This window comes from Labrys sp. F242, from assembly GCF_057813875.1.
This window is the reverse complement of sequence record NZ_JBVASG010000001.1, coordinates 3,267,943-3,325,613: the sequence shown is the minus strand read 5'-3', so window position 1 is coordinate 3,325,613 and position 57,671 is coordinate 3,267,943. Positions and strand designations below refer to the sequence as shown.

Annotated in this window: 44 protein-coding genes (2 of these 44 only partly in view); 9 read left to right on the top strand and 35 right to left on the bottom strand. The window is 63.6% G+C overall.

The annotated features are described in order from the left end of the window. From ACZYTC_RS15590 to ACZYTC_RS15580, 3 genes are all read right to left on the bottom strand, one after another. On the bottom strand, positions 1 to 1,357 hold the 5' portion of the coding sequence (locus tag ACZYTC_RS15590; protein WP_488989962.1) for an acetate--CoA ligase family protein. Its footprint begins 794 nt before the window's first position; the window shows 1,357 of its 2,151 coding nt (coding positions 1–1,357); its start codon is at positions 1,355 to 1,357; its stop codon lies beyond the left edge, outside the window. A 409-nt stretch (positions 1,358 to 1,766) separates the two neighbouring features. After that, positions 1,767 to 3,074 (bottom strand): oxalate/formate MFS antiporter, encoded by a 1,308-nt coding sequence (gene oxlT, locus ACZYTC_RS15585; protein WP_434955193.1) that lies wholly within the window; start codon positions 3,072 to 3,074, stop codon positions 1,767 to 1,769. Positions 3,075 to 3,632: 558 nt separating this feature from the next. Continuing rightward, a complete protein-coding gene (locus ACZYTC_RS15580) occupies positions 3,633 to 3,770 on the bottom strand; it encodes a hypothetical protein (protein ID WP_434955194.1) in 138 nt (45 codons plus the stop codon). 642 nt (positions 3,771 to 4,412) lie between these two features. Here ACZYTC_RS15580 and ACZYTC_RS15575 point away from each other — a divergent pair. The 4 genes from ACZYTC_RS15575 to sucD all read left to right on the top strand — a co-directional run bounded on the left by ACZYTC_RS15575 (position 4,413) and on the right by sucD (position 9,898). Then, positions 4,413 to 6,170: a thiamine pyrophosphate-binding protein gene (locus ACZYTC_RS15575; RefSeq protein WP_488989961.1), complete on the top strand. Its 1,758-nt coding sequence runs from the start codon at positions 4,413 to 4,415 to the stop codon at positions 6,168 to 6,170. Between the two features lie 81 nt (positions 6,171 to 6,251). Further along, a complete protein-coding gene (gene frc / locus ACZYTC_RS15570; protein ID WP_488989960.1) occupies positions 6,252 to 7,526 on the top strand; it encodes a formyl-CoA transferase in 1,275 nt (424 codons plus the stop codon). 240 nt (positions 7,527 to 7,766) lie between these two features. After that, positions 7,767 to 8,930 carry an ADP-forming succinate--CoA ligase subunit beta gene (sucC, locus tag ACZYTC_RS15565; protein WP_488989959.1) on the top strand — a complete coding sequence of 388 codons (1,164 nt, stop codon included), beginning with the start codon at positions 7,767 to 7,769 and terminating at the stop codon, positions 8,928 to 8,930. Between the two features lie 77 nt (positions 8,931 to 9,007). Continuing rightward, positions 9,008 to 9,898: a succinate--CoA ligase subunit alpha gene (sucD, locus tag ACZYTC_RS15560; RefSeq protein WP_434955198.1), complete on the top strand. Its 891-nt coding sequence runs from the start codon at positions 9,008 to 9,010 to the stop codon at positions 9,896 to 9,898. Between the two features lie 213 nt (positions 9,899 to 10,111). Here sucD and ACZYTC_RS15555 read toward each other — a convergent pair whose 3' ends face one another. The 5 genes from ACZYTC_RS15555 to gcl form a co-directional block, all read right to left on the bottom strand. Then, positions 10,112 to 10,885: a fumarylacetoacetate hydrolase family protein gene (locus tag ACZYTC_RS15555; protein WP_434959591.1), complete on the bottom strand. Its 774-nt coding sequence runs from the start codon at positions 10,883 to 10,885 to the stop codon at positions 10,112 to 10,114. Between the two features lie 88 nt (positions 10,886 to 10,973). Then, positions 10,974 to 12,002: a 2-dehydropantoate 2-reductase gene (locus ACZYTC_RS15550; RefSeq protein ID WP_488989958.1), complete on the bottom strand. Its 1,029-nt coding sequence runs from the start codon at positions 12,000 to 12,002 to the stop codon at positions 10,974 to 10,976. Between the two features lie 103 nt (positions 12,003 to 12,105). Further along, positions 12,106 to 12,996 carry a 2-hydroxy-3-oxopropionate reductase gene (glxR, locus tag ACZYTC_RS15545; RefSeq protein WP_488989957.1) on the bottom strand — a complete coding sequence of 297 codons (891 nt, stop codon included), beginning with the start codon at positions 12,994 to 12,996 and terminating at the stop codon, positions 12,106 to 12,108. Positions 12,997 to 13,178: 182 nt separating this feature from the next. Then, the gene (gene hyi, locus ACZYTC_RS15540; RefSeq protein ID WP_488989956.1) at positions 13,179 to 13,964 is read right to left on the bottom strand and encodes a hydroxypyruvate isomerase; all 786 of its coding nucleotides are present in this window, start codon (positions 13,962 to 13,964) and stop codon (positions 13,179 to 13,181) included. A gap of 207 nt (positions 13,965 to 14,171) precedes the next feature. Then, positions 14,172 to 15,941 carry a glyoxylate carboligase gene (gcl, locus tag ACZYTC_RS15535; protein ID WP_488989955.1) on the bottom strand — a complete coding sequence of 590 codons (1,770 nt, stop codon included), beginning with the start codon at positions 15,939 to 15,941 and terminating at the stop codon, positions 14,172 to 14,174. Between the two features lie 239 nt (positions 15,942 to 16,180). Here gcl and ACZYTC_RS15530 point away from each other — a divergent pair, with 239 nt between their 5' ends. Next, positions 16,181 to 16,627 (top strand): lysozyme inhibitor LprI family protein, encoded by a 447-nt coding sequence (locus tag ACZYTC_RS15530; protein ID WP_488990018.1) that lies wholly within the window; start codon positions 16,181 to 16,183, stop codon positions 16,625 to 16,627. Between the two features lie 304 nt (positions 16,628 to 16,931). After that, entirely contained in the window at positions 16,932 to 18,287 is a 1,356-nt protein-coding gene (glmU, locus tag ACZYTC_RS15525; protein WP_488989954.1) for a bifunctional UDP-N-acetylglucosamine diphosphorylase/glucosamine-1-phosphate N-acetyltransferase GlmU, read from the top strand. 202 nt (positions 18,288 to 18,489) lie between these two features. Here the strand turns inward: glmU and ACZYTC_RS15520 are convergent, their stop codons facing one another. The 13 genes from ACZYTC_RS15520 to ACZYTC_RS15460 form a co-directional block, all read right to left on the bottom strand. Further along, positions 18,490 to 19,665 (bottom strand): endo alpha-1,4 polygalactosaminidase, encoded by a 1,176-nt coding sequence (locus ACZYTC_RS15520; protein WP_441772654.1) that lies wholly within the window; start codon positions 19,663 to 19,665, stop codon positions 18,490 to 18,492. A gap of 87 nt (positions 19,666 to 19,752) precedes the next feature. After that, positions 19,753 to 20,787: a tetratricopeptide repeat protein gene (locus tag ACZYTC_RS15515; RefSeq protein WP_434955206.1), complete on the bottom strand. Its 1,035-nt coding sequence runs from the start codon at positions 20,785 to 20,787 to the stop codon at positions 19,753 to 19,755. A 116-nt stretch (positions 20,788 to 20,903) separates the two neighbouring features. Beyond that, positions 20,904 to 21,905: an NAD-dependent epimerase/dehydratase family protein gene (locus tag ACZYTC_RS15510; protein ID WP_434955207.1), complete on the bottom strand. Its 1,002-nt coding sequence runs from the start codon at positions 21,903 to 21,905 to the stop codon at positions 20,904 to 20,906. A gap of 147 nt (positions 21,906 to 22,052) precedes the next feature. Continuing rightward, positions 22,053 to 22,892, bottom strand: coding sequence for a hypothetical protein (locus ACZYTC_RS15505; protein WP_441772656.1), 840 nt, complete (start codon positions 22,890 to 22,892; stop codon positions 22,053 to 22,055). Positions 22,893 to 22,972: 80 nt separating this feature from the next. Next, positions 22,973 to 24,151 carry a KpsE/RkpR family capsule polysaccharide export protein gene (locus ACZYTC_RS15500; protein WP_488989953.1) on the bottom strand — a complete coding sequence of 393 codons (1,179 nt, stop codon included), beginning with the start codon at positions 24,149 to 24,151 and terminating at the stop codon, positions 22,973 to 22,975. Then, positions 24,129 to 24,833, bottom strand: a complete 705-nt coding sequence (locus tag ACZYTC_RS15495) for a P-loop NTPase family protein (protein ID WP_434955210.1) — start codon at positions 24,831 to 24,833, stop codon at positions 24,129 to 24,131. Before ACZYTC_RS15495 ends, ACZYTC_RS15500 begins: the two co-directional genes overlap by 23 nt. Before the next feature lie 5 nt (positions 24,834 to 24,838). Next, positions 24,839 to 26,095: an ABC transporter permease gene (locus ACZYTC_RS15490; protein WP_441772657.1), complete on the bottom strand. Its 1,257-nt coding sequence runs from the start codon at positions 26,093 to 26,095 to the stop codon at positions 24,839 to 24,841. A gap of 212 nt (positions 26,096 to 26,307) precedes the next feature. Then, a complete protein-coding gene (locus tag ACZYTC_RS15485; RefSeq protein WP_434955212.1) occupies positions 26,308 to 27,591 on the bottom strand; it encodes a nucleotide sugar dehydrogenase in 1,284 nt (427 codons plus the stop codon). Positions 27,592 to 27,741: 150 nt separating this feature from the next. Further along, positions 27,742 to 29,625, bottom strand: a complete 1,884-nt coding sequence (locus ACZYTC_RS15480; protein WP_488989952.1) for a tetratricopeptide repeat protein — start codon at positions 29,623 to 29,625, stop codon at positions 27,742 to 27,744. A 27-nt stretch (positions 29,626 to 29,652) separates the two neighbouring features. Further along, positions 29,653 to 31,749 (bottom strand): glycosyltransferase, encoded by a 2,097-nt coding sequence (locus ACZYTC_RS15475; RefSeq protein ID WP_441772659.1) that lies wholly within the window; start codon positions 31,747 to 31,749, stop codon positions 29,653 to 29,655. Beyond that, the gene (locus ACZYTC_RS15470) at positions 31,746 to 33,938 is read right to left on the bottom strand and encodes a glycosyltransferase (RefSeq protein ID WP_488989951.1); all 2,193 of its coding nucleotides are present in this window, start codon (positions 33,936 to 33,938) and stop codon (positions 31,746 to 31,748) included. The genes ACZYTC_RS15475 and ACZYTC_RS15470 overlap by 4 nt, the downstream gene beginning before the upstream one ends. Before the next feature lie 121 nt (positions 33,939 to 34,059). After that, positions 34,060 to 35,445, bottom strand: coding sequence for a tetratricopeptide repeat protein (locus tag ACZYTC_RS15465; RefSeq protein WP_434955216.1), 1,386 nt, complete (start codon positions 35,443 to 35,445; stop codon positions 34,060 to 34,062). A 334-nt stretch (positions 35,446 to 35,779) separates the two neighbouring features. After that, positions 35,780 to 37,870 (bottom strand): glycosyltransferase, encoded by a 2,091-nt coding sequence (locus tag ACZYTC_RS15460; RefSeq protein ID WP_488989950.1) that lies wholly within the window; start codon positions 37,868 to 37,870, stop codon positions 35,780 to 35,782. Positions 37,871 to 38,964: 1,094 nt separating this feature from the next. Here ACZYTC_RS15460 and glmS point away from each other — a divergent pair. Beyond that, positions 38,965 to 40,788 (top strand): glutamine--fructose-6-phosphate transaminase (isomerizing), encoded by a 1,824-nt coding sequence (glmS, locus tag ACZYTC_RS15455; protein ID WP_488989949.1) that lies wholly within the window; start codon positions 38,965 to 38,967, stop codon positions 40,786 to 40,788. Between the two features lie 289 nt (positions 40,789 to 41,077). Continuing rightward, positions 41,078 to 42,421, top strand: a complete 1,344-nt coding sequence (gene glmM, locus ACZYTC_RS15450; protein WP_434955219.1) for a phosphoglucosamine mutase — start codon at positions 41,078 to 41,080, stop codon at positions 42,419 to 42,421. A 135-nt stretch (positions 42,422 to 42,556) separates the two neighbouring features. Here the strand turns inward: glmM and ACZYTC_RS15445 are convergent, their stop codons facing one another. The 14 genes from ACZYTC_RS15445 to ACZYTC_RS15380 form a co-directional block, all read right to left on the bottom strand. After that, a complete protein-coding gene (locus tag ACZYTC_RS15445; RefSeq protein WP_434955220.1) occupies positions 42,557 to 43,003 on the bottom strand; it encodes an NUDIX hydrolase in 447 nt (148 codons plus the stop codon). Between the two features lie 16 nt (positions 43,004 to 43,019). Next, a complete protein-coding gene (locus tag ACZYTC_RS15440; RefSeq protein WP_488989948.1) occupies positions 43,020 to 44,129 on the bottom strand; it encodes an aminotransferase class I/II-fold pyridoxal phosphate-dependent enzyme in 1,110 nt (369 codons plus the stop codon). Positions 44,130 to 44,145: 16 nt separating this feature from the next. After that, positions 44,146 to 45,411 carry a cysteine desulfurase-like protein gene (locus ACZYTC_RS15435; protein ID WP_488989947.1) on the bottom strand — a complete coding sequence of 422 codons (1,266 nt, stop codon included), beginning with the start codon at positions 45,409 to 45,411 and terminating at the stop codon, positions 44,146 to 44,148. 23 nt (positions 45,412 to 45,434) lie between these two features. Further along, positions 45,435 to 46,244 (bottom strand): inositol monophosphatase family protein, encoded by an 810-nt coding sequence (locus ACZYTC_RS15430; RefSeq protein WP_434955223.1) that lies wholly within the window; start codon positions 46,242 to 46,244, stop codon positions 45,435 to 45,437. Beyond that, positions 46,231 to 46,962 carry an ABC transporter permease gene (locus ACZYTC_RS15425; protein ID WP_434955224.1) on the bottom strand — a complete coding sequence of 244 codons (732 nt, stop codon included), beginning with the start codon at positions 46,960 to 46,962 and terminating at the stop codon, positions 46,231 to 46,233. The genes ACZYTC_RS15430 and ACZYTC_RS15425 overlap by 14 nt, the downstream gene beginning before the upstream one ends. Next, a complete protein-coding gene (locus tag ACZYTC_RS15420) occupies positions 46,959 to 47,657 on the bottom strand; it encodes an ABC transporter permease (RefSeq protein WP_434955225.1) in 699 nt (232 codons plus the stop codon). The genes ACZYTC_RS15425 and ACZYTC_RS15420 overlap by 4 nt, the downstream gene beginning before the upstream one ends. Positions 47,658 to 47,877: 220 nt before the next feature. After that, positions 47,878 to 48,693 (bottom strand): ABC transporter substrate-binding protein, encoded by an 816-nt coding sequence (locus tag ACZYTC_RS15415; RefSeq protein ID WP_434955226.1) that lies wholly within the window; start codon positions 48,691 to 48,693, stop codon positions 47,878 to 47,880. Positions 48,694 to 48,727: 34 nt separating this feature from the next. Then, complete coding sequence (locus ACZYTC_RS15410; protein WP_434955227.1) at positions 48,728 to 49,498, bottom strand: ABC transporter ATP-binding protein; 771 nt, start codon at positions 49,496 to 49,498, stop codon at positions 48,728 to 48,730. A gap of 117 nt (positions 49,499 to 49,615) precedes the next feature. Beyond that, a complete protein-coding gene (gene pdxR, locus ACZYTC_RS15405; protein ID WP_488989946.1) occupies positions 49,616 to 51,091 on the bottom strand; it encodes a MocR-like pyridoxine biosynthesis transcription factor PdxR in 1,476 nt (491 codons plus the stop codon). A 164-nt stretch (positions 51,092 to 51,255) separates the two neighbouring features. After that, complete coding sequence (locus ACZYTC_RS15400; protein ID WP_488990017.1) at positions 51,256 to 51,924, bottom strand: SDR family oxidoreductase; 669 nt, start codon at positions 51,922 to 51,924, stop codon at positions 51,256 to 51,258. Positions 51,925 to 52,205: 281 nt separating this feature from the next. Further along, a complete protein-coding gene (locus ACZYTC_RS15395) occupies positions 52,206 to 53,615 on the bottom strand; it encodes a GH1 family beta-glucosidase (RefSeq protein WP_488989945.1) in 1,410 nt (469 codons plus the stop codon). Then, entirely contained in the window at positions 53,596 to 55,251 is a 1,656-nt protein-coding gene (locus tag ACZYTC_RS15390) for an amino acid ABC transporter permease (RefSeq protein WP_488989944.1), read from the bottom strand. Before ACZYTC_RS15390 ends, ACZYTC_RS15395 begins: the two co-directional genes overlap by 20 nt. A gap of 226 nt (positions 55,252 to 55,477) precedes the next feature. Then, a complete protein-coding gene (locus tag ACZYTC_RS15385) occupies positions 55,478 to 56,230 on the bottom strand; it encodes a transporter substrate-binding domain-containing protein (RefSeq protein ID WP_434955231.1) in 753 nt (250 codons plus the stop codon). Positions 56,231 to 56,266: 36 nt separating this feature from the next. Next, positions 56,267 to 57,334 (bottom strand): LacI family DNA-binding transcriptional regulator, encoded by a 1,068-nt coding sequence (locus ACZYTC_RS15380; protein ID WP_434955232.1) that lies wholly within the window; start codon positions 57,332 to 57,334, stop codon positions 56,267 to 56,269. A gap of 217 nt (positions 57,335 to 57,551) precedes the next feature. On the opposite strand from ACZYTC_RS15380, the gene fghA reads away from it, so the two are divergent. Next, on the top strand, positions 57,552 to 57,671 hold the 5' portion of the coding sequence (gene fghA / locus ACZYTC_RS15375) for an S-formylglutathione hydrolase (RefSeq protein WP_434955233.1). Its footprint extends 717 nt past the window's final position; 120 of the gene's 837 nt are visible here — the first part of the coding sequence; the start codon lies at positions 57,552 to 57,554; the stop codon falls past the right edge of the window.

Here is a 57,671-nt window from a genome sequence, read left to right as displayed (position 1 = left end):
GCAGGTCGTCCTCGTCGATGTCGGATTTGTTGCCGAGGCCGACGATGGCCGAAACACCCATCTTGGCCGAGCGGGAGAAGCCGATGATGGCCATGCCGATGCCGCCCGACTGGGAGGACAGGGCGGCCGAGCCCTTCACGTCATAGGCGGTGCAGAAGGTCGCGCAGAGATTGGATGGAGTATAGTAGAAGCCATAGATGTTCGGTCCCATCAGGCGGATATTGTATTTGCGCCCGATCTCCTGGATCTCGCGCTGGCCCTCCTCATTGCCGGTTTCGGCAAAGCCCGAGGGAATGAGTACGGCGCCCGGGATGGCCTTCTCGCCGCATTCGATCAGGGCGCCCGCCACGAATTTCGCGGGAATGGCGAAGACGGCCGTATCGATGGTGCCGGGCACATCCTTGACGCTCTTATAGGCCTTGTAGCCCAGGATCTCGTCGGCCTTGGGGTGGATCGGATAGATCTGGCCCTTGTAGCCACCATTGATCAGGTTCTTCATCACCGAATTGCCGATCTTGCCATCCTCGGAGGAGGCGCCGATCACGGCCACGGCCTCGGGGCGCATGATGCGGTTCATCGCGGTAACGATGGCCTCCTGCGAGGGCCGGGGGCGGGATGGCCTGACCTCGAAGTCCACCACGATGCGGACGTCAGCCGCAACGGCACCATCCTTGGTGGCGAAGACCGGATTGAGATCGAGCTCGGTGATCTCTGGAAAATCGGTGACGAGCTGCGAAACCCTCGCCAGCGTGTCGGCGAGCGCATCGCGATTGACCGGATCGCCGCCGCGCACGCCCTTGAGCATCTCGGCAGCCTGGATGCCGTCGAGCATGGACAGAGCCTCGTCACGGTCGATAGGCGCCAGGCGGAAGGTGATGTCTTTCAGCACCTCCACCAGCACGCCGCCGAGGCCGAAGGCGACGAGCTTGCCGAAGCTGTCGTCGGTCACGGCGCCGATGATGACTTCCTGGCCGCCCTTCAGCATCTGCTGGACTTGGATACCTTCGATACGGGCATCGGCCTTGTAGGCCTTGGCATTGGCGAGGATCTTGTCGTGGGCGGCTTCGGCTTCGGCCGCGGAGGCCACCCCGACGATCACGCCGCCGGCTTCGGTCTTGTGCAGGATGTCCGGCGAGACGATCTTCATGACGACCGGAAAGCCCATGTCGCCTGCGAGCTTGGCGGCCTCGGCGCCGGAACGCGCCAGCCCCTCCTGCGGCACGGGAATGCCGTAGGCGTCGCAGACGAGCTTGCCTTCTGGTGCGGTGAGGCTGGTGCGGCCGGATGCCTTGACGGCATCGAGAACGGCCCGGACATCGGCCTGGATGGAATGCGCGGGTTTCGCCTGGATGTTCATGGGGGTTTCTCCCTGGTCGTTGCCGGTTCGAAGCGTCGTCCTATCGGCGAGAATTCGAATTGTTGGTATCTGGTATGCCAGATTTGAGTTTGTCAAGCCCGGTCTTGGCTGTCGTGCGAGGCCTAAAGCAGGCTTTGAAGGAAACGCACTTTTGCTCGAACTCTTTGTTTAGGCTTGTCTTTGCGAATCCCGACAAATCTGGCGGCGGCAAGTGCTTGAGTGCGAAGAACCGTATTCGGTTCTTGGCCGCATGTCGGAGGATCCAGGGCCTCAACGCCGCTGGAGCATCGTGTCGCGATCGTGACGAAGAATGCAGCCTGGGATCGGGTTCGATAATCCCGGCCGGTGCCTGTCGGCGGCACCGGCTTTTGCTGATCGGACGTGGCTGTTGATGCCCGCCACGCGAGGGTTATGCGGCTGCGGTGCTCGCCGGCTGTTGCAATTCGTGCTTGCGCACCACGCCCGCCCGCCAGGGCTTGAGCACCCCGATGGCGAGGACAGCAGCCAGGATGTTGGCACCGGCTGCGATGAGGAACACCAGGTCCCAGCTACCGGTCTGCTGCTGCAGGACGTTGGCGAAGGGGACGAGCAAGGCGGCCGTTCCCTTGGCCGTGTAGAGCAGCCCGGCATTGGTGGCCGCATATTTGGAGCCGAACGTATCCGTGCAGGTCGAGGGGAAGAGAGAGTAGATCTCGCCCCAGGCGAAGAACACGAAGCCGCTGAGCAGCACGAACCAGACCGGGTCATGGCCGAATTTGTACAGCAGGTAGATGCCGACCCCTTCCATCGCAAAGGCGATGAACATGGTATTCTCGCGGCCGATCTTGTCCGACACCCAGCCGAAGAAGGGACGGGTGAGGCCATTGAGGATACGATCGAGCGTCGCGGCGAAGGTTACGGCTGTCATGGTCAGGCCGAACAGCGAGACCGGGATGCCGTCGAGCTTGAGATCGGCACCGATGGGCTTGAGGTTGGCGGTTACCATCAGGCCACCGGCCCCGACGATCACGAACATGAAGTACATCAGCCAGAAAATTGGCTGGCGCAGTACCTCGGTCGGTGCGAAATTGCGGCGGGTCTGCACGATGTTCTTGTTCTGCACCGGAGCTGGCACCTGGCCGCTGCGAGGCGTGTGCATGAATAGCGCGAAGATGATGACGATGATGCCTTGGCCGAGGCCGAACCAGAAGAAGGCAGCCTGGAACCCGTCATTGGCGATCATGGCCTGGATGGGGGCCACGGTCAGGGCCGAGCCGGCGCCGAAGCCGGCTGCGGTGATGCCGGCCGCCAGGCCGCGCTTGTCCGGGAACCATTTCAGCGCATTACCTACGCAGGTACCGTAGACGGCGCCGGCGCCGATACCGGCAATGATCTGCCCGAGATAGAATAGAGAAAGCGAGGTGGCGTAGGAATTGATCACCCAGCCGATGGCGCAGAGCGCGCCGCCGAAGACCACCACGAGTTTCGGCCCGTATTTGTCGACGAACCAGCCTTCGACCGGCACGAGCCAGGTTTCGAACAGGACGAACAAGGTGAACGCCCATTGTATCGCGGCCCTGTCCCAGCCGAACGTTTTCTGGATGTCGGGAACGAAGAATGTCCAGCCATATTGAAGGTTGGCGATCATCACCATGCAGACGACGCCGATTGCAAGCTGTGTCCAGCGGAAGGCATTGGATACCTTCGGCAGGCTTTCCTCTCCTTGCGACCCTACCATTGCAGTCCCCCTTGGTTTTTGTTGGAGGTTGGACGGAGCTCAGGCTCCATTAAGCAGGTTGTGAGGGCATATTGGTATCTTGCATGCCAGTTGGCAAGCGTCGTTTTTCATCGACGCATGCCGAACGGCCCCGGAAGAGACGTCTTCCAGGGGGCTTCAGCACGGATGAGCAGGAAAGACGATCGGCATCAAGTTACGGAAAGAACTGAGATCTTCGTTCCGCGTACTTCGATGGCCGGCGCAGTTGCGAATAGATCAAAAAAAGTTGCAGGGAAGCAGTCGCAACGCTGCCCCACGTCGTAAATAAGGTAGGAATAGTCGATTCTTAGATATAATCTTCTGGCATGCCAGATTCGGATTTGCTCTCCAGACAATGCGTCTGGCTGCGCCGAAGGGGTGTGATCGCGTCCACCCGGCCCACGCTTTCGACAATTGGAGAGAGGGCCTGTCAATCGAGTGACCCGCCAGCGATCCCAGTCGAATCGTTTTCACCAGCGCGGTCTCCGGGACCATCGTGCCAGGCCATTGGCGAGGCACGGCAGCGACGATCCAGAGTATTTAGAGGCCGAAGGGTTCGCGGGAGCCGGCGCGGATATCGGCCTGGGCCATCTTCATCAGGAAGCCCGAGAAGGCAGTCCAGATACGGGCCGACAGCGGACGGGCGGCGGGGCTACGGGACAGAGCAGAAGTGGTCATGGTCGTTCTCCGCGTTGGGGTTCGAGGAAAGATCTTTTGTTGCTGCGAATCTGGCATGCCAGAGCCCAGATGGAAAGCGCCGATGTTGCATTGCAGTCATGCGCTCTTTGCAATGCGAAGTAAACAACCGCCACTTACCTCCAGGCCGTCAGTGTCCCTGTTGGGCGGGGCGACATAGGCTGAAACTGGTTTAGGGGTAGCTCCATACTAAACACGAAAATTCGAGGCTTTCTTATAAGCTTTACTGCATCGCGGCATGAATTTGCGCACACCATCATGATGCGAGCTTGGCTGCAGAGACGGTCTTTCAAGCCGGCAAAATCGTGCTTCCCTGCTGCCGTAACTCCACGCGATTTTCGCTTGGAGTTGAATGTCAAGCCCTTGAAATAAAAGAGAATTCATCTTTCCTCATGGCAGTGGAAGAGGTCGATGCCAGCCGCCACGCAGGCCGGAAAATTCGGATTGACACTCTGGCATCTGGCATGCCAATGTCGAGACATACGGCATGCCATGGCGTCACTCCGCCAAGTAGAAGGCGATATCGGCACAGTTGATCCCGTCCATTCCTATGCGATGGGCAACAAGCCGGCCGATGCTTTCAGCGGCATATCGTTGCGAAGAACAACGGGAGGAATTGCCCCAATGGCAACGGTTACAGCACTGCAAAAGCCCGTGACCACGACGGCCGAAGATACGCTCAAGCAAAAAGCCCGCGACGGCAGCGTTGTCTCCGGCGGACATCTCGTCGCCAAAGCGCTCAAGGCCGAGGGCGTCGATACGATCTTCACCCTGTGCGGGGGGCATATTATCGACATTTATGACGGCTGTCTTGACGAAGGCATCCGCATCGTCGACGTGCGTCACGAACAGGTTGCCGCCCATGCCGCCGATGGCTATGCGCGCCAGACCGGCAAGCTCGGCTGCGTCGTCACCACGGCCGGTCCAGGCTGCACCAATGCGATGACCGGCATCGCCACCGCCTTCCGTTCGGAAAGCCCGGTTCTGCATATTGGCGGGCAGGGTGCGTTGACCCAGCACAAGATGGGGTCGCTGCAGGATCTGCCGCATGTCGACATGATGAAGCCGATCACCAAATTCGCCGCGACGGTCTCCTCCACCGAACGCGTGGCGGACATGATCTCGATGGCGGCGCGCGAATGTTTCGCCGGTGCCTATGGCCCGTCTTATCTCGAGATCCCGCGTGACGTGCTCGACCGGGAAGTCTCCCTCGACCGCGCGGTCCTGCCGGCCTCCGGCAGCTATCGCGCCTCGACCAAGTCGATCGGTGATCCCGCCGATATCGAAAAACTCGCCGATATCCTGGTTGGCGCCGAGCGCCCCGCCATCCTCTATGGCCAGCAGGTCTGGACCGGCCGCGGGCAGGATGAGGCCATTGCGCTCTTACGCGGGCTCGACATTCCCGGCTATTTCAACGGCGCCAGCCGCGGCCTGCTGCCCCCCGGCGATCCCCACCATTTCGACCGCACGCGCTCGCTCGCCTTCGCCAAGGCCGATGTGCTCGTCATCGTCGGCACGCCCTTCGATTTCCGCATGGGCTATGGCAAGCGCATCAGCAAGGACTTGAAGCTCATCCAGATCGACATGGATTACCGCACCGTCGGCAAGAACCGCGACATCGATCTCGGCCTGGTCGGCGACCCTGGTGCGATCCTCGGCGCCGTGCTGCAGGCGGCTTCCGGGCGCATGGACAAGGGCAAGCGCCAGCTGCGCCAGCAATGGATGCAGATGCTTCAGGACGCCGAAGCGGTGGCGACCGAGAAGCTGATGCCTCTGTTCCTCTCCAACCAGACGCCGATCCATCCCTATCGCGTCGCCTATGAGCTCAACGAGTTCCTCGGCGAGGACACCATCTATATCGGCGATGGCGGCGACGTGGTGACGATCTCGGCCCAGGCCGTGCGTCCACGCGGACCGGGCCAATGGATGGATCCGGGCGCGCTCGGTTCGCTCGGCGTCGGTACCGGTTTTGCCCTGGCGGCCAAGCTCGCCAATCCCAACAAGGAGGTGCTGTGCTATTACGGCGACGGCTCCTTCGGCATGACCGGCTTCGACATGGAAACCGCCGATCGCTTCGGGGCGCCCTATCTGGCCGTCATCGGCAACAACTCCTCGATGAACCAGATCCGCTATGGCCAGGTTGCCAAATATGGCGAGGAACGCGGCAATGTCGGCAACAAGCTCGGCGACGTGGCCTTCTCGAAATTTGCCCAGATGCTCGGCAATCACGGCGAGGAAGTCCGCGACCCCGCCGAGATCCAGGCGGCGCTGCGACGGGCCCGGGATGCCATGGCCAAGACGGGACGCTCGGCACTGGTGAACATCTGGGTCGATCCGAACGAATACGCGCCGGGCACCAAGAACCAGACCATGTACAAGTGAGACCGCGGGATGGCCGGCCTTGCGCAAGGCCGGCCATCCCGCTCCCTCGCCATAACAGATGATATTTCCGAGGAGGGAACCATGGGACAAGCACTCGAAGGCGTGCGCATCCTCGATTTCACACATGTCCAGTCCGGCCCGACCTGCACCCAGTTGCTGGCTTGGTTCGGTGCCGACGTGATCAAGGTCGAAAAGCCCGGCGTGGGGGACATCACCCGCACGCAGCTGCGCGACATTCCCAATGTCGACAGCCTCTATTTCACCATGCTTAACCACAACAAGCGCTCGATTACGCTGGACACCAAGAACAAGGCCGGCAAGGCGGTGCTCGAGGAGCTCGTCAAGAGCTGCGACGTGCTGGTGGAAAATTTCGCCCCCGGCGTGCTCGACCGCATGGGCTTTTCCTGGGCCCGCATCCAGGAACTCAACCCCCGCATGATCGTGGCTTCGATCAAGGGCTTCGGCCCCGGTCCCTACCAGGACTGCAAAGTCTATGAGAATGTCGCCCAATGCGCCGGCGGCGCGGCCTCGACCACCGGCTTCGATGACGGCCCGCCTCTGGTGACGGGGGCCCAGATCGGCGACTCAGGCACGGGCCTGCATCTGGCGCTCGGCATCGTCACCGCGCTCTACCACCGCACCCATTCGGGGCGCGGCCAGCGCGTGGATGCCGCCATGCAGGACGGCGTGCTCAATCTGTGCCGGGTGAAGCTGCGCGACCAGCAGCGCATCGAACGCGGGCCCATGAAGGAATATCCGCAATATCCCAATGGCAAATTCGGCGATGCCGTGCCGCGCGCCGGCAATGCCTCGGGTGGCGGCCAGCCCGGCTGGATCCTCAAATGCAAGGGCTGGGAGAGCGATCCCAACGCCTATATCTACTTCATCACCCAGGCGCCGGTCTGGGGCGCCATCTGCAAGGTGATCGGCAAGGAAGAGTGGATCACCGATCCCGATTATGCCACGCCGGAAGCGCGCTTGCCGCGGCTTCGTTCCATCTTCGACACCATCGAGAAATGGACGGAGACCAAGGACAAGTTCGAGGCGATGGATATCCTCAACAAATACGACATCCCGTGCGGACCGATCCTGTCAATGCGCGAGATCGCCAACGAGCCCTCGCTCAGGGTGACGGGGACCGTCGTCGAGGTCGACCATCCCGAACGCGGGCCTTACCTCTCGGTCGGCAATCCGATCAAGCTTTCCGACAGCCCCACCGTGGTCGAGCGCTCGCCGCTGCTAGGCGAACATACACAGGAGGTGCTGCGCGACGTCCTCGGCTTCGATCAGCACCGGATCGACGAGATCGCCGGAAGCGGTGCGCTTGGCAATCCCGTGGCCATGGCGGCGGAGTGAGGTTGTCCCGCTGAGATGATGGGGCGGGTGCCGTCGTGGTGCCCGCCCTTTTTTGTGTTGGTGGGGCTACCTCCAGACCGGCCCGTGCCTTTGCAGGCAAGCATGGCATTTCCGTGCCGGTCTGAGGACCGGCACGCCAGGGCGGTACTCCATTCGCGCTCCCAGACTTTCCGCTTTGACAGTTTTTGGTATCTGGTATACGTTATACCAGATAAGAGCGATATCCATGCATGGGAGGGAATGATGAAACTGCACGAATTCCAGTCCAAGCAGATCCTGGCATCCTATGGCGTCGAGGCGCCGCAGGGTGCCGTCGCCATCACGGCCGGCGAGGCCGGGCAGGTGGCACGTCGCCTCGGTGGTTCCCGTTTCGCCGTGAAGGCGCAGATCCATGCGGGTGGCCGTGGCCGGGCCGGGGGCGTCCCTATCGTTTCCTCTCCCGAGGCGGCGGAGGAGGCGGCCAAAGCGCTGCTAGGCCGGCGTCTGGTCACCGAGCAGAGTGGCGCGCATGGGCGCGTGGTCGAACGCGTACTGGTAGAGGCGGCCGTCGACCACATCCGCAGCTTCTATCTGTCGCTCAGCGTGCATGCCGCCAGCGGCACCCTTGTCCTTGCCGCGAGTGGCGCCGGCGGTGACGACATCGAGGATCGTGTCCTGGCCGGAGAAGATGGCCTGGAGCGCCTGTCATTCGGGGATGGCAGCCAAGTCAGGATCGAGGAACTGCGTACCCTCGCGGCACGCCTGGGCCTGGTCGGGACGCCGGCTGAAGCTTTCGCCAATCTTGCCGATGGCCTGCGACGCGCTTTCCTGGAACTCGACGCCAGCCTGATCGAGATCAACCCGCTGGTCCTGACCGCCGACGACAGGCTGCTGGCGCTCGACGTCAAGATGATCATCGATGACCATGCCCTGTTCCGCCAGGCTTCCCTTGCGGAGCTGCGCGAGGAAGATGGCGACGAATACGAGGTCAAGGCCCGCCAGCGCCAGCTCAACTATGTCCGCATGGACGGCACCGTTGGCATCGCGGCCAATGGTGCCGGGCTCGGGCTTGCCACGGTCGACCTCGTCCACGCCGCTGGCGGTGCGCCGGCCAATTTCATGGATATCCGCACCACGGCAACCAGCCTCGACATCGCGCATGGCTTCGGCCTGCTGCTCGACAATCCCCAGGTGCGCGCACTGCTCATCAATGTGCATGGCGGCGGCATGCAGTCCTGCGACACGGTTGCCGAAGGTCTCGGCATCGCCATGCGCCGGGCCGGGCGCACGCTGCCGGTGGTGACCAGGCTTGCCGGCAACAATGCCGATTATGCCCGCTCGCGTTTCGCCAATTTCGGCTGCCGCGTCATCGAATGCCCGGACATGTGGACGGCAGCCGCGAAGGCCGTCGCCGCCGCACGCTGACGGCGATTTTGCTGCAGTTTTAGACTGATAAATCCAAAATAACGCGATAGCGCCGTTGGTGCGCACGGGAGGGCGAAATGGCTATCCTCATCGACAATGAAACCCGCGTCGTCTGCCAGGGCATGACCGGCTGGGCGGGAACCCATCATACTGCTGCGATGATCGAGTATGGTACCAAGGTCGTGGCCGGCGTCACGCCCGCCAAGGGCGGGCAATCCCATCTCGGCGCGCCGGTGTTCGATAGCGTCGCCGAAGCCGCGAGGGAGACCGGCGCCAATGCCAGCATGGTCTTCGTGCCGCCGGCCCGGGCAAGTGCCGCCATCATCGAGGCTGTCGAGGCCGAGATCGCGCTGGTCGTGGCCATCACCGAACGTGTGCCTGTACTCGACATGATCAGGGTGCGCCATGCGCTCGCCGGATCGAAGACTAGGCTGATCGGCCCCAATTCGCAGGGGATCCTGTCACCGGGCCTGTGCAAGATGGGCGTGATGGCAACCGGCAGCGAGCGCCCGGGCAGCGTCGGCATCATCTCGCGCTCGGCCTCCCTGACCAGCGAGGTGATCGCCCAGATCTCCGCCGCGGGTCTCGGGCAGTCGACCACCGTCGGGGTCGGCGGCGACCCCGTGCATGGCCTGTCGATGCGCGATTGCCTCGAACTGTTCCTTGCCGATGCCAAGACCGAGGGCGTCGTGCTGATCGGCGAGATCGGCGGCGAGGAAGAACAAGAAGCAGCCGATTATGTCGCCTCTGTCAGGCCGGCCATGCCGATCGTCGGCCTAGTCGTCGGGCTGCATGCCCCGGCCGAGCGACGCATGGGCCATGCCGGTGCCCTGACCATGCATGGCCGTGACCGGGCCGACGCCAAGATCGCCGCCTTCGAGAAGGCCGGTATTACCGTTCCGTCAAGCCCGCATCTGGTCGGCGCTACGATTGGCCGGGCGCTCGCCGCGAAGGCGAAAGCGGCTTGAAAGCAATTTCGCCGCGTGCGCGGGCAGGATGCCCAAAGGCGACAACTTAAGCCGAGAAGGCGCTGGTTCTTTACCCTCCCCCTCCAGGGGAGGGTAAAGAACTGGCGTTCTTCCTGCTTAGGTTCGCGTCTACGGGTATCTCTCTCGCTCTTTCTTTCTGTCGGTATTTGCTTGGGTTGGGCAAGATGCCGGCACACCCGGCTTCTTCGTTGCTTACTGCACGAAGCGGTTCTCCAGGCAGCCAATGCCTTCGATGCTGACGCGGACATCGTTCTGCGCTTCCTTCATGGCGCCGACGCCGAGCGAGGTGCCGCAGCAGATCAGGTCGCCCGGCAAGAGGGTCATGTCCCTGGAAATCAGGCTGACCAGCCTGGCCGGCGGGAAGACCATGTCGGCGATCGGGTAGTTCTGGCGCTCGTCGCCGTTGAGCAGCGTCCGCACCACCAGGGTGGCGGGATCGATGTCGGTGGCGATCACCGGACCGAACGGCCCGAAGCCGTCGAAGCTCTTGGCGCGAACCCATTGGGCGAAGGTCGAGTCCCGCGTGATGATGTCGCCGGCGGTGATGTCGTTGACGCAGGTATAGCCGAAGATGGCGTCCGCTGCTTCCTCCTCAGAGGCGTTGCTGCAAGGCTTGCCGATGACGATGCCGAGCTCGCCCTCATAGACGACCCGGCCATCATAGGAAGAAGGCCTTGCCACGGTCGCGCCCGGGGCGGTGACGCTGGTGGGCGCCTTGAGCAGATAGAGCGGCTCCGGCGGCACGGCGACATTCAGCTTGGCGGCGAGCTGGTGGAAATTGTTCCAGAGCGCGATGATCTTGCTAGGCACCGTCGGTGCAAGGATCCTGGCCTTCGCCAAAGGCAGCGTACGGCCGGTGGCGGCGGCGATGCCGAACATGTCGCCGCGATGGACATGGATGGCATCGCCTTCGAGCGTACCGAACTGGGCCTGCCCGTCTTCCTCGAAACGGATCCATTGCGACATGGCGGTCTTGCCTCTCTGTGATGGCATGAGGGATTTTCGAAAGACGGCGAGATCGTCGCCGCCTTTCGACAATGTTCGTCGTGCCCGGTCAGGCTTGGCCGACGGCGCGCAGCGGAGCCGGCGCCACCTCTTGCGGGAAGGTGGGGTAGAGGCCCCTGACCCGAGCCATCTGCTGCACCAGAGCGAGCACGGCATCGATATGCGGCGTCGCGATCCCGGCGATGCGCCCCATTTCCTGCACCGAAGTGAGCAGGGCGTCGATCTCCAGCGCCCGGCCCTTGTCGAGATCTTGCAGCATCGAGGTGCGGTGGGCGCCGACCCCTGCCGCCCCGTCGATGCGCCGGTCGACGCCGACCCGGAAGCGTGCACCGAATTTGAGCCCTATCTGCTCGGCCTCCACCATCATGGCGCGCGCCAGCGCCCGCGTGCCCGGCTCGGTCGCGATCACGTCGAGCGTGGCATGGGTGAGGGCGGAGATCGGGTTGAAGCACAGATTGCCCCAGAGCTTCAGCCAGATGTCGTCGCGGATATCCTCGTAGAGCCGGGGCTTCAGGCCGCCGGCCGTCATCGCTTCGGCGAGCCTGGCCACGCGCAGGCTCTCCGTGCGGTTGGGCTCGCCAAGGCCGAACTGGTTGCCGTAGATGTGCTTGACCACGCCGGGCTCAGCGATCTCGGTGGCCGGATAGACCGTGCAGCCGATCACCCGCTCGGGGCCGATGGCCTGCCACTGCCGGTTACCCGGATCGACGCTGGCGAGGCGGGTGTCGCCATGAGGCGCGGGCAGGCCGTAGAAATACCACCAGGGCACGCCGTTCTGGGCGGTGACGACGGCGGTGTCGCGGCCGAGCAGCGGCTTGAGTGCTTCAGCCGATTCCCAGGCCTGGTGCGCCTTGAGGGCGACGATCACATAATCCTGCGGCCCGAGATCGGCCGGGTTCTGCGTGGCCGTGGGCGAAGCCGTCAGTTCCTGCCCGTCGACGAGCAGTTTGAGGCCGCGGGCCTGCATGGCCTTGAGGTGGTCTCCGCGTGCGATGACCGAGACTTCGGCACCCGCCTGCTGCAGCATCACTGCCATGTAGCCGCCGATCGCGCCGGCGCCGTAGATGCAGATCTTCATGATGTCGCTCCCCTAGAGCATTTTTCAGAAAAGTTGATAGACTTTTCGATTAAAAAAATGCGCAAAAACAAAGAGTTGCCGCCCGCCTTGCGGGTCTTCAGTTTCAGTTGGTCGTGGTGGTGACGGCGTGGTTGGCCATGAGTTCGAGGGCCCGCACCATGGCGGAATGATCCCAGGCCGCGCCGCCATGCGAGACGCAGGCATTGAACAATTCCTGGGCGGTGGCGGTGTTGGGCAGGGAGAGGCCGAGCTGGCGGGCCGTGGTCAAAGCGAGATTGAGGTCCTTCTGGTGCAGGGCGATGCGGAAGCCCGGATCGAAAGTGCGCTTGACCATGCGCTCGCCATGCACTTCCAGGATACGCGAGGCGGCAAAGCCGCCCATCAGGGCCTGGCGCACCTTGGCCGGGTCGGCACCGGCGCGCGAAGCGAACAGCAGGGCCTCGCCGACGGCCTCGATATTGAGGGCAACGATGATCTGGTTGGCGACCTTGGTGGTCTGGCCATCGCCATTGCCGCCGACCAAAGTGATGTTCTTGCCCATCTTCTCGAAGAGCGGCCTGGCGCGCTCGAAGGCAGCTTCCGGGCCACCGACCATGATGGTGAGGGAGGCGGCCTTGGCGCCGACCTCGCCGCCCGAGACCGGCGCGTCGAGATAGTCGACGCCGAGCTCGTTGATGCGCTTGGCGAACTTCTTGGTCTCCACCGGGGAGATCGAGCTCATGTCGATGACGAGCTTGCCGGCGGAGAGGCCTTCGGCGACGCCGCCCTTGCCGAACAGCACCGTCTCCACGTCCGGGGTATCGGGCACCATGGTGATGATGATGTCGGCCTTGCGGGCGACATCGGCGGCGCTCGGCTCGGCCTTGCCGCCGGCCTTGATCAGGTCCTCGGGCACATTGCCGAGCGTGTTGAGGAAGAGGGTGTGGCCGGCCGCAATCAGGTGCCCCGCCATCGGGGCGCCCATGATGCCAAGTCCGACAAAGCCGATATTCATGATGAAGATCCTTGTTCCTTAGGCGCAAGCGCCAGCCAGTCGCCTTCTCCCTCTGAGGGAGAAAGTGCCCCGATAGGGGCGGATAAGGGGTGAACCACCGCACCGGCATGGGATCGCAAGACCCCTCATCCCCCTGCCGGGACCTTCTCCCGCAGGGGGAGAAGGCAAGTGCCTCGATAGGTTCAGCGAGCGGCGCCCGCCGCCTTGAACCAGCCCAGGCCCGCTTCGGTCTCGCCCTTGGGCTTGTATTCGCAGCCGATCCAGCCGGCGTAGCCGAGCTGGTCGAGCCATTGGTAGAGGAAGGGGTAGTTGATCTCGCCGGTGCCCGGTTCGTTGCGGCCGGGATTGTCGGCCAGCTGCACGTGCCAGATCTCAGGCAGGTGCTTTTCGATGGTGCGGGCCAGATCCCCTTCCATGATCTGCATGTGGTAGATGTCGTATTGCAGACCGACATTGTCCGAGCCGGTCTCGGCAATGATCTCGGCCGCCTGGCGGGTATTGGTCAGGTAGAAGCCGGGAATGTCGCGCGTGTTGATCGCCTCGATCACCAGGCGGATGCCGGCCTTCTTGAGCTCGCTTGCGGCATAGCCGATGTTTTCGACGAAGGTGGCCCTTGCCTGCCCCGCATCGACGGAGGCGGGCGCGATGCCGGCCAGGCAGTTGACCAGCTTGCAGTCCAGCGCCTTGGCATAGGTGATGGCCTCTGCAACGCCTTCACGGAACTCCGCCTTGCGATCGGGCAGCACGGCGATGCCGCGCTCCCCGCCCGCCCAGTCGCCGGCCGGCAGATTGTGCAGGACCTGGGTGAGCTTGTGCTCCTTCAGGGCGGCAGCCAGATCGGCCGCCGGGAAGGGATAGGGGAACAGATATTCCGCGCCCGCAAAGCCGTTGCGGGCGGCTGCCGCGAAGCGCTCCATGAACGGCACTTCATTGAACAGCATGGTCAGATTGGCGGCAAATTTAGGCATGAGGGTCCTTTCTACCCTCCCCTGGAGGGGGAGGGGCGGCCCGTAGGGCCGGGGTGGGGTGGCAGCCCGGCCGTTGATGAATGAGCCGAACTCCCCCTGGAATGGTTTTGGTTAGGGCAGCACTTCCCACCCCACCCCGACGCTTCGCGTCGACCCCAGATCATTCCAAGAGGAATGGTCGATCCCTCCAGGGGAGGGTAAAGAGCCTCATTCGGCCGCGACGGCTTCCGACCGGATGGGCAGGTCGAGGATGTCCTCGAACTCGGTCACCGCGTCGATCTCCGGGCCCATGGCGATGTTGGTGACACGCTCCAGGATGAACTCGACGACGACGGGCACCTGATAGTCGCGCATCCATTCGCGGGCCTTTTCAAAAGCCTGCCCGAACTCGTTGGGACTGCGGACCCGGATCGCCTTGCAACCGAGCCCCTCGGCGACGGCGACATGATCGACGCCATAGCTTTCGAGGTCCGGCGCGTTGATGTTCTCGAAGGAAAGCTGGACCTGAAAATCCATGTCGAAGCCGCGCTGGGCCTGGCGGATCAGGCCGAGATAGGCGTTGTTCACCACGACATGGATATAGGGCAGCTTGAATTGGGCCCCGACCGCCAGTTCCTCGATCAGGAACTGGAAGTCATAGTCGCCGGACAAGGCCACGATTTCCCGGTCGGGATCGGCCGCGCGCACGCCGAGGGCGGCGGGAATCGTCCAGCCCAGCGGGCCGGCCTGGCCGCAATTGATCCAGTGGCGCGGATGGTGCACACGCAGGAACTGGGCGCCGGCGATCTGTGACAGGCCGATGGTGGAGACGTAGCAGACGTCTCGGCCGAAGGCGGTGTTCATCTCCTCATAGACGCGCTGGGGCTTGAGCGGCACATTGTCGAAATGGCTGCGCCGGAGCAGGCTGCTTTTACGCCCGCGACATTCGGCGGCCCATTCGGAGCGGTCCCTGAGCCGGTCCTGCGCCTCGAGGTCGCGGGCAACCTCGAGGAAGAGGTCGAGGGCGGCGCCGGCATCGGAGACGATGCCGAGATCGGGATTGAAGACCCGGCCGATCTGGGTCGGCTCGATGTCGACATGCACGAATTTACGGCCCTTGGTGTAAACCTCCACCGAGCCAGTGTGGCGGTTGGCCCAGCGATTGCCGATGCCGAAGACGAAGTCGGAGGCGAGCAGCGTGGCATTGCCGTAGCGGTGGCTGGTCTGCAGGCCGACCATGCCTGCCATCAAGGGATGGTCGTCGGGGATCGCACCCCAGCCCATCAGGGTCGGGATGACAGGCACGCCCGTCAACTCGGCGAAGGCGACGAGCTTGTCAGCGGCATCGGCATTGATGATGCCTCCGCCGGCCACGATCAGCGGGCGCTCGGCTTCTTGCAACAGCGCGATGGCCTTCTCGGCCTGAAGCCGCGTCGCCTCCGGCTTGTAGACGGGCAGCGGAGCGTAGACCTCGTCGTCGAACTCGATCTCGCCCAATTGCACGTCAACGGGAAGGTCGATCAGTACCGGGCCGGGGCGGCCCGAGCGCATCAGATGGAAGGCCTGCTGGAACACGCGCGGCACCAGAGCCGGCTCACGCACGGTGACCGCCCATTTGGTGACGGGCTTGGCAATCGCCTCGATATCGACGGCCTGGAAGTCTTCCTTATAGAGGCGGGCGCGAGGGGCCTGGCCGGTGATGCACAGGATTGGGATGGAGTCGGCTGCCGCCGAATAGAGGCCGGTGATCATGTCGGTGCCGGCCGGGCCGGAGGTACCGATGCACACGCCGATATTGCCGGCCTTGGCGCGCGTATAGCCTTCGGCCATGTGGGAGGCGCCCTCGACATGGCGGGCGAGGTAATGGTTGATCGAACCGCGCGCCTTCATGGCCGAATAGAGTGGGTTGATCGCAGCGCCCGGCACCCCAAAGGCGCACACCACACCCTCGCGTTCCAGCACCCTGACGGCAGCGTCGATTGCGCGCATTCTGGCCATGGATGTTCCGCCCTCTTTGTGGTCTTCTGGTATACAAGATGCCAGCAAATGAGAGCGTGTCAACCGCTTTATGCAACCTGGCCTCGGTGCCGGCCGCGGCCGATTGGCGCAAATTGTTCTTGAATCGGCCAGACCGACGAGGTGAAGCCACCCTTTCTGTTGATGGGCGCGGGGCCGTCGTACCAGTCCGATGCTCGCGACAGGAAAGTGTGAGAAGTTGACGCTGCTTCGTGATCGTCATGTTCTACACAAGGAGAATTCCTATGCGGCTGCCCGGGCTTACAAGAGCCATTTTGCTGGGACTTGCAGTCCTATCTTTGGCAGGACCGGCCTTCGGGGCCGATGAATGCGCCGATCCCGAGGACCAGGCCACGCTCAATCAATGCGCCGGCAAGTCCTTCAAGGCATCCGATGGCGAGCTCAATGTCTTATACAAGGGGATCGAAAAGCGCCTGAAGGACGATGCGGACAAGACGAAATTGATGATTGCGGCGCAGAGGGCGTGGCTGGCTTTTCGCGATGCCGAATGCGATTTTTCAAGTTCCGGTGTCATCGGCGGCACGCTTTATCCCCTCGCTGTGACGCAGTGCCGGGACGGCCTGACCAAGGAACGCATCAAGACCTTCAAGGCTTGGCTCAACTGTAGCGAAGGCGATCTGAGCTGCCCCGTGCCAGCGGCGAATTAATCATGAACGGCCATGCGCCTGCATTTCCGACATGATCCTCGTCGATAGGCTTCCTGTAGCGGGCCCGTTGGTCTCGTCCTCTCATGGAGGACTGGCGCGGCCTGCGTTGATCACTGGCGGCTGGAACTTTATAAAGCCCCAGGATTCGACCGAAGAATCACACAAACGTCATGATGAGGAGACAGGAGTGTCGACATCAATGACGTAACGCTGTCGCTCTGACACTGAAACTGTCGTTCGATCAACTGATGCCGAACGTCTTATGGAGCGCAGGAAACTTATCGCAACGTATACGGATCATGCCATGTCCCGACCGACCCTAGCCGTCATCCTCGCTGCAGGTGAAGGCACCCGCATGAAATCATCGCTGCCGAAGGTGCTGCACGCCATCGCCGGCCGTTCCATGCTGGCCCATGTCCTGGCGAGCGTGAAGCAGGCCGGTATCACCGACGCGGCCGTCGTCGTCGGACCCGGCCGGGAGGACGTCGCCAGGCTCGCGCAGAAGGAACTGCCGGGCTGTGCCGTGTTCACCCAGGTCGAGCGCAGGGGCACCGGCCACGCCGTGCTGGCGGCGAAGGAGGCCCTGGCCGACGGCAAGGATATCATCGTCCTCTATGCTGACACGCCGCTGGTGCGCCCGCAGTCGATCGAGACGCTGAAGGCGGCCTTGGCGGATGGCGCCTGCGTGGCCGTGCTCGGTTTCCATGCCGCCGATCCTACCGGCTATGGCCGCCTGATCGTCGAGGGCGATGCGCTCACTGCCATCGTCGAGGAAAAGGATGCCACGCCCGAACAGAAGACCGTCGGTTTCTGCAATGGCGGCCTGATGGCCCTCAGCGGCGAGCACGGCCTTGCCTTGCTCGAAGCCATCGGCAATGACAATGCCAAGGGCGAATACTACCTCACCGACGCAGCCGAGATCGCGCATCGGCAGGGACTCCGGGCCGTTGCCCGCCCGATTGCCGAGGAAGAAGTGCAGGGGGTAAACGATCGCCTGCAGCTGGCAGCCGCGGAGGCCGTCATGCAGTCGCGTCTGCGCACCGTCGCCATGCGCGAAGGCGTGACCATGATCGCGCCCGAGACCGTCTTCCTGTCCCATGACACCCGCATCGGCAACGACGTGGTGATCGAACCCAATTGCTGGTTCGGCCCGGGCGTGACCATCGAAAGCGGCGCCGTGATCCATGCCTTTTCCCATCTGGAAGGTGCGCATGTCGGCAGCGACGCCTCAGTCGGCCCCTTCGCGCGGCTGCGGCCCGGAGCCAAGCTCGCCGAGGACGTCAAGGTCGGCAATTTCGTCGAGGTCAAGGCGGCCAGCGTCGAAAAGGGCGCCAAGATCAGCCATCTCAGCTATATCGGCGATGCCCGGGTGGGTGCGGAAGCCAATATCGGCGCGGGCACCATCACCTGCAATTATGACGGCTATCTCAAGCATCGCACCGATATCGGCGCGGGCGTGTTCGTCGGTTCCAATTCCGCCCTCGTGGCCCCGGTGACGATCGGAGACAACGCCAATATCGGCGCCGGCTCGGTGATTACCAGGGACGTGCCAGCCGATGCCCTGGCGGTGGCCCGCGGCCGGCAGGTTGGAATCGATGGCTGGGCCAAGGCCTATCGTGCCAAGAAGAAGGCGGAGAAGGAAGCCAAGTCCAAGGGATGAAGATACGCCGGGAGCGCGGACATCTCGCGACATGCTAGCATGTTGCGGTGTCCGCTGCTTCGGCCGTGAACGCCGGGCTTGGCATGCAAAAATGCGGACAGGATGTCCGCGGTCCGAGAACGTCCTCGGTAAACAATGAAAATAGCCGGCTAAAAGCCGGCTATTTTCATCAATGCATCCTTGAAACCATCTCAGATGGCAATCATCCCTCCGCCCGGAGCAGCACGACACCAGATCGCGGTTTGAGTTCGATCGGGCCGCTGACCGCCTGGCCGGACAGGTCGCGCCAGCTGCCCGCAGGTGGCTGGATCGTGGCCGATTCCCGGTCCGAGAAGTTCACGGCGGCGTAACCGCGCTGGTAGTTGCGCCAGGCGAGCGTGCCCTGAAGCTGTGAGGCGCCGACCGGAGGGCCGACGGGCGGATCGAGATTGGGATATTCGACCCAGCGCCCGGTGTCCTTCTGCGGCAGCACGGCGAGATAACTGCGATTGTTGCGGTTTACCAGGAAGCTGGCGACGATCCAGGACAGTTCGGCGTTGTCGGGGGGCGCGGGGGCGTTCGTGCAGGTGTAGTTGATCGAGACATAGGCCCGATCCTTGCGCTGCTGGATCAGCTCACGCTTGAGGCGCCAGGCATCGTCGGTGATGCGGCGCCGGCAACTGTCGCTGAAGCCGCCTTCATCGACCCAGATATCGGCAAGGTTGATCAGGGCCTTGGTCTCATCGGGTTGCTTGGGGTCGATCTTGGCATTCAATGCGATCAGGCCGCCGCGTTGATGGATCTCCTTGGCGAGCCAGCCGATATAATCGAGCTTCTGGGCGGTATGAGCCGGATCACGCGACTGCCCGCTGAAAAGTTGCACCCATTTGCCGTCGCGCCAGACACCGCAACGCTTGTCCGTGTTGGGCAGGGCGACATTGTCGAACGCGATGGAATGATAACCCTTGGCCAAAGCCGGCTCGATATAGGTCTTCAGGAGATATTGGCGCACCTCGGGATTGCTGGTGTCCAGCGGCGCATAGGCACCCCAGGAATAGGTGTAGCCGAAGGAGGGCGTCTGCTGGTCGCACTGATAGGTGATCCAGCTGGGATGATTGGCCTTGTACCATTCCGCCGTGTGGGCGCGGTTGAGATCGCGCTGATTGGGATAGTAAAAGCTGTCGATAACCTTGTTCGAACGCAGGGGTGTCTTGGAGCCCCAGACGAAGCCGACATTCGGCAGATTGCCGGGTGACTGCATGTGATTGTTGAAGATCTGGGCGCGCGGAATCCGGTCCACGGTCTCCGGATGCGCCACGCTTTGCTGCCCCAGGGCCGCGGTCGCAGCAACGAGGGAGACGGTGACGGCAATGCCGAAACTCAGATGTTTTTGCAGCATGGCTCTTCCGTTGATCTGTGTGCGTATGCGCCGCGTCCCGACCTCGCCGAGAAGTTGACAGCCCCCAGCGGAGCTGGAGGCTGACGCCTATTCCCGGCCCGGCAGGAGGTGATCCAAGAGAACCAGGGCGGTCGGATCCTCGTGGCGCAAAGCGAGGGCATCGAAGCAGGCGCCGATGGCGTTTTCGATATCCTGGCTGGCTCGGCAGGCACGCGCCAGCTGGACATAGTCGTCGGCGGTGGCAGCGCCTTGGGCGGAAACAGCCTGAAGCAGTGTCTTGGCCTGCGCATAGTGCCGGTTGGCGATCAGGGCGCGGGCATGCAGGCTGCGGGCGGCACCGTCCTCCGGATAGTCCTCGAGCAGGGCGGCCGTGTGCTCATGGCTGTCCGGTTCCTTGGCGACCAGCGCCTTGCGCGCTTCGGCCAGCCTGCGCGCCTTGATGCGCTCGGCGAGGTCGCCGGCCGCTGCATCCAGGCCGAGCCGGCTGCCCGCCTGCAGCCATGCATGGGCTTCCTGCCAGGCCTGGTCCCGGAAGGCTTGCCTGGCGCGGTTGCCGACATCGCGAGAGAGGGTTGCCGAGGCATCGGCCAAGGCGGCGGCATCGGCAACCAGCCCGGCATTGCGGGCGAACTCGCCGGCTTCTCCAGCGGCGGCGAGCAGGCGCAGGAAATCGATGCGAAGGGCGACGTTGTCCGGGGCGAGGGAGAGCGCCATTTCGAAGGCCGTCACCCGCTCCTGAGTCGGGTTCTGCTTTCGCAACGCCTGCTGGCGCAGCAGCGTGACGATGCGCGGCAGCACCTCGGAATCGCAGGACTGGATCCTGACCGGTGACACCGTCGCGACACGCGCGGCCGCCTGTACCTCGCCATGGCGCAGCAGGCCGCGGATGCCGGCTACGGCCTCGTTGATCGAAGACGGCAGGAGATTGGTGAGGGCGGCGATGGTGCCTTCGATATCGCCCAGGCTCAGAGTGCTGCGCGCCAGGGTGCGCAGGGCAATATTGTCATCGGGCGTGATCGCCAGAGCGGTCCGTGCTTCCTCGGCAGCTTCGGCGAAGCGTTCAAGCTTGAAGAGTGCCACGCTGGCGCGTGTATGTGACTCCGCTGGAGAGGCTAGGGTCATCTTGACAACTCGGCGTTTGCCCCAAATCGGGGGAGGTGGATCTGGCATCCGGCTCGTCGCGGAATTCCTTTGCGGCGAGCCGGGCCGGTGGCGTGCAATCGAGGTCGGAGCTCAGCTCAGACCCGGTAGTAGGAGCGGTACCATTCGACGAAGTTCCTGACGCCGACATCGATCGTCGTCGTGGGCTTGTAGTCGATCAGCTTCTCCAAGAGATCCGCAGCCGCGAAGGTCGCGGGAACGTCACCCTTCTGCATGTCGAGGAAATTCCGCTTCACCGGCATTCCCAGGCATTTTTCGACGGCGTCGACATAGTCGAGCAGGCCGACGGGCTGGCCGCCGCCGATATTGACGACACGATAGGGGCCGGCCGGTGACAGGGAATCGATGTCGCTGACGGGCTGGCCCTCGATGGGCGGCACCTGGGTGAGGCGCGCGATGGATTCGACCAGGTCGTCGACATAGGTGAAGTCGCGCTGCATCTTGCCATGGCCGTAGACGTCGATCGGCTCGCCGGCCAGCGTCGCCTTGACGAATTTGAACAGGGCCATGTCAGGCCGGCCCCAGGGGCCGTAGACCGTGAAGAAGCGGAAGGCCGTGGTCGGGATCTTCCACAGATGCGCATAGGAATGCGCCATGTCCTCGGTGGCCTTCTTGGTCGCCGCATAGAGCGTGAGCGGATGGTCGGTACGCTCGCGCTCGTTGAAGGGCATGTCCTTGTTGGCGCCGTAGACCGAACTCGTCGAGGCGAACAGGAAATGGCCGACGGAATGAGCCCGAGCCAGTTCCATCACGTTAAAGGTGCCGATCAGATTGGCGTCGACATAGGCGCGTGGATTTTCGAGGCTGTAGCGTACGCCGGCCTGGGCGGCGAGATGGACGATGACATCGGGCTTCTCGTCGGCGACGACCTTTTCGAGCGCGCTGAAATCCTCCAGCATGAGGATGTGTTCGCGGAACGCATTGGTCTTGGCCAGCATGGCGTGCCGGGCCTGCTTGAGCGTGACGTCGTAATAGGGCGTCATGCCGTCCACGCCCGCCACGAAGTGGCCGTCGGCCAACAGGCGGCGGGCAAGGTGGAAGCCGATGAAGCCAGCCGTGCCGGTAATCAGAAAGCGCATAAAGGGTCAGTCCTTTCATAGCGTTTTGCGATTTGGCGGTATCGCCGAGAATCGCAAAGACGCGTCACAATAAAGAGCGGGAGCAGAGCGGCGGTCGCACCAAAACGCGCTTTGCTCCGAGGTGGATAAAGCCGACGCGGCGGACCGTCAGGCCGCCAGGTCGGGAATTGCAGAAACATTCGGCTTGATCACGCGGTTGAGCAGATACCAGCCATACATTTGTTCGAAGCCCGGATCGTAATGGTCGAGATCGGCGCCCTGGCGTTCGAGGGCACGCGTGCGGCCGACGGCCTCGATCACGCCGCGCGGCTCGAAGACGGGAATGCCGAGTTCGGTGCCGACCTTCCTCACCCGGGTGATGAAGGCCTCGCGGCTCTGCAGGACGCGTCCGTCCTGGAGCGGCAGGCCGACATGCGACACCGCGGCCATCGGCTTGCCCCAGAGCTGCTTGAGCTCGATCAAGCCCTGGCGCAACGCATCTTCGTCGGCAAGTTCGCAATGGGCATCGCGCAGGATCCGGGCGTCTGCCTCGCCGAAGCCGGCCTCGGCGAACTGCTCGGAAGCGATGACTTTCTTGGCAGTCTCGGCCGAGATGCTGCGTTTCTGCAGCATTTCCTTCCACCACACTTTGCCCCCTTCGCCCAGGGGACTGAGCAAATGGCGGTGAAGATAGTTGAGCTGGAGATAGATGCCGTCGCAGATCAGCTCCTTCTCGGAAGCGACCTCCACGAGGAGGAAATCGGCCTTGGCCTGTTCCTTCTGGGCATTGGCAGAAAGCCTGGGCACCCGCTCCGTCGAGAAGACATAGGGCGCCATACCGTCGGGGATGACGCATTCGCCGCGCATCCAGCGCAGGCGCTGGACGGCTTCGCCGACCGAATGCAGATAGGCGCGTGAACCGCCGTCATAGTGGCTGCAACGGCCCGTGGCCGCGATCTCTTCCATCGGCCTGTGCAGACGGCAGGACCCCAGAACGAATACCTTCATCGCGCGTCACTCCTTGCATGAATGGGATAGCGGGAGAGTTGGAGAGTTGAACGGCCAAAGCCAAATTTCATCGCCAAACCTCATCGGCCTGAGATCGCGTTTCGGATCAGGCCGCCGGCCACCGAAGTGAGAAAGACCAGCGCCAGGCCCACCAGCAGGGAGGAGCCGAGAGCGGTCAGCTTCTGCGGGTAGGTCGGCGTATAATCGGCCTTGGGCTGGGCGATCGGCGAGACATAGCGCTGCTGGCGCAGGATTGCCACGCGCGCCTGGTCGAGGGACTGGCGGGCCGAGGCCAGATTGGTGTCGGCGAAGTCCTGCGCGATCTTCAGGCTTTCATAGGTGGAAAGCTGCTTGGCCACCGTCTCGCTGCCGCCACCCAGCCGCTGGCGGGTATCGTCGATCTCCTTGCGGAGGGTGACGATCCGCGTCTCCACGCTCTTGCGTCGCGGATTGTCGCCCTGCGTTACCTTGAGCTGACCGAGATCGGTCTGGGCTGCGGCCAGCTGGGCTTCGAGCTGCCCGATCAAATTGGTCAGCACGGTCAGATCGCCTGTCGGATCGACATTGGCGTTGCGGTTGCGCCAGTTTGCCACCCCCAGGCGGGCATCGGCTGCGCGCTGTTCGCTGCGCGAGACCTCCTCCTGGGCGACCTTGAGGGCATCGTTGAGGGCGCGCTGGTTCATGTTGTTGGCGAAGGTGTCGGAAAGATCGATTAGCGAATTGGAGATCTTGACGGAATCTTCCGGGGTGAAGGCCTCGACCTGCAGGACGACGATCTGCTCGATCATGTTGTAGCGCACGGTGATCAGCGATTTATAGGCTCGGTAGAGATCGTCGGGCGTCGGATCGTCTGGCAGGCGCACCAGTGGGTCGGCCGGATGCTCGGTGAGCATCTTGGTCAGGTCGATCTTCTTGGCGAGCCCGTCCATTGCTTCGCGAGACTGCAGGAAATCGCGAACCGCGTAGCCATCGACGAAGCCGGTGACACCCATGCCGGACGAACCGGGGGTGAGCAGGCCGCCGACGCCGGCCTGTGGCTGGACATCGCCGCCCCGGATCGCAAACCGCGACTCCGCAGTATAAAGAGGCGTGGCGAGAACGAAGACATAGAGCGCCGTCAGCGCCAACGGTAGCAAAGCCAGCGTCAGTGCGATCAAGGAAAAACGCCGCCGCCGCCGCCGCACCTTGTGCTGGTAGCGCAGAAATGCCGCACTCTCCTCCGGAGCGATCTCGCTTTTAAGCGAATTGATCGTCGACAAGGGGCTCGGGTTGACCTCGTCCAGTGTCGTTGATGTCGGGACGGAGAGGGAATTTGCGGATGACTTCGTCAAGTTGGCTCTCTATTTCGATCAGACCCTGATTGAGGATGAGGGCGGTGTCACAGAACTCGTCGACTTCGGTTTTTCGGACGGTCGACAGGAGGAGCATCCGACCGGCAATGCGCTGCTCGAAAAGGGCTCTCCACAACAAGGTGAAGCGATCTTTCCGATAGGGGAATGTGCCGTCGACGACGTAAATTTCAAATGTCGGCAGGAGCGGCAAAATATACCCGAATTCCTGACGCGCTGTGGCCGGCCAATGCTCTACGAACTCGTCGAGATATTCCGGCAGAGTCAACATCGACTCGACGAGGTATATACAGAATCTATAGTCAAGATGATACAAACGGGAGATTAAGGCTACAATTTGTCTCCCGCTCAATTTACCGCGAACAAAACCCGCGCGGCCGATGGGCCAGGAGCAACTGCCACCGCGGACAACATGGCCGCTGCTGGGAGGGCGCAGGCCGGCGAGCAGGTCGATGGCGGGCTTGCGCGCGATCGGATCCGGCGAGACGACGGCATAGCGTGCTGTCGGCAGCGTCATGGTGATGTCGAGTGCCACCGGGTAGGGCGAGCCCCCCACCAGCGGTGTATCCACAACATGTTCGAGCGCAATCATGGTCCTCACACGGGTTGGATACGAGGCCGCGCGTGCTTTTCGGCCAGGAGGCCGATGCCCAACACGGCGATCAGACACAGAAAGAAATAGGTCGGGTTGGCGTCCGAGGAGGCGTAGCCTGGAAAATAGGCCGCCCGCAGAAGCTGCATGCCATGAGAGGTCGGTGACCACAGCACATAGCCGCGATATTCCTCGGGCAGTTGCTCGGTCACGAAAAAGACCGACGAGAACAGCTGCAAGGCGCGTTCGAGCACCGAAGCCAGGCGCAGGAAGAATGGCCAATGCACGGCAATGGCGCCGAAGATGAGACCGATCGCCAGCCCGTAGAGCCACATATTCACGACATAGCTGATCACCAGGGGCACGTTGGCCGGCAGGGTGATCATGTTGACCAGTCTTCCGCAGGACAGCAGGATCATGAAGACGACGGCATAAATGATCAGATATTGGACCGCATAGGCGAGCGCCTGATGGATCGGCCGGACAGGCGGCAGATTGATGAAGACGCGGTTGTGCGCGACGGCGGTGCTCACCCGGAAGATCACCTGGCGGACCATGATCCAGGTCGTGCTTCCGACCAAAGCGAAGGTCGGGACGTCCATGTTCATGATGAACTGCGTCTGAAGAATGAAGTAGACCAGCGAGATCAGCGTCAGCAATACGGCGGGCTGAATCAGCATCCAGAGGATGCCGAAGCGGCTTTCGGAGGCGATGAGCTGGAACTGGACGATGAGAATGGCGCGGATCACGCCGATCGCGCCGGCGACCCGCGTGCCACGGCCGTTCTTCCCGCGGGCAGGATCGGCGAGAAACAACCCATTGCTGAGATGGGCGATCAGCTCCAGATCCTGGCGGCTGGCGCGGCTGAGATAATCCTCCTGGACGCCGCCCTCGACCAGGCGTGCCTCCCGGGCGGCGGCGTCGCGCTTACGGGAGCGCCTGAGATCGCGCGCTTCGGCCAGCTTGATGGCGGCTTCGCGCAGATCCGACGGTGCATAGCCATCGTCGAAGACGTCGATATCGGCCCGGATGTCGTTTTCGAGAATCCGGATCGTCGTCCTCAGCAGACGATGGTGATAGTCGTGATCTTCGGCATCGGTCCCGCCGTCGTCTTCGTCAAAGATCTGCTTTTGGGTCTTTTCGGCATGATTGTAGACGGCCCGCCGCGTCTTGATGTTGTTGTCAGGCAGATCGCGTAGCGCATGGCGCAGGAGGGTGAGATATCCGTCCCAATCCTGTTGAAGAACGTTAGCGGAGGTCATCGGCCATGATCCTTCTGTCTGCCATGGGCCGGTGACGGCAGGAACCGCGAAGGAGCTGCGCACTCCTCGTCACGGCATCGACAGGGGCACGACGCCTCGACCCCGCGCCGGATCGGCGCAGGGAGAGGCAAAGGCCTGTGCCCGTCCCCCAAGCGGGGGACAGGCGAAGCGCCGAAGCGCCTATGGTCTGTTGGGCGTTCAAGGGCGCGAGGTCACAGCCGCCAGACCGTGACACCCTCCGGCGCGGTCGCGCGATCGAGTACACCCTTGACGTCCATGACCACGCCCGTGCCGTTGCGCAGGCGCGACTTGATCAGTGGCCAGCCCTTGGTGGCATATTCCTTGTGGGGAACGGCCAGGATGATGGCATCCGCTGGTTCGACGTCGTCCAGTTCGGAAAGCTCGACGCCATATTCGTGCAGCGCCTCCTCGTTGGAGGCCCAGGGATCGTGCACCGCGGTCTGGATGCCGAAACGGTTGAGCTCCTTGAGGATGCTTGCCGCCTTGGAGTTGCGCAGATCCGGCACGTCTTCCTTGAAGGTCAGACCGAGCTGCAACACGTTCTCGACCTTGCGGCCCTCCTGCAGCAGCAGGCGCACACATTCGCGGGCGATGCGCTCGCCGACGGAGTCATTGATGCGCCGGCCCGACAGGATGACCTGGGGATGGTAGCCGGCCTTCTCCGAACGATAGGTCAGGTAGTAGGGGTCGACGCCGATGCAATGGCCGCCGACCAGACCCGGCTTGAAGGGCAGGAAGTTCCATTTGGTGGAGGCCGCTTCGAGCACGTCGCTGGTATCGACATCGAGGAGCTGGAAGATGTGCGAGAGCTCGTTCATGAAGGCGATGTTGATGTCGCGCTGGGCGTTCTCGATCACCTTGGCGGCTTCGGCAACCTTGATAGTGGGAGCGACATGCACGCCGGCGGTGATGACGGAGCCATAGACGTCGGCGACGATGCCGCGGGTCTCCTCGTCCTGGCCGGACACCACCTTCTTGATCTTGGTGAAGGTGTGCTCCTTGTCGCCCGGATTGATGCGCTCGGGGGAATAGCCGACGGTGAAGTCGACACCGCTGGTGAGGCCGGAGGCCTTTTCCAGCACGGGTACGCATTCTTCCTCGGTCGCGCCGGGATAGACGGTGGATTCGTAGACGACGATGTCGCCGCGCTTGAGGGCGCCGCCGACGGTGCGCGATGCTGCGCGCAGAGCGCCCAGATCGGGCTGGTTGGCGCTGTCGACCGGGGTCGGCACGGTAACGATGAAGAAATCGGCCTTGTTGAGGTCGGCCGGGTTCCAGGAGAAGATCGGCGGCGTTGCCTTCAGCTCTTCGCTGGAGATCTCACGCGTCCGATCCTCGCCGGACTGCAGTTCCTTGACGCGGGCCTGATCGATGTCGAAGCCGATCGTCTCATAGCCATGCTTGGCAAAGGCTACCGCGACCGGCAGGCCGACATAACCCAGCCCGATGACTGCGATCTTGCGTTTCTGACTCAAGACATAACTCCTTGCGGTTTGTCATTGCGACGCCCTAAGGGCGGTTGAGTGGGTCGATCGCCGAAGCCGGCGGATCGTCCGTTCGTCACCGTCCTCCTGCGGGAGGCGGACAGGTTTTCGAAAAAGGCGAAAATGTATGGATCGGGACCATCAGCGGATGCCTCGCCAGATGCCGCCGCTGAGCCGAAGGTTTTCGGGGCCGCGCAGGATCTGCCGCTCGACTTCCCTGAAGAACGCGCCCTGATAGGCTTCGGCGAAGGCCGGGAATTCCTGGCCCTCCTGCTTGGCGGGCATGGCCTCGACGTGGAACTTCACCCGGCGCTCCTGCCAATAGGGAATGGTGATGAAGCTTGGAACGCCGAGGCGATGGACGAGCCCGGCGGCGAACTGGGAATAGGTCACCTGCCGGCCTTCCCAGCCGACCCGAGGAGCCGAAGGGCTCATGGCACCGTCGATGGCGATAACAACCGCACTGCCCTGGCGCAGGGAGGTCATCACCTCGCGCGTCACCTCGAGTTCGGAGTGCTCACTGGTGGAAATCAGGGAGCCGACATGCGGGAAGGAGGCGATCTTGGGGGCAGAGGCGAGCCATTTCATCGGAATGTCCGCCATGTGCAGCGCCAGGGGCCCGGCATACATCGGTCCCATATGCGGGCTGATCAGCAAGGCGCCCTTGCCCTTGTCCAACCCCTCGCGGATGCCGGCCACGGCCGCGTCGATGCCATCGAGGATTTCAGCCACTTCGCCGGTTCGTTCGGGCGCGCATTCGAGCCAGTCGAGCAGCAGCAGGTCGGCGAGGCAGCCCCACCGCGCCCGGTCGTCCCAGGCCTTGCGATCCCAGGCCTTGCGATCACTGGGCTCGCCGCCGGCAAGACGGGTTGCGAGCGACCAGGCAAAATCGAGCCTGCCCTTGGGGATGGGCGCGCTGGCCAGGTTCTCGTCGAGACGGGCCAGGGTATCGGCGAAGGAGTCCTTGAGATAGGCCCGCTTGCGGCCGACGAGGTCGGCATAATGCCCCTGGGCTTCTTCCTTCAGGCCCGCTTGCAGCAGCGTGGAGATGGTGTAGCGCTGCAGGGCCGGCGAATGAGGGTCTTCCTGAGCCAGCTTGCGCAGCAGCTTGGCCGCCTCGTCATAGTGGCGGGCCAGTCGCAGGGCACGCGCCAGCAGCATCTTGAGATTGCGCAGATCCGGTGCGAGCTCGCTGGCCTGCCGGAGGACGTCGACCGCTTCCTCGTTCTGCCGCAGCCTGAGCAAAGTCTCGCCGAGTGTGCGCAGCAGCAGCACGTCCTTGGCGGCCTTGTCGCGCGCCTGGCGCAGATGCTCGAGGATCTCGGCGTCGTTCCTGCCGAGCGACAGCATCGCATTGGCGACGACAAGATGCAGCCTCGGGGATTCCCCGCCCTGTTCAAGGGCCTTGCGGCCGATGGCCAGCGCCTGTTGGTGGCGCCCCGCCAGTTGCAGGACCTGGGCGACTTCGAGGGCGAGATCTGCCGTAAGGTCGGTCCGGTCCTGCAAGCGCTCGACGATGACGAGACTGGCATCGAGGTCACCCGCCCGCGTCAGAGCGATCAGGCAGAGCTGGGCCAGCCGCGCATGCTCCGGACTGCGCTCGGCATAACGGCGTGCGAAGTCGCGGGCGGCATCGAAATCGGTCGCCTGGACCAGGGCCTGCAGCCTTACCGCCGCGATAGCAAGATTGTCGGAGTCGAGTTCTCCGGCCCGTTCGATATGCGCCTGGCCGGCATCGCGCTGGCCTGAGCGCATCATCACGCTGCCGAGCGTGAGGAGGTCGTCGCTGGAAGAGGGATTGGCCTCGACCAGACGTTCCAGGAAGTTGCGGGCGGTGTCGAGTTCGCCGGCGCGCATGGCCGGCGCGACGACGAGGCGCCGGACCTGGTTGCGATTGCGCGGCACGGCGGCCACGGGCAATGTCAGCAGGGCGAGGGCGTCCTGCATCCGACCGCCCCCGGCCAGAGCGAGGACCTCGTCGATCGCCTGCCTCGAATCCGTGGCCTTGGTGTCTTGTTCGGTCATTCGCTTCATGCGCTGTCGCCTCGCGAATTAGCGGTCGAGATAAGCATCGACGGTCAGCTCCAGCATGCGGCGCATGGAAAAGCGCTCGCGGGACCATTGCGCCACATTGGTGGCGAGTTCCGCGCGCTCCTGCGGGTCGCGGCGCCAGGCCAGCACCTGGCTGGCGATGGCATCCGGTTCCAGATTGTCGATCGAGGGCAGGACGGTGCCGCTCACCTTGGGCACCAGCGTCTCGGCGGCGCCTCCGGCCGGCGTGGTGACGACCGGAACCCCGCTGAACTGCGCTTCGATCAGCACATTGGGTAGGCCCTCGTGCCGGGACAGCAGCAGAAACACGTCCATATGCGACAGCCAATGGCCGACCCGAGGCGAGCGCCCGGTGAACAGCACGCGATCGGCAATGCCCAGTTCCTCGGCATAGGAGGTGGCCTTGCCGAGCAGGGGCCCATCACCCACCAGGATGAAGCGGGCATCGGGCACGCGTGCGGCCAGGCTCGCCGCGGTTTCCAGCCAGAGCAGCGGGCGCTTGTTGTCGTCGAAGCGCATGACCGAACCGATGGTGAAGCCGGCCTTGACGTCGAAGCTCTCGAGCTTCTGGGTCAGGGCCAAGGTCTTCTCGTCCGTCGCCGTGCTCAGGGGATCGAGCCCGTTGGGGATGATGCGCACCGATCCGCGCGGCAGCTTGAGCCAGGCCTCGTAGCGCTCGCCGGCGGCCTGCGAGTTCGCCACGATGGCAACGCCCCGAGCCGAGAGCAGCGAGCGATAGACCGCTTCATATTCCGGCTTGTTGCGTTCGAAGCGATCTTCGGGCGGCAGCGTGCGCACGCCGAGCAGGATGCGAGGCACGCCCGCCAGCAGGGCGGCCAGCCCCGTGGCGAGGACCGAGCCGTCCTGCCAGATATGCACGATGTCGGGGCTGATATATTTCAATGCGTCGGTGAGCCGGATCACGCCTGTCCGCATCTGCGTCGGCAGGTGATCGAGGAAGCCGATCAGGTCCTTGACGCGGGAATAGCGCGGACGTCCGCCATATTCGGCAAACAGCGAATATTCGTGGATCGGCAAGCCCGCTTCCACAAATTGCGGCACGAAGAAATCGGCGCCGGCACGCGAATGCAGCGAGCTGCAGACCACATGGATGGGGCCCATGATGTCGGCATCGGCAATAGGGCTCGCCGCATGGATGGCGCGGTTCAGGCCGAGCGCCGTGTTGGTGAACTGGCGTTCGGCACCGCCCGATCCCAGGCTGCCATTGATCAGCACGACCGGTCCGACGAAGCGGCGCGGCTCGAAGGTCGTGTTCGCCTCGCGCTGGGCGATAGCCATCTCGAACACGCGTTCGATCACCAGATTGGGCAGATGGTCGTCGCTGTTGGCGTGATCGGGCACGAGTTCGCTGAGACTGCGCAGATCCTGTTCGATCCGTGCCTGCGTCTGGGCGATGTGCTTGGTCTCACCGAACTTGTCGCGCGCGAATTCGATGATCTCGCGGGCCCGCATCGGCTGTCCCAACGAGACATAGAGACGTCCGAGCGCAACCAGCACCGATTCGGGCGTCGAGTCCATCTCGACGAGCTGGCCGAAGGCCGCCTCGGCGCCATCGAAATCCTTCAGCTCGATCAGGCCGCGCCCGTAGATCAGCAGCTGCGAGGGATCTTCCGGTTCTTCGGCGAAGCGATCGGAATGGAGCGTCCTGCCGGCATCGACGCCGTCGATGCGGATGGTCCAGCGCAGCACGCGAAAGAAGGCCTCGCGCGAGGTCGGAAAACGCTCGTCGATGCCGCGCCAGACCAGGAGGGCCCGTGGATCCTGCACACGTTCCAGGGCCCGGGCGACCAGTGCCTGGAAGCGCTCCTCGCGTGGGTGCTTGATCACATAGGGAAGCAGCTTGTCGAGAGCTTCGGACAGTTCGGGCAGCCGGCGCATCGCGCCGGAGATGTCGCGGGCCTGGTTGACCTCGGCGGTGGTCACGCGTTGCGCGCCATTGCCTGCGCGCAGGCCGCTGGCTACCGCGGCCGAGACGATGTCACGGGCCGAGGTCTCGAGGGGAGGCGCCGGCGTGGCGTCGCTCGCCCCGGCGTCATCCACCGGCTGTACAGCAGACTGGGTGCGGAAAGCCATCATGACGATGAGACCGCCCGCGCCTTGCGAAGCCGTTCGACCAGGGCCCCTGCGGAGGACAGCGAGCGCCATTCCTCGGCGCGGCCGGCACTCTTTTCCTGCTGCGCGCTACGCTGCGAGGCGTCGCCGGCGAGCTGGTTGAGCGTTTCGACGAGACCATTCTCGCCTTCACCGATCCAGACCGCTGCGTTGCCCAGGATGGCGCGCGCCACCGGCCCATCGGATGCAACGATGGTCTTGCCATGCAGGAGCGCGTCGACGAGTTCGAACCGGGTCCGCTCGGTTCGGCTCGAACCTGCGAGCGTCGGGGTGACGAAGATGTCGATGGTCTTGTAGGCTTCGGCGATCGAGCCGACCTTGGGACGGCCGGGGAAGAGCACGCGCTCGCCATGGCCCATATGGCTCAGGCGCTCATGCAGCTTGAGGAAGCGGGAACCGACACCGAAAACCGCCAGTCCAACATCAATGCCATTGGCGACGAGCTTGTCGAAAGCATCCCCGATACCTTCCAGATCGAGGTCCTCATAGGGATCTCCGACATAGCCCAGGACCAGCCGGTTTCTGAGGGCGGGGTCGCTGCGCCAGGCGGGGGTCTTCTCATCCGCCTTGAAGGCGGGCACGCTCTCTCCGAGCATCAGCAGCTTGGCCGGCGGCACCTTTCGGGCGGCCACGGCATCCGATGCGCCGGGCCAGCGGGTGAGGACGAGGCCCGCCTCCGCGATGAGAGCATCGTCAGCCTGGCGAAGCAGCGTTTCCTTGTCGTTCGCCGACGTGGTGTCGGTCCCCGCCGCGACACGCTGGCAATCAAGCACCAGAGTGGCGCCCGACATCCGCGCCGCGATGGCGGCCGGATAAGCCGCCTCCAGATCGGTGGCCACCACAATGATATCGGCTTCGAGCGTCCTGGCAGTGCGCCCCAGTGCGACGCCGGCGTCGCGGCCGTATTGATCGATGATGGCCGGTGCGGTCTCGATCGGGGCCATACGGTGATAGGCGATGCCATCGACCATGTCAGGCCCGGATTTACGGGAAGCCCCGGTGTTGCGCACGGGATATCCCGGCTGGGTCACCACCCGCACCGAGCAGTCATGCTTGGCCAACTCCTGGGCCAGGGCATGCGTACGCATGCTGATGGAGGACCAGTGATAGGGCAGGGATTGCGGCACATAGAGCAGCACGTTGAGGCGTGCTCCCGGCGCCTTGCGCGAGACCTGTTTGGGCAGACGGATGCCTTGGTCCTTGAAGCGCTCCAGCGCCATCAGTTCCTCATAGCGTCGGGTCTCCGTCGCATTGAGGGCCGCACCGGCGCGCAGGGCTTCCTGGAGAATGGCGCTGGCCTCATCGATCGAGCCGGTATCCATGAGCGTGAAGGCCAGGAGCTTGACCCGTCCCTCGTTCGGATCGGCTTCGGCTGCGGCCTTGGCGAGCGCGACGGCGGTGGCCGGATCGGCGGCGCGGGCTTGCTTGGCGAGATCGAGCAGCACGCGCGACAGCACGCTGCCACGCGGGCGCTGGTCCTGGATCCAGCGTTCGGCCGCTGCCAGGCCATCCTTCTGCGCCTTGGCGAGGGCGATCTCGGACAGTTGCAGATATTCGGGGGCCGCGCCGGTCGGGATGAGATCGGCCGGCAGCGAGAGCGAATGGCGATAATCCCGATACCATTCGGCGATGCGGGCCGGCAGGCGCATGCTGTCACGCCAGCTCGAAAATCCGGTCATCATCACCTGGCCAAGCCGGTAGGTATGGCCTTCGCGCAGCTTGGTGATGCGTTGCTCGGCATGCTTCCAGACACTGCGCGTGTCGAGCACGGCGAGTTCCGCACTGCGTTTGGCTTCGCGATAGACGTCGAGGTCACGTTCCAGCTGCTGCAGGCGGGTGGTGAGCGCCACCTTGTCCTCGGCCAGTGAGCGCTCGGCCAGTTCGGCTTCGAGCTCCCTGATGCGCCGTGTCGCAGCCGCTTCGCGGTCGAGCGCAGCCTGAAGCTCGGTACCAGAGGAAGCAGGCGGCGCGGAAACGGCCGCAAGCCTGGTTTTGCGGCGGTCGGGGGAGTCAGAATCGTGCAAGCCGCCGTCCATGGTAATCGCCGCCCCTTCGAGCTGACGGTCGTCGAAGAGCGTCGTCCTGGGACTCACATGCTCCGCCGTTCCATCACCATTACGATGCAGCCTGGGCGCTTCGGTCACTCTGCTCACCTTGATCTCCGGCTCCTCGGAACAAGGCGCGTTCAGGCAGAACGCGCCTTTGCTCCAACTTTTCGTGCGGATGCGTCATGCGAAGCCTGGTGCGGACACCGGATCGCAAGACGTTTTGGGCTCAGCTCGCCAGCTTCAGGTTCAGCAAGCCTTCCAGGTTCTTGCTGGCGCTGTTGTCCGGGGCGAGTTCGCGGCTGCGGGCGACCGCGGATGAGGCCGTGGCAAGATCACCGGCCCGATGGCTCGCGCGAGCCAGATGCAGCCAATGGGTGGCTGAGTCAGGCTTGAGCTCGAGGACGCGCTGGTAGTAGTCGGCCGAGTCGGTGAAAGCGTGCGTCTGGTAGAGATGATGAGCCACCGCTGTCAGAGCCGGCACGTTCTCCGGATCGATCTGGAGCAGGAGATAAGCAACCTCGGCAGCCTCGGCCGGCCGCTTCTCGCGGCGATGGGCGCTCAACTCCTTGGAGAGGATGGCGGCGACCTTGCGGCGGAGCAGTTGCAGTTCGTCGTCATCCTGGCCAACCTTGGCCAGCAGCGCCAGGTGAAGCGCTGCCTGGCGGGCCTCGCCACCGCGCAGGGCAAGCTTGCTGGCACGGCGGACACGCTGGATCAGGCGGCCGACATAGTCGACCTCGGGTGAAGCCAAGCCGGCCTGATACAGGGTCACCAGACCCGTATATTCCAGTTCTGCTTGTCCTGCGGCCCGGGCGAGGCGCTTGGCGGCAACCTGATCGGTGGGATCGATATCGAGCAGGCGCGACCACAATTCCAGCGCTCGTTCCGGGATGCCGGTGCGCTCGGCGGCGGTCGCCAGGCGCTTGGTCGCCGTGGGATGGCGGGGATCAACCTTCAGGACCTGTTCCCAAGCGGCCGCGAAACCGGCGGGATCCTGCTCGAGATCGGCCTGCTTGGCCTGGTCTACCACGTCGTTGCGCAGGGCGATGATGCGCTTGCGCAGGATTGGATCGGCGGGCGCCACCGCGTTGCCGAGGCGAAGCACGCGACGATAGCCGTCCTGGTCGCCAGCCCGATCGAGCTCGACGGCGGCCTTGGCGAGATTGCTGCCGACCCGCGCGATGATCTCCTCGAAACCTTCGATCGTGCCGGCGTCGGCATGGCGAATGGCGATCAGGACCTTGGCGGCGTCTTCGATCTGCTGGCCGCTCAGGAGCTTCTTGGCGGCCAGGAATGCGGTCGAGGGATGCGCTTCGGCTGCAGCGACGGCTGATTGCGCGACCTTGTCGAGCACGCCGGTATTCATGGCCGCTCTCAGACGCATCTTCAGCGCATTGGCGTGGCTGGGCGAAATCGCCAGCAGTTTGTCGGCTTCTGCGATCACCGCGTCCCAGTTCGAGGCCTGCCAGGCATCGCGCATGGTTTCGAGATGGCTGCGCAATTCCGGTGCCGAAGGCGACATACGCCGCTTTGGCTGGGTCCAGCTTGCGGGGCCGGGAATGACGCTATGGCCGAAGGAGGCGTTCGAGAGGGCGTCGTTCGCAATATCCATCTTCTATCTCACTCGTCATATTTGCCTGGGCAGGCACTCGGCGATCACCACATGTGATCAATTGATCTGATCACTCGGAGATGATCAGAAGCGTTCTGTAGGAATCAATGTGTATTTTTGGGCTTTAAGCCAGTACAGCATCTGAATTTGGCGTTACGGTGGCAATAATTAAATTTTAGTAAACTATATTATATTTCATATACTTAGAGATATTGATCATAATTATTACAACGAACGCATTTTACTGCAGATTTAATTTTTTATGGCTCGATCTCTGGTGTTATCAGGTCCCATGTCGTCGGTATCGTCGACAGCTCGCCTCCGGCTGTGGCGTTCAGCGGGCGCGGGCCCTCTTGTATTTCCGTGGTTGCTCGGCTGGAGGATCTGCCGCCGGCGGACTTGCCAATAAATCCACGGTTCGCTGCACCATCAGGGTGGTGGAGAAGCGTTCGGAAGCGATCTGCCGGATGCGATCCGCAAGGCTTGGATCGGAGCGCCGCCAGTCGATGACGTGGGCCACCTTGGCGCATAAGGCTTCGAGATCGACCGCCTCGACCGTGTCGGTGGCCAATCCCGTCACGCCCGGCGTGAAGGTTTCGCAGGCGCCGCCGGCCGGGGTGCTCACCACCGGAATGCCGGCGAGCTGGGCCTCGATGAGCACGTTGGGCAGGCCCTCGAAGCGCGACAGCAGCACGAAGGCATCCATCTTCGCCAGCCAATAGCCGACGCTGGCCGAACGGCCCACGAACAGGATTCGGTCTGCTATGCCGAGTTCGGCGGCACGTTGGCGCACGCGGGGCAGCAGCGGCCCGCTGCCGACCAGGACGAAGCGGGCGTTGGGCCGGGCCTCGTGATAGGCGCGGGCGAAATCGATCCAGAGTTCCGGGCGCTTGTCGACATCGATGCGGAACACGCCGCCGATCGTTTCGGTGGCATCCGCCGTACGGCGCTCGAATTTCTGCCAGCGTTCTTCATCGGTCTCGTTCGGGTCGGGCGGCAGATGCTCGACACCGTTATGAACGATGTTGAAGCGCTCCTGCGGCAGGCCGAGCCAATCGCAATAGGCCTTGGCGGCTGCATGGCTGTTGCTCATGAACTCCACGCCTGGAATTTGAGCCAGGGCCCGGTACATCGGCTCATATTCACCCCGGAACAGATGGGGGCGCAAAACCGGCGGCAGGCCGCGCGCATTGAGGACGATGCGTGGAACACCGGCCACGAGCGCCGCCAGTGCGGCGAATAGCACGGCACCGTCCTGCCAGATATAGGCCACGTCGGTGCCATGGCGGCGGAAGTGCTCGACCAGGCGTTGGGCGCCGAAGGCGGCATGGGCCGGCACCAGGGGCAGCAAATGCCGAAGATCGCTGTCTTCCGCCACGAGGTCCACCGGGCGGGCCGGCGTCATGTTGTCGATCTGATAGGCCTCGACCTGCTCGCAGGCGATCATGGGCAGAAAGAAATCGTGATTGTTCTCGCGGCTGAGCGACTTGACCACGACCTGAATCGGACCGCGGATCTGCCGGCCGGAGATGCTGCCGCTTTCGCGCCGGGTGCGCTCCAGCCGCGCCGCCGTGCGGGCAAGCTGCCGTTCCGCGCCGCCGGTGCCGAGGCTGCCCGTGATCAGCGAGACGGAGCCGAGCCGGCCCGGCGCCACCGGACGCACGGATCGGTTGCGGAAGATGTCGATGGCCGTCCTCAGCACCACGATGCGTGCAGGTATGCCGCATGTGCGCCAGTCCGGTGCGTGCCGGTCGAGGACTTCCATGCCCTTGCGCAGTTCCTCGGCCATCACCGAGGCATTCTTGGGCGCCTGTTCGGTTGCCAGAAGCCGATCCAGGATCGCCAGGGCTTCGGTCAATTCCCCCCATTCGCGCAGCCGCTTGGCGTAGATGAGCGACGCGTTCTTGGAGTCCGGGAAATCGGCCAGGGTTGAGACGAACAGTGCCTTGGCAGGTGCGATCTCTCGCAGTTCGACGAGGAGTTCGGCCTTGTTGAGGCGCCGATCCGCGTCGGAGGGCACGCCGGGATAATGGCGCTCCAGGATTTCGAGGCCTTCGGTGGTGCGCTGATGCCGTGACAGCCAGCGCAACCGATATTGCAGGGCTCGGTAATTGTCGGGGAATTTTTCGTGGACGTCAGTCCATAGCTCCAGCATGCCCTCGCGGACACGGGTCATCTCGGCGACGAGTGCGTGGGAGAGATTGACGTCCAGCTCCCCCGGGAAGCGGGAAAGCAGATATTTCAGGCGCGGAAGCGCAACCTGGGCGGTTTCGACATTGTCGGCACGCTTGACCAGATCGGCGCATTCGGCGCGCACGGCTTGCGAATAGACGTCGACGGTAGAAAACCAAGCGTGTCCACTCTCATGGACCGAGAGTAAAGGCGCGTCGGCGGTCTCCGACGATGGAAATCTGTTAGGTTTCAATAGTGCCTATCCCGTGGTTGCCCATGTATAGATTCCATACTCAATCATTAATTCCATAAAGATCAGATAATCTTTACAAAAGAATGACGCAAGTAAGGCAACTATTTGGTTTTCAACTGATGATTGTCTAGGCGTCTACAGCAAGAAATGTGGGTCGCTTCTTTGAGCGATTCCAATTTCTTTTGTTTTCCCCTCGGGCGGCGTCATGTCCGTTTCGAGCAGTCGGTTGCAGCGCGTGGCGGTGGACCGACATGCGCAATCACGCCGAACGTTCGCCCCGCACGAGACCTGCAGATATTGCAATGCAGCAATGTCCGCGCAGCCGAACGGAGCGCCGGAGCTCTGGCGAATGGATGGGCAGCGTGAGCGAGTGGAACTGCTGCGCCCAGAAATATCGATAGCGCACAGGCCTCTTTCGCCATCCGTCCTCCGATTCAACCAATGCCCCATACGGCACGATTCATCAGTACCTATGGCATTGCCAACCTCAGCGAGTCGGCTTTTTAGACTCATCGAAAATGGATTGCAAGCTTATAATGTTTTCTGCTTGGTGAAGCCAATTTTGAATAACCATAAATAGGCTGATCAAACCCCATTTTGTTCATCAATATGAACGTGATGGGTATAACAGAAGAAATGTGCTGTATTTACACTGACCATATTCTGAACATATTGTGTATGTTGAGTTCACGGGGCTGACTGTAGATGAATCTTTTATGACCGGGGTGCGATCAGTTGCGAGGCAGGGAAGTATGGGGCGGTTCGATTTCGGGCCGCCATTCCGTGCGTCTTGGCGCTGTGTCCGGACCGGTCGCCGCAGGGTGGGCAATCCAACACCAGCCTGTCGCGGCAAGGGATTTCGACGGTTGACCGTCAATCTCATCACAACAAATCGGCAGGGGGTGGCGGGCGCCTTGTAAGGTGCCGGAAGCTTGCTCGAATGTCTGGCCAACCCCGTCATGCGGCTTTGCGTCGAGATGGGTGGCGGCCGCCTGCCGTTACAAAACATAGGGCATTTTGAATATGCCTACTATCCAGAGTTCCTTAATCGAAAACATCATTGTTTTGATTCGGACCAAGATAAGGTAGAGCACATGTGTGGTATTGTTTGTGTTCTTGGCAGCGAATCAGTGGCCATGCCGCTGGTGGATGCGCTGCGAAGACTGGAATATCGGGGGTATGATTCCGCCGGTATTGCAACCCTGGAGGGCGGAGCCATCGTCCGCCGGCGCGCCGAGGGCAAGCTGGTCAATCTGGAAGCCAAGCTCGGTCGGGCACCACTTAGCGGTACCAGCGGTATCGGCCATACCCGTTGGGCGACTCACGGCAGGCCTACTGAAGACAATGCCCATCCGCATGCAACCGAGCGGGTGGCCGTCGTTCATAACGGCATCATCGAGAATTTCCGCGAATTGCGCGACGAATTAAGGGCCGATGGCGCCAGCTTCCAGTCGGAAACCGATTCCGAGGTCATCGCGCATTTCGTCACGCGAGAGCTGGAAAAGGGCCTTACGCCGATCGAGGCCGTGCAGGCATGCCTCAAGCGTATTCGCGGTGCCTTCTCGCTCGGATTCCTGTTCGCGGGGGAGGATGATCTCATCATCGGTGCCCGGCTTGGGCCGCCACTGGCGGTCGGCTATGGCAATGGGGCGATGTTCCTGGGATCGGACGCTATTGCTCTCGGTCCACTGACCAATACTTTCGCTTATCTTGAAGACGGCGATAGCGTCGTGATCACCCGCTCTACCGCGACTATCTACGATGCGGGGTTCAATCAAGTCGATCGCCCCATCCAGAAGGCAGAGATTTCGGCGGCCATCGTCGAAAAGGGCAATTATCGCCACTTCATGGCCAAGGAGATCCATGAGCAGCCGGAGGTGATTTCCCACACCCTGGCTTCGCTGATCGACATGACCAGCGAAACCGTTCGTCTGCCGGACCTGCCTTTCGATTGGAAGAACCTTAGCCGCCTTACCATCTCGGCTTGCGGCACGGCATCCTTCGCCGGACAGGTGGCGAAATACTGGTTCGAGCGCTATGCGCGCCTGCCGGTCGAGGTCGACATCGCTTCCGAGTTCCGCTACCGCGAAGCGCCGCTCGAAAAGGGCGGATTGTCGCTCTTCGTCTCGCAGTCGGGCGAGACGGCCGATACAATGGCAGCGCTGCGCTATTGCCAGGAGCATGGCCAGCACACGCTTGCCGTCGTCAACGTGTCGACCTCCACGATGTCGCGCGAGGCGGACGCCATGGTGCGCACGCTTGCCGGCCCTGAGATCGGCGTTGCCTCCACCAAGGCCTTCACCTGCCAGTTAGCGGTGCTTGCCTGCCTGGCGATCGGTGCGGGCAAGGCCCGCGGTACGCTGACCGTCGAGGCAGAAAAGGAGCTGGTGCGGGCGTTGATCGAAGCGCCGCGCCTGATGACGGAGGCGCTCCGGCTCGATCATGAGATCGAGGCCTGCGCGCGCGACCTCACCAAGGTCAAGGATGTGCTTTATCTCGGCCGCGGCACCAGTTACCCGCTCGCCCTGGAGGGTGCGCTGAAACTCAAGGAAATCAGCTACATCCATGCGGAAGGCTATGCCGCTGGTGAGCTCAAGCACGGCCCGATCGCCCTCATCGACGAGAGCATGCCCGTGGTGGTCATCGCTCCCTTCGATGCGATCTTCGAGAAGACCGTCTCGAACATGCAGGAGGTTGCCGCCCGTGGTGGTCGCATCATCCTGATCACCGATGAGAAAGGCGCCGAGGCCGCTTCGCTTTCCGGTGCAAGGACGATCGTGATGCCGGCAATGCCGGAAGTGGTTTCGCCCCTGGTCTATTCGGTGCCGATCCAGCTGCTCGCCTATCACACAGCGGCGCTCGTCGGGGCGGATGTCGATCAGCCGCGCAATCTCGCCAAGAGCGTGACGGTGGAATAGGCACCGGATCGCCGAAGCGCCCTGCGATTTGACGGCATTACCCGGAATCGCAAGGGCGCTCTAGCCAATCCGTTGGATTGGCCGGGAAACAAAGCGTTGGAGCAGACGGGCGTTCAGCCATGAACGCGCCTTGCTCTGTGAGATTGCAGCATCGGGCCGGAACCGAGCCTCAAGACGGCAACTGGGCCGGCCCGATGCTGGTGCAAGCGGCGCAAGTAACGCGGAAACAATAATTGAGGCTCTGCAGTCAGGATGCTGCAGCCATGCCTCGAAAGCTCGGGGTTATCACATGAGTCGCAAATATTTCGGCACGGACGGGATCCGTGGCCTGGCCAATAGTGTCATTACGCCAGAACTGGCGATGAAGGTCGGCATGGCGGCCGGCCTTGCCTTCCAGCGCGGCGAACATCGCCACCGGGTGGTGATCGGCAAGGATACCCGCCTGTCGGGCTATATGATCGAGAATGCCCTGGTAACAGGCTTCACCGCCGTGGGCGTCGACGTGATGCTGCTGGGCCCGATGCCGACGCCCGCCGTGGCGATGCTCACCAATTCACTGCGGTGCGACATCGGCGTGATGATCTCGGCCTCGCACAATCCTTATGAAGATAATGGCATCAAGCTGTTCGGCCCCGACGGCTTCAAGCTGTCGGACGAGACCGAGCGCGCCATCGAGGCCCTGATCGATACCAATCTGTCGTCGCGGCTGGCCGGTTCGCGCGATCTCGGCCGCGCCCGGCGCATCGACGACGTGCATGCTCGCTACATTGAATTCGCCAAGCGCACCTTGCCGCGCGGGCTGCGTCTCGACGGCCTCAGGGTCGTGCTCGACTGCGCCAATGGCGCCGCCTACAAGGTCGCGCCCGAGGCACTTTGGGAACTCGGCGCAGATGTGATTACCATCGGTGTCGAGCCGGATGGTTTCAACATCAACCGCGATGTCGGCTCGACTGCTCCGAGGGCACTCGCCCAGAAAGTGCGGGATCTGCGTGCCGATATCGGCATCGCCCTCGATGGCGATGCCGACCGCGTCCTCATGGTCGACGAGAAGGGGCGGGTCATCGACGGCGACCAATTGATGGCGGTGGTTGCCTCCGACTGGAAGGAAGAAGGCAAGCTGACACAGCCCGGCATCGTCGCCACGGTGATGTCCAATCTCGGCCTGGAACGCTATCTCGGCGGGCTTGGCCTGCAACTCGAACGCACCGCAGTGGGCGATCGCTACGTGCTCGAACGCATGCGGGCGCAGGGCTACAATGTCGGAGGCGAGCAGTCGGGCCACATCATCCTGTCGGATTTCGCCACCACCGGCGATGGTCTGGTCGCCGCCCTGCAAGTGCTGGCGGTGCTCAAGAAGACCGATCGCCCGGTCAGCGAAGTCTGCCATCGCTTCGATCCGCTGCCGCAGATCCTCAAGAATGTAAGGATCCGCCGCCGCAAGGTGCTGGATGATCCCAAGGTGGCCAGTGTGATCGAGGGCGCGCGCAAGCAGCTCGGGGATGGCGGCCGCCTGGTCATCCGCCCCTCCGGCACCGAACCGGTGATTCGCGTCATGGCCGAGGCCGACGACCGCGCCAACGTCGAAACGGCCGTGGACGAGGTGATCGACGCCATCACAAAGGCGGCGGCGTGAGGTTTTGGTGGCCGGGTCCCGGGACCCGACCACCAAAGATCGCGATCAGGTTGCACAGCGTGGCAATTCAACCTTGCATGAACGCAAAGCTGGATTGCTTCGTTGCTTCCGCAAGGACGGTCGCCATTCAATCTCTCAACGGGCGAATTTGCGGATGAGCGAGACGAGCTGCGGCTCGTCGATCAGCAAGGCGGCGTCTTCGGGCGAGAGCCATTTGCGCAGGCGTTGGGCTTCTTCGGGCCAGCTTTCAAGTTCGTTCTCGACCTTCAATGGATAGACGTCGACCTCGACCATGCCAAAATGGCTCTTGAAGCGCTTCCAATAGCGGTATTGGCCGATAGGCTTGCGCTTGATCTTGCCGAGGATCCCGGCTTCCTCCAGCGCTTCGCGCTCCGCCCATTTCCAGGTCTTGGGGCCTTCGGCCCAGCCCTTCGGGATGATGAAACGGCGGGTCTGGCGCGAAGTGAGCACCAGCACCTCGATGCCGCCGCCCTTGCGCCGGCGAAAAGGCAGGGCCGCGACCTGACGGAGCGCCGCGCCGCTCGTCAGTGACTTCTGGTCCCTGGCCTTGATCTTCGCCATTGCCCGCCGTTCCCGCTCAGGCGCCGTGCTTGCGGATGGCGGCCGAGATCTGCGCCAGGCCTTGCTTCAGTTCTTCCTCGAGCGGATAGGCAAAGCCGATGCGCAGATGGTTACGCGGCATCTCGAACCAGTGCCCGGGGCCGACATAGGTTCCGAAGCTTTCCAGCAGATCCTTGTAAAAGGCATCGAAGTCGAAACCGGGCGGATGGCGGAAGCGCGGAAAGCAGACCACGCCTCCCTTGGGTTCGACCCATTCGAGCTTGGGATCGCCCGCGATCCACTCGCGCATGATGGCAAGGCGATCGGCGATCAAGCCCGCCTGCTCCCTGAGGAAGGGGCCGCGCCGTTCGAGCACGCTGCCAGCGATCCATTCGTCCACCACGCTTCCGCAGATGCCGATCTGCTCCTTGGCGGCAAGGAAACGCTCCTGCAGTTCGGCGTCGCGCGTGATGATCCAGCCCACGCGAATGCCGGGCACGCCGTAGGCTTTGGAAAGCGAGGAGACGCTGATGGCGCTCGGGCTGAGCGAGGCCGCCACCGGCAGGACCCCACCATGACTGAGGTCGCGATAGGTTTCGTCGACCAGCAGCTTGCAGCCGGCCTGCTCGACCAGGGCGATCAGCCCGTCGAGATCGGCCTGGCTGAGCATGGTTCCGGTTGGATTATGTGGGCAGGTCACGCTGATATAGCGGGTTTCCGGCCTCATGGCCTCCGCCACCTTGACCAGATCGAGTGCGAAGCCGGTCTCGAAATCGAGATCGACACAGGTGATCGCGCAGCCGATGGCGCGGGGCGTCTCGATATTGGTGGCGTAATTGGGCCTGACCACCACGAGATGGTCGCTCGGCGACAGTAGCGTGGTGGCGATGATGAAGAGGGCGCCGGCCGCGCCCGCCGTCACAAGCACGTCGTCGGGCGAGAGGCCTTCATCCTGGGAGGCGATCAGCCGGCGCAGACGCTCCTCGCCACGATGTTCGCCGTAAAACAGCGTGAGATCGGGAATATCGAGGCCGAAATCTGAGAGTTTTCTGTCACGGACCGAGCTCTCGGAGAGGTTGTAGCGGATACGGTCATAGCCATATTCCTCCGGCGCCTCCTTCTCGATCACCATGCGGGCATATTTCATTGCTGTTTTTTCCCACTCAGGATTTCGACGCGAAGCGGGCGAGCGCATCGAGGGTGGCGTCGACTTCGGCCATGCTGGTGTAGTGCGACAGGCCGAGACGGGCGACGCCGCCGCTCTCGCGCAGGCCGAGGGCGCCCGACGCCTCATGGGCATAGAAATCACCGGCCCAGCCGAAGATGTTGCCGGCGGCGAGATGCGCCATGGTTGCCTGCGGTGTCCGGCCTTCCAGGCGAAAGCTGAAGGTCGGCACGCGGGCATCGAGCCGGTTGCGGCTGGCAACGCCGAAGAGCTTGAGTCCTTCGATATCGGCAAGGCCAGCCAGGAAACGGTCCATCAGCTCAGCCTCATAGGCGGTGGCGGCCTCCAGGCCGGCGACGATCCGGGTCCGGAGCGGCTCACTTGCCTGCGTCCCGCCGAAAGCCTCGCCGAGCCAGGCCATATGCTCGATGGCGGCCTGCGTGCCGGCGAGGGCCTCGAAGGAGGGCGTGCCCGGGGCGAGACGCCAGGGCATGTCCATGGCGGCGGGTCGGACCTTGAGGGGAACCAGCCTGTCGCGCAGCTCGGCGCGCACATAAAGCACCCCGGCATGCGGACCGAAGAATTTGTAGGCCGAGCAGGCGAGCAGGTCGCAGCCGATCGTCTGCACGTCGACCGGAATGTGCGGGGCGGATTGCACTGCGTCGACCATGGTCACGGCGCCGACCGCCTTGCCGGCGGCGACGATGCGGGCGACGTCGTTGATGGTGCCGAACATGTTGCTGGCGTGGTTGCAAGCCACCAGCCGGGTGCGCGGCCCGATCAGCCGGTCGAGCGCCTCGTAGCGATATTCGAAGGTCTCGGGATCGAAATCGAGCCAGCGCACGGTGACGCCGCGCTCCTCGGCGGCGATCAGCCAGGGGCCGACATTGCCGTCATGGTCCATGCGGGTGAGGACGATTTCGTCGCCGGCTCGCCAGTCGCGTGCGATCATGCGCGAGAAATGGAAGAGCAATGAGGTGCTGTTCAGCCCGTACACGATCTCGTCGGCCGCCGCGCCGAGCAGGGCCGCGGCCGCTTGGTAGGCCCCTGCGAGGATGCGATCGCTGTCCTGCGAGGTGCGGAAGGGACCGCCTTCGTTGGCGCAGCTGTCGACCAGCACGCGCGTCATTGCGTCAACGACCCGGTGGGGGACCTGCGAGCCGCCGGGCGCGTCGAGATAGATGCGCGGCTTGCCGTCGTCGCGGAGGGAAAGCGCCGGGAAGGCGGAGCGAACGGCTTCGATGTCCCAAATGCTTGTGGTCATGGTCAAATCCTTTCCGGCCAACGTCAGCGGCTGGCGCGTAGGCTGGGCGTCTGCGTGGACAGGCAGGCGAGCACCTGCACATGCAGAGCGGGCGTGGCGCTGGCGGCGATGGCCTGGCGGCCGGAGCGGATGGTCAGTTCCTCGCCCTGCCAGGTGCTGATGGCGCCGCCGGCATTGCGGATGATCGGGGCAAGCGCGCAATAGTCGAAAGCGTCGAGCCCGCCATCGGTGCTGATGTCGAGCGCGCCATCGGCCACGCGGCCATAGGCATGGCAGCCGCCGCCATAGACGCACCAGCGGGTCTGGCCGCGCAGGTCCTGGAACGCGGCCTGTTCTGCCGTGTCGAAGGGCTCGGGATTGCCATTGGCCAGGATCGCGTTGTTCAACTCGGTGCAGGCGCGCGTGCGAATGGGCCTGCCGTTCAGCGTGCTGGGAACACCGTCGGCGCCGATCCAGCGTTCATGGGTGACGGGATTGTCGATCACGCCGAGCACCGGCACGCCGCGATAAGCGAGGGCGACCAGGGTGCCGAAAGTCGGGATGCCGGTGATGAAGGCCTTGGTGCCGTCGATGGGATCGATCACCCAGACCCATTCGGCGTCGAGGTCGGCCGATTCGAATTCCTCGCCGAGAATGCCGTGTCCAGGATAGTGCCGCGCGATCTGCTCGCGCAGCCGGGCCTCCACCCGGCGATCGATCTCGGTGACCGGGCTGGCATCGTCCTTGGTGAGGAATTCGCGCTGATTGGCGAGGGCCTCGCGGATGATGGCGCCGCTGGCATCGGCAAGAGAATCGGCAAAAGCGGCGAAGGCTTCGAGGTCAGGTCGTTGCATGGGAGCTTTCGGCAAGGTTGGTACGCGATTGGACGAGGGGGCGCCTATGCCGGCTCAGCCGGTGCTCGAGAGCACGCAGGGCCGAGGTGAGGACATAGGTGATGACGAGGTAGATCAATGCGGCGGTGATGAAGAGCTCATAAGGGGCGAAGGTGCGCGCTACGATGGTGTTGGCGACGCCGGTGAGCTCCATCACGGTGATAGTGCTGGCGAGGGAGGTCGACTTCAGCATGCTGACGACCTCGTTGCCATAGGCCGGCAAGGCAAGGCGGAAGGCATGCGGCAGGATGATGGTGCGATAGGCAAGGGCGGTCGACATGCCGCAGGCCCGTGCCGCCTCGATCTCGCCGGCCGGCACGGCCTGGATGGCGCCGCGCAAGATATAGGCGGTATAGGCCGCGGTGTTCAGGCTGAAGGTCAGAATGGCGCAGACCGAAGCCTGGCGCAGATAGGGCCAGAGGGCGCTGTCGCGCACCACATCGAACTGGGCGAGGCCGTAATAGACCAGGAAAATCTGGACCAGCAGCGGCGTGCCCCGGAAGAAATAGATGTAACAATGCAGGATCAGGCGCACCACGCCGTTGCCGTTGATGCGCAGGATCGCCACCGGAATGGCGATGAGCATGCCGCAGGCGAGGGAAGCGGCCAGGAGCTGCAGCGTGATCGCCGTGCCCTTGAGCAAAGCGGGCAAGCTTTCGAGCATGAGATCGAGGTTCATTGCGCGAGCTTCCTTTCGCCGCGCGCGGCCCAGCGCTCGAGGGCGTCTACCGCCGAGGTGTTGACGATGGTCAGGATGAGATAGGCGATGGCGGCGATCACGTAGAAGCGGAAGGGGTCGCCCGCCACGGACGTCGCCATCGAACTGACGCGCATGATCTCCTCCAGGCCGACGATCGAGATCAGCGAGGTGTCCTTGATCAGCGAGATCCAGTTGTTGCCGAGGCCCGGCAAGGCGTAGCGCCACATCAAGGGAAGGCGGATATGAATGAAGCTGGTCAGGGAGGACATGCCGAAGGCCTGGGCGGCTTCGACTTCGCCCTTCGGGAGGGCCAGGAAGGCGCCGCGCAGCACCTCGGACGCATAGCCGCCGAAGACGAGGCTGAGTGCGAAGACGCCCGCCGGCAAAGCCGGGATCTCGACATAGGCGGCATCGGGCCGAACGGTCTTCATCAGGGCCGTCAGCGCGACGGTGCCGCCGAAATAGACGATCAGGATGATCAGGAGTTCGGGCGTGCCGCGCACGACCACGGCAAAGCCCCGGCCGAGGCCGCGCAGGAAGGCGTTCGAGGACAGTTGCGCCAGCGCGCCCAGCATGGCCCAGACGAAGCCGAGCAGCAGCGAGAGTACGGCGACCTCGATGGTTACCAGCAAGCCGAAGGCGATCTGCGTCCCCCAGCCCAAGAAGAAGTCCATGGCCAACACGCTCCGACAGCGGGGTTGGAAGAGAAGCCAGCGCAGCTGACGGCGAGGCGTTTGGGGTTGCTTGCGGTTCGTGCCCCGTCATCCCCGGCGCCACCGGAGGTGGCGGGAAGGGGATCCAGGGTCGTTGGTCGAGTCCTTCAGCCCCTGGACCCCCTTCCCACGGCCTATGGCCGTGCCGGGGATGGCAGAACATGTGCCTGCCAGCGCTGCCCTACTGGGTTGCGGCCGGCAGCACGCTGAACGACCAGTATTTGTCGTTGATGGCCTTGAAGGCGCCGTCGGCGAACATGGCCTTCAGGGCGCCGTCCACCTCGTCTCGCAGCTTGGTATCGTCCTTCCTCAGGCCGATGCCGACACCGGGCCCGAAGAATTCCACGTCGTTGATCTCGGGCCCGACAAAGGCGTAGTCCTTGCCGCGCGGCTTATCGAGGAAGTCCTGGGCGAGCTTGATCGGCCCGGCAAACACCAGGTCGACGCGCTTGGAGGTGAGATCCAGCAGCATGTTGTCGACGGTGTCGTAGAGCACGATGTCCGCATCGGGAAACTTGTCGCGCATGTATTTCTCATAGGTCGAGGAGCGCTGGATGGCGATCGCCTTGCCCTTGATCCCGTCCGGATTGGCCTTGCCGTCAGCCGTCAGCGGCGCAAGGCTGGACCCCTTGGCCGCGATGAAGCGGGCGGTGGAGGAACGGTAGGGCAGGCTGAACTCGATGCTCTTCTTGCGCTCGTCGGTGATCGACATGCTGGCAGCCAGCATGTCGAACTTGCCGGCCATCAGCGCGGGGATCAGCGAGTCGAAAGGCTGGCAGACGAAACTGATATCCGCGCCGACGCGCTTGCCCACTTCTTTGGCGACGTCGACATCAAAGCCCTGCAGGGTGCCGCTGGCGTCCTTGAAGTTGAAGGGCGGATAGGTGCACTCGCTGCCCACCCGCAACTCCCGGGCCTGGGCCATGGAAGTCAGCGAGGCCAGGCAAGCCAGTGAGGTCACTGCACTGGCAGCCAGAAGGATGGCGATCTTCTTCATGGAATTCCCCTCCATTGTTCTTGAAGCTCTGGATTCACAGCACGCGCTGCAGAAAGGCGCGGCAGCGCTCGGATTTCGAAGCGCCGAACACCTGGGCCGGCGGGCCGCGTTCCTCGATCACGCCCTTGTGCAGGAAGACCACCTCGGCCGAGATCTCGCGGGCGAAGGCCATTTCGTGGGTGACTACGATCATGGTGCGGCCTTCCTCGGCCAGGGTACGCATGACGCCCAGCACCTCGCCGACCAGTTCGGGATCGAGGGCCGAGGTCGGTTCGTCAAACAGCATCAGCCTCGGCTCCATGGCGAGGGCCCGCGCGATGGCGACGCGCTGCTGCTGGCCGCCCGAAATATGGGCTGGGTAGTGCGAGCGCTTCTCCCATAGACCCACCTTGGCGAGATAGGCTTCGCCGCGCTCCTGGGCCTCGCGCCGGGACAGGCCGAGCACCTTGATCGGCGCGATGGTGACGTTTTCCAGCACCGTGAGCTGGCTCCAGAGATTGAAGTTCTGGAACACCATGCCCATACGGCTGCGCAGGCGGTTGATCTGCCTGGCATTCAGCTTGGTGCGGTCCCCGCGCCGGTCGAGCGTGATCTCCTCGCCCTCCACGGCGATGGAGCCGGCGCTTGGAATCTCCAGGAGGTTCATGCAGCGCAGGAAGGTGCTCTTGCCCGAACCGGAAGCGCCTATCATGCTGATGACGTCATGCGTACGAGCCGTCAGGTCGACGCCGCTCAGCACCTCAAGAGTGCCGAAACTCTTGCGAATACCCGTCGCGCGAAGCACGACTTGTTCTTGATTCCCCATGGAATTTCCCGTGCTGTGGCGCGGTGGTGTTTGCACGAGATTGGGCGACTAAGCGGTCGTACCCAAGAGCCAATTTCCAGTGGTGATACAGTCCAATTCCACCGCGGGAGCGAAGCATCAGCCAAGCTCTTCGATGGCATGGGCGAGGATTTCGGCGTAGCGACGGAGGCGCTTGACCGGATTGTTGCCGAAGCCGAGCACGAAACCATGCCGCTTCAGCGCGCTGCGGCAATAGCGCGAGAGGGGCGGGCAATCCATCTCGTGATCGAGCAGTCGCTTCGAGACGGCGCGGTCGTCGAAGGGCCGATGGGAGCGGATGGTGAGGTGGAGTCCAGCCCTGACGTCGGGAACGATGAAATCGCCACCGAGCCGGTCGCGCAGGCCCTCCGCCAGCGCTCCCGCTCTTTCGCGATAGATCGCCCGCATGCGCCGCAGATGCGACGCCAGGTGGCCCGAGCTCATGAATTCGGCGACCAGGGCTTGGTCGGGCAGCGGGGCATAGAAGGAGAAAATGCGCTGGGCCAGCTTGAAGGCCTCGATCAACTCCGGCGGGGCAACCAGATAGGCAAGCCTCAGCCCTGGTGCCAGCACCCGGTTGAAGGAACTGGTATAGATCACACGGCCGGAATGGCCGGCATAGAGCGGTGGGACGGGAGCACCCGACCAGCGGATCTCGCTATTGAAATCATCCTCCAGGATCCAGCCGTCTTCAGCCACGGCCCAGTCGAGGAGAGCCTGTCGGCGCGGCGCGGACATGGTGCAGCCGAAGGGGAACTGCTCGACCGGCGAGACGATGGCAAGCCGCGCCGGCAGGCTGGAACTGGTGACGGCGGCGATGTCGAAGCCTTCGTCATCGACGGGGATGGGCTCGACCTTCAGACCGCAGGCCGTCAGCGTCGCGAGCTGGGTGACGTGGCCGGGGTCTTCCAGCAGCACGCGGTCACCCTGGTTCAGCAGCACATGGGCGGCCATGGCGGCCGCCTGTACCGTGCTGGAGAAGATGACGACCTGCTCGGGGCGGCAGACGATGCCGCGTGTTTCCTCCAGATAGGCGGCGATCTGTCGGCCGAGCGGCAGCGTCGCCCGGGCATAGTCGTAGCCCGTATGCGAGGCGGCATGAGCGCGCCAGTGCTGCCCGGCAAGGCGTGCGAAAACCTCGTAGGGAAATTCGTTGAGGGCGGGAATACCAGGACTGAGGCCGAACCGCTCTCGGCGTTCGGGTGGCACGTCGAGGGCGAGCAGGGCTTCGGCATGGGCGGAGGGGCGGGCAGGGCGTCGCTTGCCGACAGGTTCCATGATCGGTGGGCGCGGCAGGTGATCTTCCGGAAAGACCTGTTCCACGAAGGTGCCGGAACCGACGCGCTTCTGCAGATAACCTTCCGTCGCCAGTTTCTCATAGGCCAACACCACCGTGCTGCGGGAGATGGCGAGTTCGTCCGACAGCATGCGGCTCGGCGGCAGGCGTGCGCCGCGGGGGATCCGTCCGTCGGCGATCAATCCACGCAACTGGGCGAAAAGCTGCTGGTAGAGGGGGATGGCGGAGCCGCGCTCGAAGGAAATTAGGTTCCAGGCAGGATAGTTGAAGACTTCCATCGGCTTCCCAGCGGCGTGATCGTCCGGTCGGCCACGCGGCTGCCTCGCGACGGCAGCGATCGGGCGTCGCTTCCCGGCCCGTTCTTCGTCGCCATGCCTGTGATTACACGTTCAGCGACGCCGCGGCCACATCGTTCATCCGATGCGTTGTCGCACTGCGTGTCTCACCAGGCGATCGGCCGTCCATCGAAGGCCTGGAAACTGCCACTGTCGGCCAATGTGGCCCGGTCGATCAGGCCCTGCAGGGCTGCCGCGCTGTCCGATACCGGAATTTCGGCTTCGATGCCGCCCATATCGGTTCGTACCCAGCCGGGATGGAGGGCAAGTACGGTGATGCAATCGGGCTTGAGGTCGTGGGCCAGCTTGGCCGTCGCCATGTTGAGCGCTGCCTTGGAGCAGCGATAGGCATAGTCGCCGTCATCATCGCCGATCATGCCTTCGGCGATGGATCCGGCGCGGCTCGAAATATTGGCGATGATCCGGCCGCCTCCCGCCCGCAGGTTCGGCAGGAGCGCCCGCGCCACCAACAGGGGCGCGAGGGCATTGACACGCATCACCTCAATGAAATCGTCGGTGTCGAGCGTGGCGAGGCCATCGACGTCGCCGCGGATGCCGGCATTGTTGATCATGAGGTCGAGCGGGGTGCCGGCGAGGCCGGCGGCAAGCTCGGCTATCGAGGCTGGGCTGGCGACATCGAGCCGGCGCCATTCGAGGCCATTTTCGTCAGGGGGCGGCGTGTCGGCGCGGGTGCAGGCAATCACCCGCCAGCCCGCGCCGGCATAGTGCCGGGCCAAGGCCAACCCAAGGCCACGCGAGGCGCCGGTAATCAGCACCGTGCCGGGCGTAGGGGTTCGTTCTGGTGTGCTGTCGAATTCACGCATCTTGATCATGCCGAGTGGAGCGCGGGAGTCTCTCCCCGGTTTCGGGGAGGGTGGCGCGACCATACTTTTTCCGGCCCGCCCGCATCGCGCGCCCCCTTCCGTCGCTGCACCGCATCGATGACAGGAACATCTTCGTCTTCGAAGATATTCCGGACTTCCCCGAAGTCGGGGAAGGATACCCGCGCTCTATTCCGACATCTTGCCGCATATGAATCAGGTCGCTATCAGCCAAGTTAGGCGCTCCGCGCCGGCTGGACGACGCTCCGGGCCTGATCCGCGATCTGGGCATAGACCTCACCCGAATATTTGATCCGCCGCTCCTGCGTTGCAAGATCGACATGGGTGATGCCGAAGGGCGTGGTGTAGCCATAGGCCCACTCGAAATTGTCCATCAGCGTCCAGGCGAAATAGCCCTGCACCGGCACGCCCTCGGCGGCGGCCCTGGCGACTTCGGCGAGATGGTCGACATAATAGCGCGCGCGCTGGTCGTCCCAGATGTGGCCGTCGGCAGTCACGGCCTCGGGCGCCGTGGCCACGCCGTTCTCGGAAATGAGCATACGCCTGGGCCGGTAGTTGGCATGGACGTAGTGGAGGACGTCGTAGATGCAGCGCGGCCAGATCTCGTAGTCGACGGCGGAATAGACGCCTTCGGGCTGGATACGCCTGTAGTTGAGCGGCGCCAGCTCGCTGCCCTCGGCGATCACCGAACGGCGGTAGATGTTGACGCCGAGATAGTCGACCGGGGCGGCGATGACGGCGTTGTCGCCGGGCCGGATTTCCGGCAGCATCGGGCCGTAGAGCGCCAGCATGTCCTCGGGATAGCTGCCCTTGAAGACGGCGTCGAGGAACCAGCGGTTCTGGGCGCCGTCGAAACGCCGGGCGGCGGCGGCATCGCGCGGATCGGCGCTGGCCGGCTCGACCACGTTGAGGTCGAAGACGATGCCGACGGAGGCTTCGGGCGCTTCTGCGCGCACGGCCGGCACGGCGAGGCCATGGCCGAGCAAAGCGTGATGGCTGGCGGCGACGCCGCCCTTGGCGCCGTCATGAAGGCCCGGCGCGTCCTCGCCAGTGGCATGGCCAGACCAGCAGAAGGTCCAGGGTTCGTTCAAGGTGGTCCAATGCTTGACGCGGTCGCCGAAGGCGCGCGCCACCGCCGAGGCATAGGCGGCGAAATGTTCGGAGGTCTCGCGATTGTACCAGCCGCCGCGGTCCTGCAGGAGCTGGGGCAGGTCCCAGTGATAGAGGGTGAGATAGGGCTCGATACCGGCTTCCAGCAAGCCGTCGATCAGCCGGTCGTAGAAGGCGATCCCCTCGGTGTTCGGCGTGCCCGTCCCCTCGGGCAGGATGCGCGTCCAGGCCACGGAAAAGCGATAGGCGTCGAGGCCGAGTTGCTTCATCACCGCAATGTCCTTGCGCCACAGATGATAGTGGTCGCAGGCGACCTCGCCGCTGCTGGCATCGACGATCACGCCGGGCTTGCGGCAGAAGCGGTCCCAGATGCTCTCGCTCTTGCCGTCGAGGTCGTGGGCGCCCTCGATCTGGTAGGCGGCCGTGGCGGCGCCGAAGACGAAGCCCTTGGGGAAGACCAGGCTGCGGGCGCGCGTTTCCAGGGCTTGCCGGTCGTTAGCGATGCTTGACGTCATATTTTCTCTCGATGGTGTTGACCAGGCTCGCCGCGGCGAGGGTCAGGACGATGTAGAAGATGGCGGCGGAGTTGTAGGGTGCGAAGGGCAGGAAGCTCGCCGACTGGAACTCGCGCATGCGCTGGGTGATGTCGCGGATCGACAGGATGGAGAGCAGCGAGGTGTCCTTGAGGATGGCGATCAACTCGTTGCCGAGCGGGGGAATGATGATGCGGAAGGCCTGCGGCAGCACCACCAGCCGCGCTGTCTTCCAGCGTGACAGGCCGATGCTGCGGGCCGCCTCGATCTGCCCCATCGGGATGGCATTGATGCCGGAGCGGAAGATTTCAGCGAGATAGGCCGAATAGGCGAAGGCCATGGCGACGATGCCGCGCAGCAGGTTGGGCGGATCGACGGCGCCCTGGGTGGCGTCCTTGAGCGCGCCGCTGAGTGGCAGGCCGATATAGAGCACGATCACCAGCATCGGGATGCCGCGGATGGTGTCGACGATGAACTCCGAGCCGATGGCGAGCGGGTGGCGGAAATTGAGATGGCCGCCGAAGGTAAGCAGGCCGAGAATGATGGCGAGCACCGCGAAAGCGATGCCGGCTGAGCGGTCGCGATCGTTCAGGAGTTCGGTCTGCCAGAGCACCGGCAGGTCGCCGGGCCGGGCGGAGGCCGGGACGAGGGCAGCCGAGACGTCCTGTTTCCTGGCGATGGCGGCAAGAGCCTCGGGCGAGCCGGCGAAGCTGCGCACCGGCACCGGCGCGTTAGGCCCACCGGGAAAGTCACCCTCGCGTACCGAGGCGATCAGGCTGGATGGCGTATTGCCGACGACCGCCACCTTGCCTTCGAGCGTACCGGCCAGGACGTAGCTGTCGCGCGGCTGCATCAGGAACCAGCCGGCCGCCACGGCAAGCGCCAGGGTGAGGGCGACGAAGATCAGGCTGGCGCGCTCGCTGTAGCGCAATTGCAGGAGGCCGACCCAGACGAGGCCGAGCAGGGCAGCCAGGAGATAGGCGGCGACGGCGGCGCGGATGGTGGTGGCGACGCCGGCCGCGAAGGCGACATGCGCAAAGAAGAACAGGCCGACGGCGCCGACGCCATTGACAAGGCCGAGGATCCAGCGCCCGGCACGCCGCACTTGCGTTTCACGCTCCGCGTTCGGGCGCCCGCCGGCGAAGAAGAGGCCGAGGCCCAGCAGGGTCAGGCCGAGATAGGCAGGCAGCAGCCAGGCTTCGGCATGGCCCAGCATCATATCGGCGTCCGGGGTGAGCTGCCGCGGCGTGACGCCCTTCACCACCAGAGCCGAGGTGAAGGGGTCGACGGCATTGGCCAGGGCCGAGGCGAGATAGAGATGCGTGAAGCCGCCCAGCGCGATCGCCAGCGCGGCCGCGAGGGTGAGGCCGGCGGCGATGAGGGCGAGGCGCGGCCTGTAGGCATGGGCGCGTGAGAAGAACAGCACGGCGAGCCCGGCCGAAAAGGCGACGGCCAGGGCGGCGAAGCCGGGCACGAAGGCGGAAGAGCCGTTCTCGACGCCGAGGATCGCCCGCAGCGAGCGCTGATAGTCGCGCGATGTCGAGAAAAGATAGATGATGAAGGGCAGGGCCGTCAGAATGATCAGATTGCTGGGGCGGATGCGTCTGAGAGTGTTCATTCGGTCCTCCCCCAACGGGGCGATCGCGGTTTCGATGTGAGCCGACACTACCCTCCCCTGGAGGGGGAGGGTCGGCCTGAAGGGCCGGGGTGGGGTGAAGATGCTTGGGGTGTAATGGTAAAAGCGGCTCAGTCTTGCGGAGAGCTCAGCCCAACCCGACGCTGCGCGTCGACCCCAGGCCATTCCAAGGGGAATGGCCGACCCCTCCAGGGGAGGGGCGGGCGCTTTATTTGGCGCCCCAATATTTGGCGATCAGCTTGTCGAGCGTACCGTCGGCCTTGATCTGCTTGATGCCTTCGTTGAAGGCCGCGACATTGTCGTCGCCCTTGCGGAAAACGAGGCCGAGCGGGTCGGATTCCAGGCCCTTGATGCCGACCACGAGGTCTCCGGCGAATTCGCGGTCGTAGGCCGGGCCATTGGCGCCGTTGATGACGACGCCGTCGACATCCTTGTTTTTCAGGGCGATGACGGAAGCGCTGAAGCTGTCATAGGCCACGACATTGTCCTTGCCGACGATCTTCTCGGCGACCTGGGCGTCGGTGGTGTTGGCCTGGGCTGAGAGCTTCTTGGCCTTGCCCTTGAAGCCATCGAGCGAGATGTCCTGGTCTGCCACGCGCACCAGGATCGCTTGGCTGTTGACGATATAGGGATCGGAGAAATCCATCGCCTTTTTGCGTTCGTCGGTGATGGACACGCCCGAGGCGACGAGGTCGAAGCTGCCCTGGTCGAGGGCGGCGAAGATGCCATCCCAGCCGGTGGTCACGAATTCGGCCTTGCAGTTGATCTTGACGCAGATCGCGTTGACCACGTCCACGTCGAAGCCGACGATCTGGTTGGTGGCGGGGTCGACGCTCTCCATCGGCGGCGAGGTGGTGTCGGAGCCGACCTTCAGGAGTTTGCCGCCGAGATCGGCAGCCTGCGCGCTGCCGGCGAAGACCGACAACAGCAAGGCGGTCGCAATCGCGTTCAGTTTTTTCATGGTTTCCTCCTCCATTGGTTTTGTTGGTTCTATGCGTCAGCTCTTGCGGCTGCCGAGATCGTCGGGCTGCCGGACCACCAGTTCGGGCCTGAACACCTGCTTCAGCGACTCGGGTGCGGTGCCGGCCATGCGCTGCAGCAGATATTGACCGAGGAACCGCCCGCAGATCTCGATGGGCTGGTAGAAGGTGGTGACCGGCGGGTTGAAATAGGCACTGACATTGATGTCGTCATAGGCGATGACGTCGACATCGGTGCCGATCTCGCGCCCGAGGCCGGACAGGCCCGAGAGCACGCCGAGCGTGGTGGATTCGTTGACGCAGACGAAGGCGGTCGGCGGGTCGGCGCGGCCGAGCAGCTCGATCGCGGCCTTGCGGCCGAATGCCGTCGAAAGGTCGCCTTCGACGATCAGATCTGTGGATGCGCAGAGGCCCGCCTCGGCGAAGGCGCGGGTGAAGCCATCGATCCTGTCCATGGCGTAAGACAGGCGCCGCCGCGGATTGACCAGGGCGATGCGCCGATGGCCGCCGGCGATCAGCCTGGCGGTAGCGGCATGGGCGGCCCACTCATTGTCGATATCGACGTAGGCATAGTCGAGCTCCCCACGGCAGCGCCCGAGCGAGACGAAGGGGAAGTCCCGGGCCACCAGGAAATCGACGCGCGGGTCGTCGGCAAGAATCCCCGAGAAGATCAGGCCGTCGGCGAGGCCCTGCTCGACGATGCGGCGAGCAACCTCGCAGCCATCGGCCGCGTCGCGGATGACATGCACTGAGATGTTGTAGTCGCTGCCGTCGAGGGCCTGGCTGATGCCACTGAGGATCTGGGTATATTCGACGCCGTCCCACTCATAGTCGGGGGCGGCCGTCACCGGCATCAACACGGCGGCCTGGTAGGTCTTGCCGGTGCGCAGCGCCATGCCGCGCGTATTGGCCTGGTAACCGATCTCCTGGGCAGCCTTGAAGATTGCCTCCCGCGTCTCCGGGGCAACCACGGCATGGCCACGCAGGGCCTTGGAGATGGTGGCGATGGAATAGCCTGTCCTGTCCGCCAGCGTCTTGATGGTGGGCGGTGCGGGGCGCGACGGTTGCGAGGTTTTTCCGGCCATCCTCCCCTCCGGGTCTGACGATTGCAGAATTCTGATAACAGCGAATAAAAACGTTTTCAATAAAAATAAAAACGTTTTTATTGCTGATGAGAGAGCCTTGGAAAGGTTACCGAAAGATGCCGCGGCATTTAGCGCGGGGCTGCAACCGGCTCGAAACTCGACGGGGGAGGGCTGAGGTGGCTATGGTCGGCTCGATTCTGAGCGAAAGGCCTAGCCGATGAAAACCATCTCAACCTCGCGATCGCATGGCGGGACCCAGGGCGTCTATTCCCATGCCTCGTCGAGCTGCGATTGCGAGATGACCTTCGCGGTCTTCGTGCCGCCCCAGGCCGCGGAG

Excerpts from the sequence above, each read along its gene's own strand:
- ACZYTC_RS15390 (WP_488989944.1), bottom strand. The coding sequence starts at position 55,251 with ATGAACACTCTCAGACGCATCCGCCCCAGCAATCTGATCATTCTGACG.
- frc (WP_488989960.1), top strand. The coding sequence starts at position 6,252 with ATGGGACAAGCACTCGAAGGCGTGCGCATCCTCGATTTCACACATGTC.
- ACZYTC_RS15480 (WP_488989952.1), bottom strand. The coding sequence starts at position 29,625 with ATGACCGAACAAGACACCAAGGCCACGGATTCGAGGCAGGCGATCGAC.
- ACZYTC_RS15410 (WP_434955227.1), bottom strand. The coding sequence starts at position 49,498 with ATGGGGAATCAAGAACAAGTCGTGCTTCGCGCGACGGGTATTCGCAAG.
- glmS (WP_488989949.1), top strand. The coding sequence starts at position 38,965 with ATGTGTGGTATTGTTTGTGTTCTTGGCAGCGAATCAGTGGCCATGCCG.
- ACZYTC_RS15495 (WP_434955210.1), bottom strand. The coding sequence starts at position 24,833 with ATGATTGCGCTCGAACATGTTGTGGATACACCGCTGGTGGGGGGCTCG.
- ACZYTC_RS15580 (WP_434955194.1), bottom strand. The coding sequence starts at position 3,770 with ATGACCACTTCTGCTCTGTCCCGTAGCCCCGCCGCCCGTCCGCTGTCG.
- ACZYTC_RS15465 (WP_434955216.1), bottom strand. The coding sequence starts at position 35,445 with ATGGATATTGCGAACGACGCCCTCTCGAACGCCTCCTTCGGCCATAGC.
- gcl (WP_488989955.1), bottom strand. The coding sequence starts at position 15,941 with ATGGCCAGAATGCGCGCAATCGACGCTGCCGTCAGGGTGCTGGAACGC.
- ACZYTC_RS15420 (WP_434955225.1), bottom strand. The coding sequence starts at position 47,657 with ATGGACTTCTTCTTGGGCTGGGGGACGCAGATCGCCTTCGGCTTGCTG.
- ACZYTC_RS15430 (WP_434955223.1), bottom strand. The coding sequence starts at position 46,244 with ATGCAACGACCTGACCTCGAAGCCTTCGCCGCTTTTGCCGATTCTCTT.
- oxlT (WP_434955193.1), bottom strand. The coding sequence starts at position 3,074 with ATGGTAGGGTCGCAAGGAGAGGAAAGCCTGCCGAAGGTATCCAATGCC.
- ACZYTC_RS15555 (WP_434959591.1), bottom strand. The coding sequence starts at position 10,885 with ATGTCGCAATGGATCCGTTTCGAGGAAGACGGGCAGGCCCAGTTCGGT.
- hyi (WP_488989956.1), bottom strand. The coding sequence starts at position 13,964 with ATGCCTAAATTTGCCGCCAATCTGACCATGCTGTTCAATGAAGTGCCG.
- sucC (WP_488989959.1), top strand. The coding sequence starts at position 7,767 with ATGATGAAACTGCACGAATTCCAGTCCAAGCAGATCCTGGCATCCTAT.
- ACZYTC_RS15530 (WP_488990018.1), top strand. The coding sequence starts at position 16,181 with ATGTTCTACACAAGGAGAATTCCTATGCGGCTGCCCGGGCTTACAAGA.
- ACZYTC_RS15385 (WP_434955231.1), bottom strand. The coding sequence starts at position 56,230 with ATGAAAAAACTGAACGCGATTGCGACCGCCTTGCTGTTGTCGGTCTTC.
- ACZYTC_RS15435 (WP_488989947.1), bottom strand. The coding sequence starts at position 45,411 with ATGACCACAAGCATTTGGGACATCGAAGCCGTTCGCTCCGCCTTCCCG.
- ACZYTC_RS15440 (WP_488989948.1), bottom strand. The coding sequence starts at position 44,129 with ATGAAATATGCCCGCATGGTGATCGAGAAGGAGGCGCCGGAGGAATAT.
- ACZYTC_RS15515 (WP_434955206.1), bottom strand. The coding sequence starts at position 20,787 with ATGACCCTAGCCTCTCCAGCGGAGTCACATACACGCGCCAGCGTGGCA.
- sucD (WP_434955198.1), top strand. The coding sequence starts at position 9,008 with ATGGCTATCCTCATCGACAATGAAACCCGCGTCGTCTGCCAGGGCATG.
- glxR (WP_488989957.1), bottom strand. The coding sequence starts at position 12,996 with ATGAATATCGGCTTTGTCGGACTTGGCATCATGGGCGCCCCGATGGCG.
- glmU (WP_488989954.1), top strand. The coding sequence starts at position 16,932 with ATGTCCCGACCGACCCTAGCCGTCATCCTCGCTGCAGGTGAAGGCACC.
- ACZYTC_RS15380 (WP_434955232.1), bottom strand. The coding sequence starts at position 57,334 with ATGGCCGGAAAAACCTCGCAACCGTCGCGCCCCGCACCGCCCACCATC.
- glmM (WP_434955219.1), top strand. The coding sequence starts at position 41,078 with ATGAGTCGCAAATATTTCGGCACGGACGGGATCCGTGGCCTGGCCAAT.
- ACZYTC_RS15575 (WP_488989961.1), top strand. The coding sequence starts at position 4,413 with ATGGCAACGGTTACAGCACTGCAAAAGCCCGTGACCACGACGGCCGAA.
- ACZYTC_RS15520 (WP_441772654.1), bottom strand. The coding sequence starts at position 19,665 with ATGCTGCAAAAACATCTGAGTTTCGGCATTGCCGTCACCGTCTCCCTC.
- ACZYTC_RS15415 (WP_434955226.1), bottom strand. The coding sequence starts at position 48,693 with ATGAAGAAGATCGCCATCCTTCTGGCTGCCAGTGCAGTGACCTCACTG.
- ACZYTC_RS15445 (WP_434955220.1), bottom strand. The coding sequence starts at position 43,003 with ATGGCGAAGATCAAGGCCAGGGACCAGAAGTCACTGACGAGCGGCGCG.
- pdxR (WP_488989946.1), bottom strand. The coding sequence starts at position 51,091 with ATGGAAGTCTTCAACTATCCTGCCTGGAACCTAATTTCCTTCGAGCGC.
- ACZYTC_RS15395 (WP_488989945.1), bottom strand. The coding sequence starts at position 53,615 with ATGACGTCAAGCATCGCTAACGACCGGCAAGCCCTGGAAACGCGCGCC.
- ACZYTC_RS15510 (WP_434955207.1), bottom strand. The coding sequence starts at position 21,905 with ATGCGCTTTCTGATTACCGGCACGGCTGGCTTCATCGGCTTCCACCTT.
- ACZYTC_RS15505 (WP_441772656.1), bottom strand. The coding sequence starts at position 22,892 with ATGAAGGTATTCGTTCTGGGGTCCTGCCGTCTGCACAGGCCGATGGAA.
- ACZYTC_RS15550 (WP_488989958.1), bottom strand. The coding sequence starts at position 12,002 with ATGAAGATCTGCATCTACGGCGCCGGCGCGATCGGCGGCTACATGGCA.
- ACZYTC_RS15490 (WP_441772657.1), bottom strand. The coding sequence starts at position 26,095 with ATGACCTCCGCTAACGTTCTTCAACAGGATTGGGACGGATATCTCACC.
- ACZYTC_RS15475 (WP_441772659.1), bottom strand. The coding sequence starts at position 31,749 with ATGATGGCTTTCCGCACCCAGTCTGCTGTACAGCCGGTGGATGACGCC.
- ACZYTC_RS15425 (WP_434955224.1), bottom strand. The coding sequence starts at position 46,962 with ATGAACCTCGATCTCATGCTCGAAAGCTTGCCCGCTTTGCTCAAGGGC.